Below are 57671 nucleotides of genomic sequence, written 5' to 3'. Positions count from 1 at the left end.
TCAACGAGGTCATCAGCCCCACGCCGTCCGACGTCGCCTGGGCCACCGACTTCATGAACGACTTCGAAGCCAACGGCCGCGTGATCCGTGACGGCTCCGACCTCCCGCGCCTGGGCCGCGCCGAGAAGATCATGAAGCTCGCCGTCGCCTTCGGAGTCCAGCCTTCGCTGTAGGCATGCCGGTCAGGTAAATATGCTCGTCCACGGAGTCGTTTGGGACTCGTCCTCTGCGGCGTTGAGGCTTTGGTCGCCGGAGTCGGAGTTCACTGATGTTGCGTTGGCCCGGGGCTCAGCCTTGGGCCTGCGCGTTTCCCCCGGTTTGTGGTGCCTGGGCCACAGCAAAGTCCACGGCCCGGGTGAGCGCACGCACGTTCCCTGCCCCAGTGGCTCTCCTGCTGAACGGGGCAAGCAATGCGGGACCTGCTTCGCCCGCGATGATTCCCGGCTGATGCACGACTTCCACCGGGGCGGCTCCGTTCCCACGGGCCTCCGCGCGTACCTGATGCAACCGCATTGGCTCTACGTGGCTACCTTCGCGAACGGGGCTACCAAAATCGGTACCGCGTCGGCGCCGCGCAAATGGAACAGGCTCGCGGAGCAGGGAGCGGTTCACGCTTCCTACGTAGCCCATGCTGAAGATGGCCGTGTTGTCCGGGTCCTGGAGGACCTTGTGACCCGCGAGCTCGGCCTCGTGCAGCAGGTCCGTTCCGCTGCCAAGGTGGCCGGACTCGTGGAGCCGCGCGACGCCGTCGAGCTTTCAGCCGTGAACCGGCAGCACGCCGGGCGCGTGCGCAGCTTGCTGGGCGGGCTGGCCATGACCGGTTTTGCCGTTGTGGAGGAAGAGTGGGACAGGCCCGCCCTGGCCGACACCCTCTGCACTGTCCGTCCCGGCGGCGTGCGTCACCGCTACCCGGCAACGTTCGACGACGGCGGGCACGGTCTGCGGATCCACTCACTGTCCGGGGCGATCGCCTTGGCGGGCCTGCCGGACGCTGCAGGCAACGAGGTCGAGGGCAGCTTCGTTGCCGACCTGGGCGCCTTGAAGGGCCGCAAGATCGAATTCGGTCCGCACACTACCGAGATCCCGGCCTTGCAGGACTCGCTCTTCTGACCTCCCGTTGCGGCGAGGGGCGACATCCCGACCCTAAAAAGGGCCTCTTTCCACTTCTTTCCCTTGAAAGCCAACCCCTCGCACCCACCCCGCTAGACTTGGACGGTGCTAGAACAATTCTGGGCCACCGCCTCCACCTCCTACAAAGCGCTGGTTTTCAGCGCCATGGGGCTGATCGCTGTGGGACTCATCCTGTCCATTGTTGGGAACACCACAGGGAACCAGGCGCTGGCCATGGCCTCTTTGCCCGTGATCGGTGTCGGCTTGATCCTGCACGTCACCGGAATGGTGGTCCGGGGCCAGAAGATCCGCAAGAGCTACAAGAAGTAGCGTGCCCGCGGTTTTCACGCTGCCCGGGAAGCCGCCGCCCGATAGGGTTGGACCATGAGTATCAATCCGGACCTGCAGGGCCGCAGCTACCCTGCCGCAGAGGTTTACGACGTCGGCCGTGAAAAAATCCGCGAGTTCGCCAAGGCCGTGAAGGCCACCAATCCGGCGCACTTCGATGTTGAGGCAGCAAAGGCCCTGGGCCACAGCGACCTCGTGGCACCGCCAACGTTCGCCATTATTGTCGCCCAACGTGCCGATGCCCAACTGGTTGAGGATCCCGAATCGGGCATCGACTTCTCCCGGGTGGTCCACGCCGACCAGCGGTTCACGCACCACCGCGCGATCGTTGCCGGCGACCGTCTGGTAGCCGAGCTGCATGTCGACGGCGTCCGGGCCATGGGTGGGGGAGCGATGATCACCACACGCTCCGAAATCTCCACGGAAGCCGGCGAGAAGGTCGCCACCACCACCTCGTCCATTTTGGTCCGCGGAGAGGGACAGTAACCATGAGCCACACATTCGAAGAACTCAGCGTTGGCCAGGAGATCGGCACGCGGAGCATTCCCGTCACCCGCCAGGACCTGGTGAAGTACGCAGGGGCGTCGGGGGACTTCAACCCCATCCACTGGAACGAAGCGTTCGCTACCTCCGTGGAACTCCCTGGCGTCATCGCCCACGGCATGTTCACCATGGGCGCCGCAGTCCAGTTGGTGAGCGACTGGGCAGGCGACCCTGCCGCCGTCGTCGATTACCAGACGCGCTTCACCAAGCCCGTCCTGGTCGCCGACACAACCGGCACGGATGAGGCCGGCGCTGTCATTGACGTCACCGGCGTGGTGGGAGCGCTCGACGCCGATGCCCGCACCGCCCGCATCGACCTCACCGTGGTAGCGGCCGGACAGAAAGTCCTCATGAAGTCGCAGGCGGTTGTGAAGGTCTCTTGAACCAACAGAACACCACCCCACACGGCAGCAAACCGAGCGCCACTGCGACTGCGATGTTGCGGTGGCGCGCCGCTGTTCTGGCGTCCTATGCTGCCAGCGGGGTGGCCTTCGCTACCTGGGTGTCCCGGCTGCCGGCCATCCGGGACGGCCTGGACCTGACTCCGGGCGGCATCGGGCTGCTGCTGATGTGCATGACGGTGGCGTCCTTCATCTCGATTTCAGCCTCGGGCCTCATCGTGCTTCGGCTCGGTCCCAAGCTCACCACGAGAATCGGCAGCTGCATGGTGGGGGCGGGGCTGGTTGTGGTCGGCATCGGGACCTCGCTTGCCGCCAATCCGTTGGTGGTTGCCGCAGGACTGGTGGTCCTCGGCCTGGGTACGGCAAGTTGGAATACTGCGTCCAATGTCGAGGGTGCGGCGCTTGAACGCGAACTTGAACGGCACATCATGCCGCACCTGCACGGCGCGTTCAGCCTGGGAACCGTGGCTGCGGCGGGCTTCGGGGCCTGGGCAGCTGCCGTGCACATGCCGGTGTTCTGGCACTTCCTGATTTCCGGCTTCGTGGTGACGGCCTCGGTGGTGACTGCCGGCTTCTGGTTCCGATCGGAAAAGACCGCCCAAGCCACCTCTAAATTCAGCCCCCACGAGACCGATACCTTCCGGGACCCCTCCACGGGCCCGCTGCCTGTTATTACTCCAACGCCGGCCGGCCAAGAGGGCGGCAAGGCAACCGCACCGCTGGACAACAAACGGCTTGTGGCCCTCGCATGGCGTGACCGCCGGACGCTGCTGATCGGAGTCCTTGTCCTTGGCCTGGCTTTGGCTGAGGGTGCGGCGGGTGACTGGGTGGCTCTGGCACTGGCAGACGGGCACGGCCAAAGCGACGCAGCGGGCGCCGTAGGTTACGGGGTGTTCGTGACGTTCATGACCATCGGCCGCTTCACGGGGACGGTCATTCTCGACTGGTTCGGGCGGGTGCTGGTGATGCGCTGGTGCTCGGCCACCGCCGTCGTGGGTCTTGCGCTTTTCGTGTTTTCGCCGGTTCCGTGGCTTGCGTTCGTTGCGCTGGCGGTGTGGGGACTGGGCGCTTCGTTGGGCTTCCCCGTCGGTATGTCTGCTGCCGCCGATGATCCCGTTCATGCCGCCGCCCGTGTCTCCGTAGTGTCAACCATCGGCTACGGGGCGTTCCTGTGCGGTCCTCCGCTCCTTGGATTGCTGGCAGAGCACTTCGGCATCCTCCATTCGCTGCTGGCCCCTCTGGCGCTGTTGGTGGTCAGTTTCTTCCTGGCACCCCTGGCGGGCAAGCAAAAGGCCTCGTCGGTGGAGCCGGCCGATGCCCGTTAGGCTTGATTGGTGACCCAGATGCTTCTTTCAGACTTGACCACAGCTGCCGTCGGCGGCCCCGCAGGGAACTATGTTGAAGCCCGCACCGAAGCCGAAATCATCGACGCCGTCCGCTCGGCAGACGCCGCGGGGGAGAAACTCCTGATTATTGGCGGCGGGTCCAATCTGCTGATCTCCGACGACGGTTTCGCCGGCACCGTGGTAAAAATCGCTTCCGAGGGCTTTACCGTGAACTCCGAGGACAGCTGCGGCGGTGTCTCCGTGGTGGTCCAGGCGGGCCACAACTGGGATGCGCTGGTGGAATATTCCGTGCTGCACGCGTGGTCAGGCTTGGAGGCGTTGTCCGGCATCCCGGGTGCCACGGGCGCCACCCCGGTGCAGAACGTTGGCGCGTACGGCGCGGACGTGTCACAAACCATTGCCGCGGTCCGGACGTGGGACCGGGAGCGCAACGCTGTCCAGACTTTCACCAATTCCGAGCTGAAGTTCGGCTACCGTGACTCAATCCTGAAGCAAACCACTGTTGAGGGATCCCCGCGCTACGTGGTCCTGACCGTGGAGTTCCAGCTGCCGTTGGGCCGGATGAGCGCCCCGGTCCGCTACGCGGAATTGGCCCGGGCGCTGGGCGTAGAGGCAGGCAAGCGTGCCTACTCGAACGACGTCCGCCGGGAAGTCCTGCGGCTCCGGGGATCCAAGGGCATGGTCCTGGACGCGTCCGATCGCGACACCTACTCCACGGGTTCCTTCTTCACCAACCCCATTGTCCCCGCCGACCAGGCGGCAGGGCTGCCGGAGAATGCCCCCAAGTATCCGGCCGGTTCAGACGGCCTGGTGAAGCTCTCCGCTGCGTGGCTGATCGACCAGGCCGGATTCGGCAAGGGCTTCGGGCTGGAGGAGACCAGCGTTTCCGGGGGGAGGGCTTCCCTGTCCACCAAGCACACCCTGGCCATCACCAACCGAGGCTCGGCCTCCACGGAGGATATGCTCGCCATCGCGCGCGAGGTGAGGGCTGGCGTCGTCGAACGCTTCGGCATTGAACTGCACCCGGAGCCGCTGCTGATCGGCGCCAGCCTCTAATCCCCTCGCGTGTTCCCGCGAGGGGCAAGCTTTCGGGTGTTTAGGGCGTGGCTTAGGGTTGAGGTCCCGCCCCTCGGCGCGTGTGGGCTAACGTGTGCGGCGTTCGGCGATTGGCAGCACCTTGTTGAGCAGCAGGAACGTGAGTCCGCAACTGACCGATCCCAACAGGAAGATCTGGCTGAACGCGATGCTTTGCGGCGACGGGCCGCTGGGCATGAACACGCCGGCCGTGGCGAATCCCACCAAGCCGAGCAGCAGCACGATAGCTCCGAGGAGGAAACTGCGGACCTGCGCTGCGGCGGCGGGGTAGTACCAGGGTTCCGGGGCGTCGTCGTGGCGATCCGCAAGGGGCTGGCTGGCCGCTGCCGTTCCGATCAGCAGCGCCGCCGCAGCGGTTGCCACCAAGCTGACGGTCTGGATGGCTTGCATGGAGGGGGAGAGGCTTACTCCCGTTCCCACCGCCACGATCAGCCCGGAGCCAAGTCCCACGAGCGTGCAGAACCAGCCGGCGGTTGCCAGCCACCGGCTCAATGGCCGCACAAACGGAGCGAGATCACCAAAAAGCATGAATTCATCCTAGGAGCCGCTGCTGGGTGACGGCTGGGAGGCTCGGCAAGGTTCCCTGTACTTGCCGGTCCTTTTAGGATGAAGCATGCCTGCACCCCTCACCCCGCGCGTCCTGGGCCGCTTGCGGCTCGCCGCCCAAGGCCTGTTGGGTAACGGCCTTCCGACCGTCCCCGCTGCCGTCCGTTGGATGACCGCCATGCAGGCACAGGACCTTGGCGCTGCGCTGTGGGCGGTGGGGCAGCGGGTTCCCGGTATTGCGGCATCCGACGTCCGTGCGGCCCTCGACGCCGGGACGGTGGTGCGTTCGTGGCCGATGCGCGGCACGTTGCATCTGCTGGCACCAGAGGACCTCCGTTGGATCCTGGGCATCACCAGTGGCCGGTTGATGAACATGGTGGCCGGGCGCCACCGGGAACTTGCCATCACGCCCGACGACATAGCCCACTGCCGGGACATCGCCTTCACAACTTTCGACACGCTCAAAACCGAAGGCGCGCCGGGCGCAAGCCGCGAGCAGCTTTTCCTCGCGTTCGAGGAGGCCGGCCAGCTCACCAAAGCCCAACGCGGCATCCACCTGCTCGGCAGCCTCTGCCAGCGTGCATGGCTGGTTCAGGGGCCCATGGCGGTGTCCAACGGCAAGGTGGGCGTGCAGCAGCTGTTTGTGCCTTTCGATGAATGGATCCACCAGTCACGGGAGCTGGACAGGGAGGAAGGCATCGCTGAGTTGCTCTTCCGCTATCTGAGGAGTCGCGGGCCGGCCACCATCAAGGATTTCTCGTGGTGGAGCCAGATCCCCTTGAAGGAGGCGCGGGCTGCCCTCGATACAGTCCGGGACGGCCTGGTTGAGCTGGAGTCCGGCGGCACCAGCTACTGGCTCTCGCCGGAGTCAGCTGCAATGCTCGACGACGGCGTCCCCGGCTCGCGCTCGTTGCTGGCTCTTCCCGGGTTCGACGAATACCTGCTCGGCTACCAGGACCGGAGCCTGGTCCTTGCCCCTGAATTCGCGGAGTTGGTGGTCCCGGGAAAGAATGGCGTGTTCAAGCGGATCATCGTCTCCGGGGGTGAAGTGATCGGGACTTGGGCGAGGACGGCGAGTGGCAAGACCATCGGAGTCGAGCCTGAGCCGTTCTCGGGGACGTTGGGGCCGGCGGCGGAACGGTCGTTCCAGGCACAGGGCCGGGCCTACCTGAAGTTCATGGCCGGCTGACCTGCTCGCTACGCCTCAAAGTCGTTGTCGGCCCGCTGTTTCGTTGCAGCCCAACGACGTTGTTGCGGGTCCGCGACGTTATTAGGGGCTGCGCGCCAAGGGCCGTCTCCGCGCGGGCATGATTTGATGCGGCACTTGTCCACATACGGCGGAAATGGGATGTCCTGACATCCTGGACCAACTCACGATGAATGCATGCAATCGCGAAAACTGGATGCACTAATAGCCGCCAATTGGCCTGACAGCACCATTGCTGTTACGTCGGACCTCGCAGGAAAAGGCTTGGGCGCCCGCGTGCTGACAGCGGGTGTGCGCTCCGGCAAGCTTATTCGGGTAAGACGGGGCGCATACGCCCGAAGCTCAGACTGGCGTCGCCGACCTCCCTGGGAGCAGGACCTGCTGAGAATCCAAGCACACCAGCTTAGTTCGCGCTCGGCCATTCTTTACAGCCATGCCAGTGCCGCGCGCCTGCATGGATGCGCACCGTGGGATGGTGGGCCCCTGGTGCACGTCACCACGCCGTTCTCGCCGGCCCAGACAAGTTCCGGGGAGGATGTACGGGCACATGGTGCAGCGCTGGAAGCTGCCGAGATTGTTGAGATCCTGACTCCTTGGGGGCGACCCGCCAGAGTGACGAGCCTGGAGCGCACTGTCGTCGATTGTGCCCGGACCCTGGAATTCGAACGGGCACTGGTGGTCGCAGACCAAGCCCTTCGCAGAGGGGCGGATCCGGTGTTGATTCAGGCTTATGTGGACGGGGGCCGGATCACGAGAGGCGCTCGACGCTTGCGGCGGGTGCTGGAYGCAATGGATGGCCGTTCCGAATCTGTGGGCGAGACCCGGACGCGTGCTCTTTTGGAGAGGCTGGGAATCCCGGAAGCCGTGCTTCAGCTCGAAGTCGATACTCCCATCGGTCGCTACCGCGGAGACTTCGGATGGCCGGACAGCAAAGTTATTCTCGAGTTCGACGGCCGTACCAAGTACTTCGACTATGCGCCCACTGACGAGGTGGTCTTTCAGGAACGGAGACGTGAGAAAGCACTCAATGCATTGGGCTGGGACGTTATCCGAATCGAGTGGCAGGATCTCGGCAGGCCGTGGGAAGTGGAACGGCAAGTGAAGACTGCCTTGTCGAGGCCAGAACGTCGAAAACCCGCTGTTCCGTTGCAGGGCAACAACGGAACAGCGGGCTAGGGACGTGGCAATGCCTGGGTTAGAGCTTGCCCGTCACAATGTTGAGCATGCGGCGCAGGGGCTCGGCTGCGCCCCACAGGAGCTGATCGCCCACGGTGAAGGCGCTGATGTATTCCGGACCCATTTCGAGCTTGCGGATACGGCCCACGGGGATGTCCAGCGTGCCTGATGCCGCAACCGGGGTCAGGTCTGCCATGGAGGCTTCCTTGGTGTTCGGAACAACCTTGGCCCACTCGTTGTCCTTGGCCAGGAGGTTTTCGATCTCCGTCACAGACAGGTCTTCGCGCAGTTTCAGCGTGAGGGCCTGGGAGTGGGAACGCATGGCTCCGATGCGGATGCACAGGCCGTCCATGGCGATGTGGTCCTTGCCCGCGGTTCCGGTTCCGGTTCCGAGGATCTTGTTGGTCTCGACGCCGGCCTTCCACTCTTCCTTGGACTGGCCGTTGCCGAGGTCGGCGTCGATCCAGGGAATCAGCGAGCCTGCGAGCGGCACGCCGAACTGCGTGGCGTCAACCCCGGTGCGCTGGGTGGCAAGCACCTTGCGGTCGATCTCCAGGATGGCCGATGCCGGGTCGTCCAGTTCGCTGCTGACCTCGTTGTTGAGCGTGCCGAACTGGTTGAGGAGTTCGCGCATATGGCGCGCGCCACCGCCGGAAGCGGCCTGGTACGTCATGGACGTGCCCCACTCCACGAGGTTGTTCTTGAACAGGCCGCCGAGGCCCATGAGCATGCAGGAGACCGTACAGTTTCCGCCGATGAAGTCCTTCACGCCACCGGAGAGTCCGGCGTCGATGACGTCGCGGTTGATGGGGTCCAGCACGATGATCGAGTCATCGTTCATGCGCAGGGTGGAGGCAGCATCGATCCAGAGGCCGTCCCAGCCGCGGCTACGGAGTTCACCATGGACCTGCTTGGTGTAGTCGCCGCCCTGCGCGGTGACAATAATCGGCAGCTTGGCAAGCGTCTCAATATCGAACGCGTCCTCGAGCTTGCCTGCCCCCTCTGCAAAGGACGGGGCGGCACCTCCTGCGTTCGAGGTGGAGAAAAATACCGGGTTGATGTTGGCGAAGTCGTTCTCTTCCTGCATGCGCTGCATCAGGACTGAGCCGACCATGCCACGCCAACCGACCAGTCCAACGGACGGATTAGCTGCTGTAGTCATTCACCAAGTCTAAACTTTCGAAGCAAAGTGCCGCTGTTGGTTACGTCACGCACGCGAAGCACGACGCCGGCACCCGCCACAGTGATGCTGCTGACTCAGTCGCGGGGAGCCGGCAGTGCGTCCGACTCCTGCAGCAGGGCGGCCTTGCGCTTGCGCAGGGCAAAGAAGGCACCGAAGGTGAACACCTGCGTCACGACCACCAGGACGATGATTCCAACGATCTTGTTGCCGCCCAGGATCATGGTCAGGCCAACAATGGCTGAGAGCAGGGCGAAGAGCGGCAGCAGCATGTAGCCCAGTACGAACAGGGTTTCGGGTTTTTTCAGCATGCTTAGTCTTCCTGGCTTTTCTGGCTTTCGTTCCGGCGCCATGTAGTGAACCGGTAGTTGGTGCCGTTCTTGGCGGTGAGCCACCCTTCGGCGGGCGCCATGGTGTCAAAGGTCCAGTCATCGCCGAGTTCGGGCGCGTAGGTGTCGCCCTCCACATCGGTGTCGATGATGGTGATGACCGCCAGGTTGGCGATACCCATGGACTGGCGGTAGATGTCGCCACCGCCGACAATCCACACCTTCTGGCCTCCGGGTGCAAACTGGGATTCCAGCAGTGCCTCGTCCAGGGAGGAAACCACGACGGCGCCCTGGGCCTCGGGCGTGGATGCCCACTTTTCGTTGCGGGTCACCACGATGTTGGTGCGGCCCGGGAGGGGACGGTACTTTTCCGGGAATGATTCCCAGGTCCGCCTGCCCATGATGACGGGGTGCCCGGTGGTGATCCGGCTGAAGTGCTTCATGTCTTCAGGCAGCTGCCACGGCATGGTCCCGTCCTTGCCGATGACGCCAGACTTGGTCTGCGCCCAAATCATGCCGATGCCGGTCATTCTGGCAGCGGTTTCCTGCGTGAAGATGACGCCGGGAAGCTGGGCCGGATCCTCGGAGGAAGGAGCGCTCATACCGCGATCGGTGCCTTGATGGTGGGGTGGTGGCGGTAGCCGACCACCTCGAAGTCGTCAACGGTGTAGTCGAAGATGGAGTCCGGCTTGCGGAGGATCCTCAGCTGCGGGTACTCGTACGGTTCACGGCTCAGCTGCTCCGCGACCTGCTCCACATGGTTGTCGTAGACGTGGACGTCGCCCCCGGTCCACACGAATTCGCCGGGTTCGAGGCCAAGCTGCTGGGCCACCATGAGCGTCAGGAGCGCGTAGGAGGCGATGTTGAAGGGGACACCCAGGAAAGTGTCGGCCGAGCGCTGGTACAACTGGCAGGAGAGCTTGCCGTCGGCAACGTAAAACTGGAAGAACGCGTGGCACGGCGGCAGCGCCATGTCCTTGAGTTCGGAAACATTCCATGCGGAGACGATGTGGCGCCGGGAGTCCGGGTTCGCGGCGAGGCTCTTCATCACTTCGGAGATCTGGTCGATGTGGCCGCCGTCGGGCGTGGGCCAGCTGCGCCACTGCACGCCGTAGACGGGGCCGAGTTCGCCGTCCGCGTCCGCCCACTCGTCCCAGATGGTCACTCCCTGGTCCTGCATCCACTTCACATTCGAATCCCCGCGCAGGAACCACAGCAGTTCCACGGCCACGGACTTGAAATGGACCCGCTTGGTGGTGATGAGCGGGAAGCTCCCGGCGAGATCGAACCTCAGTTGGCGGCCGAAAACGCTGCGCGTTCCGGTGCCGGTGCGGTCCGATTTGTGTGTGCCGTTGGCCATGACGTCGCGCAGGAGGTCTTCATACGGGGTGGGAATCACGGTTCAAGCTTACTTGTACCGTGCCCATTAACCGCCAGCCGTCCACGAAGAAGATCAATGAGCGTTGCGTCACCCACACCCGCGTCGCGGGCGGCCAGGATCAAGCCGTCGACGGCGGCGATCACCGCAGCGTCTCCGCCCGCCACGCGGTGCGGCGCCCGAGGCGGCCCGACGACGACAGTACCGTTCCGGCGTCGTGATTCGATGACGCCGGACAGCTCAAGTTCCTTGTAGGCACGCGCCACCGTCCCTGCGGCGATGCCGAGGTCCGCGGCCAGGCTGCGCACTGTTGGCAGGCGGTTTCCAGGTTCCAGGACCCCGACGGCGATCAGGGAGCTGAGCTGCCGGCGGATCTGTTCGTAGGGCGGAACCGGATCTGCGAGGTCGATGGAGATTCCGGCGGTCATGGCGTCGGCTGGTTCTGCTTGGGTTCGGTGCCCCTGGGAATCGCCCGGAAAAGGCTCCGGACAGGCGTAACCGCGACGACGACGGCAATGACGGCTACAACGACTCCTGTCATGTACACAGGACTCGGTCCCAGCTGATTGAAAGCCGGGAACAATGTTCCCCATGCTTCGGCGTTGCCAAGCATCATCACCGCTGACTGTGCCAGAAGGAATGCTGCCAGGGTTCGGACAATCCGGTACATCGAAATGGCGCGCAGTGCGGCATCAAGCCCGCTCTCGTCACCCACTTCAGGAAGACCTCGACGACGGCGCGTGGCCAGGATCGCGGCAGCGCCCATCAGTCCGACCCCCATCGTGAGAAAGAGGTTGGCGGGCCAGGCGGGTGGGCCGACCAGGAGTGATTGGCCTGTACCTGTAAGGACGAGCGTTACCGCAAAGACCGTGGCCGAAACGATGCTGAAGGTGAGCAACCCCTTGGACACCGGCTGCCGCGGCCAACCGAGGGGCACCTCCGGGTGGCCATAGTTGCGGGCGATCAGTAACTCGCCTGCGGCAATGGTGAGCAGGACCAGGACGGCAGACACGGTGACGACAATCGCCGGGGCAAGGGAGCGCTGGCCTTCTACCGGAATGAAACCGAACCAGAACACCAGTGTCACAAGCGGCAAGACGGCGGCGACTCCCAGGACCGCTCCGAGGGAAACGCTGAGTTTTGCTGCGCCGTGGGTGCGGGGATCGGCGCGGAGAGCAGTGCCGCTGATGGCTTTCGCGGATGCCTGAAGCGAAGGAAGGACCGGCACCTTCCACCACCACATGACCAGCAGCACAGCCATGTTGACAAGACCCAAAACGTTGAACCACGACGGTTGCCACGTTGCCCCAGGCGTCGGGAGGGCGGCAAAATTTCCCGCGATGCTGGCGAGGCCTGCGGCGATGGTGGCAACGGTCCGCAGCAGCCTGTTGGCTGCAATGGTTCGAAGCGTGCGGTTGTCGTCGCTGCTTAGCGTCTCCAGTTGGCGCCGCCGTGCGATGAGTACCAGGACGAGCCAGGTCCCTGCAACAAGGACCACTAAGGCGCCGCCAAGCCACCCGGCAAGTTCCGAACCCGCGATCCTTCCATCCTGGCCCTGGCCTGTGTAGACCGTCGTTTCCATTGATGATGGGGGAGCGGGGACGGGACGCACCGGAGCGTGAGCGGGCAGGGCTGCAATCGAGACTATGGCGGTACCGGCATAGGCAACGATCACGACTGTTGTCCAGGCGAGTTTCGCCGGGAGGAAATCGCGGATCCTGCGGACGGTGAGTTCAGCGTACCTGTGCGGGGATTTGGGGGCCGGGTAGCTCCACTGGCCCAAGGCATGGACCACCAAGGACGCGGCGATCGGCCAAGCCAGGGCCGATAGGAGGTCTTCCGAGGTGAAGGGCGCATTTGGAGAGGTCGGATTGGCCCGGATCACACCCGCGCTCATGGCTCCTTGCAGGGAGCTGGCCATCCAGCCAATGATGCCGACCCACAGGCCGTGTGATGCCACAGAGGTGGCGTCGGGCTTGGACCACACTTGTACCCGCAGGAACAGGTACACCAAGACGGCGCCCACGACGGGCCCCACCAAAAGCAACGGCGGCACATCAAAGGACACGGTAAAGACCCCCAAGTCTTAGAAACAATGTGTCAAGTATTTGATACAAAGACGTGGGAGTCAACCGTGCCGGTACCTAGTCGTCGAAAGGCTTGACCTGCTCCACGGAAACTATCTTCCGCTCGGATCCCCGCGCCACCTGGCACACGATGACCTCACCCGGCGAAAGAAAGGGATCCGCGGAGGGGAGGACTGCGCGCAGGTTTTGGGGCATGTGCTGCCCCAGTTGCTTCAGTGCGGTAGGCAGGGCGGGCCTGTGCGTGCAAACGGCTATGGGCAGTTGCTTGTCGAACAAGGCCTCGATGGCTGCAGCCGTCTTTTTCGGAGAACGCTGATGGTGGTGCTCGGTGAGCGCCTCCACCAACTTGACCTTCGCCCCCGACGCTTTCGCATAGGGCGCTATGGTTGCCACGCAGCGGGTCCATGGACTGGTCACCAGGCGCTGCGGTTTCCAGACGTCAAGAAGGTGCTGCACCGCAATGGCCTGCCGCTGGCCAGTGGCCGCCAAAGGACGGTCGCCCTCGGCCTTGGTCCAGGACGATCGCGGCTTGGCTTTTGCATGACGGATCAGGATCAAAGGCCACGTGTCGAGTTCACCCCGGACGTGTGCCTTCTCCAGATATTCCAAGGGCTTCACGTCCGTGGGATTGCTGAGGAATGACGCCGCCCGGTCAGGGCTGCACCACATCACGCTGTCCACTTCCTTGCCATCGGGACGGAGCGGTTCACCGTTGACTTTGGCGGCCCAATACTGGACCACCTTGAGGCCCGCCGACACGTGATAGTGGATGGCCGGGAGGGGAATGCCCAGCGGTGCCCGCAGGCCAATCTCTTCCCACACTTCACGGGCAGCGCATTCCGGAACCGTTTCGCCGGCGTCGAGCTTTCCCTTGGGCCATGACCAATCGTCATAGCGGGGCCGGTGGATCAACAGAACCTCCAAGGCACCCTTGTTGAGGCGCCACGGGATGGCGCCGGCAGCGACGACGGCTACCGGCTCGCCGGGGTGGTCTGTCTGATCCTCCACGGGGGTATCGCTGTTCAAATCTTCCTTACCTCCGTGCCGACGCACGCTGGCGCGAACGCGACTCCAACAGCCAGGACTGCATGTCCAGCAACGGCTTGCCATCGGCATCCAGGTGGTGCCTGGTCCAGTGCCCTTGGTTATCCAAGTGCCAGCTGGCCGTTCCGTCGTCAACATAGCGGCGCATCAGATCCATGACCGTGGTGATGTCCTCCTTGCTGGACAGCTGCACCAGGGCCTCCACGCGGCGGTCCAGGTTGCGGTGCATCATATCGGCGGAACCGATGTACACCACGGGATCGCCGCCGTTGCCGAAGGCGAACACCCGCGAGTGTTCAAGGAAGCGGCCAAGGATGGACCTGACCGTGATGTTCTCGCTGAGGCCGGGAACACCGGGGCGGAGGGAGCAAATGCCACGAACCACGACGTCCACCTTCACGCCCGCCTGGGACGCGCGGTACAGGGCGTCGATGATGGCTTCGTCAACCATGGAATTGACCTTGATCTGCACCAGGCCGGGAATGCCGGCACGGGCGTTGCGGATTTCAGTTTCAATCCGCTCCACAAGGCCGGCCCGGACGGAGCGCGGTGCCACCAGCAGCCTCTTGAAGGTGGACTTCGGCGCATAGCCGGACAGCTGGTTGAAGAGCTTGGAAAGGTCTTCGCCCACCTGCTCGTTGGCGGTCAGCAAACCGAGGTCTTCGTAGTAGCGGGCCGTGCGCGGGTGGTAGTTGCCCGTGCCAATGTGGCAGTAGCGGCGGAGGCCATCCACTTCCTGGCGAACCACCAGGGACAGCTTGCAGTGGGTTTTCAGGCCGACGATGCCGTACACAACATGGACACCGGCCTGTTCCAGCTTGCGCGCCCAGGAAATGTTGGCTTGCTCATCGAAACGGGCCTTGATCTCCACCAGGGCCAGAACCTGCTTGCCGGCCTCTGCAGCATCGATCAGCGCGTCCACGATCGGGGAGTCACCGGACGTCCGGTAAAGAGTCTGCTTGATGGCCTGGACCTTGGGATCCGCTGCGGCCTGTTCGAGGAACGCCTGGACCGAGGTGGAGAAGGAGTCGTAGGGGTGGTGCAACAGGATGTCCCTGCGGCGCATTGCCGCGAAGACATTCGCCGCCTTGGAGGTCTCGGACTCGTTGAGGTAGCGGGATGTGTGCGGGACGTGTTTCGGGTAGTGGAGATCGGCACGGTCTATGCCGCTGATCGCGGAGAGCCCCCGCAGGTCCAGCGGCGCGGGTACGGAGTACACCTCGGACTCCTCAACACCCAGTTCCCTGATGAGCAGGGCCTTGATGTTCGGGTTGATGTCCGTGGTGACTTCCAAACGCACGGGAGGGCCAAAACGGCGTCGCAGCAGTTCCTTCTCCAAAGCCTGCAGGAGGTTCTCGGCGTCGTCCTCTTCAACTTCCAGGTCCTCGTTGCGGGTCACCCGGAAGGTGTGGTGTTCCAGGACCTCCATGCCCGGGAAGAGCTTGTCCAAGTGGACAGCGATGACTTCTTCCAAAGCGATGAACCGGGCAACGCGGCCGGGAATGGCACCTGCGCGAGGCCCGTCCACGGAGATCAGGCGGGGCAACTGGTCCGGAACCTTGACGCGGGCGAAGAGCTCCTTGTCACTGATCGGGTTGCTGACGATCACGGCCAGGTTCAGGGAGAGGCCCGAAATGTACGGGAAGGGGTGGGCAGGATCCACGGCCAGGGGAGTCAGGATGGGGAAGACCTTCTCCTGGAACATGACGCTGATCCGCTGCCGGGCATCCTCATCCAGCTCATGCCAATGCATGAGGTGGATGTGTTCGTAGGCCAGGGCCGGCCGGATCTGCTCGGCAAAAACGCGGGCGTGGCGTTCCTGCAGCTTGTGGGCCTCTTCACCGATCTGCTCCAGCACCTCGATGGGGCTGAGCCCCGCGGGGGAGGGGACAGCCAGTCCGGTGGCGATACGGCGCTTGAGGCCGGCCACCCGGACCATGAAGAACTCATCCAGGTTGGAAGCGAAGATCGAGAGGAAGTTGACGCGCTCCAGCAGGAACAGATCGGGATCCTCGGCAAGCTCCAGCACGCGGGAGTTGAAGGCAAGCCAGCTGAGCTCGCGGTCCAGGAAGCGGTCCGGAGAGATGTCGCCTTCGGGTTCCAGGCTCGGCGCGAATTCGGGAATATCGATGCGGTCCTGGGTGGCCCGCGAGGCCGGCACTTCAGACGATCCGAAGCGCGGAGGCAGTGTCGCCCCCTTAGAGGTGGATCCGGCGATGCCGACGGGGTCCGGCTGCATGGGGCTCTCCTAAGCTCAGGACTGGGTTTCCTCCCACATTACAAGCAATCGCGGTGTCCGAATCCAATGAGCCGCCGCCTTTCCCTGCCGTTATCGCGCCAGGTTAATTTTTCGTTAACGGACCGTACATCACATCGGTGTCCCAGCGGATGAATCCCAGTTTCTGGTATAGGGCCACAGCAGCCTGGTTGTCGGCGTCCACATACAGCATCACGGCGTGGAGGCCCTGATCCTGGAGGTGTTTGATTCCGGCAACAGTCAAGGCTTTGCCGAGCCCCGAACCCTGTGCGGCCGGAGTAACGCCCACCACGTACACCTCGCCGATTGCCGGGTGCGGCCCTTGCCGGGGGTGGACCTTGGTCCAGTGGAATCCCAGGAGTTCGTCTGCGTCGTTGACGGCCAGGAAGAAACCTTCGGGATCGAACCAGTCTTCTGCTTTCCGGGCCTCGAGGTCCTCGAGCGTCATGGAACCCTGTTCGGGGTGGTGGGAAAAAGCGGCGCGGTTGGCGGCCAGCCACGCCTGCTCGTCCTGGCCCGGCACGAAGGCGCGCAGCGAAACGCCGTCCGGGAGGGCGGCGTCGGGCAGTGCGGATGTCGACGACATCAGCCGCATCTTCCACAGTTCGCGTACCGGCCCGTAACCGAAACGGGTGGCCAACTGCGCAGCGGCCTCGTGGCCGCCGTGCGACCAGGCGCTGAGGCCTTCAAGGCTCCGTTCCTTCTGCAGGGCGTCCAACAGCCGTCCGGCCACCCCCTGGTTCCGGTAACTGGGGTGGACGGCCAGTTCCAGGACTCCGCTGGCGTCCGGCGCGTCAACGACGACGGCGATTCCCGCCAGGTCTTCTGCCGTTGCCGGGTCTGAGCCCTCGATCGGCGCATACAGTGCGAAAGACACGACGGAATGATCGCCGCCGTCGGCACCACGCAGCATCACCAGGGTCTGCTCGGACAGGGGCGGGTTCCCGTCGGACTCCTCCGCCGCGGCGGTGAGTGCCCTGAAATCCCTGAGGAGTTCGGCATCCAAAGCGCCCTTGATGATCAGTACAGGCCAGTTCTCCGGGTGTGCTTGACTCATGGTGCAAGGCTATACGCCCCGGGCAAGCCCCGTAATTTGATGTCTCGGAGCAACGGCGGTAGTCTCGTTATCTCATTCGGCTTTGGCCGGGTACAGGGGGGATCCACCAGTGGGGTGGCCTCGATACGTTCGACCCGTATGTCCTCCACCAAGGAACGCAGGAAAGGCCGGGATCCGTGTGGATCCCGGCCTTTCCTGTGTCTAAACCTTTCCTGTGTCTAAACCGTTCCTGTGCCTAAACCGTCAGGCTTCGGAGAGCTCGTCGTCGGGCAACCGCACCAGGGTGAGCCTGTAGCCGACGTTGCGGACCGTGCTGATGAGGTTCTCATGGTCCACGCCGAGCTTGGCGCGAAGACGCCGGATGTGGACGTCCACCGTGCGGGTGCCTCCGTAGTAGTCATAGCCCCAGACCTCCGTCAGCAGTTGCTGCCGGGTGAAGACGCGGCCGGGGTGCTGTGCCAGGTACTTCAGGAGCTCGAACTCCTTGAACGTCAGGTTCAGGGGTTGGCCGCTGACGCGCGCGGTATAGCTTGCTTCGTCAATAACGACGCCGGCGGCCCGGATCTCAGTCTGGGTTTCTTCCTCGCCGGGCACGGCACGCGCCATGGCCAGCCGGATGCGGGCTTCCACCTCGGCAGGTCCGGCGGAGTCGAGCACGATGTCGTCCACGGCCCAGGCCGAAGAAACAGCAGCCATGCCGCCTTCGGTAAGGATCAGCATCAAAGGCGCGCTGAGTCCGGTTGCCTTGAGCAATTGCGTCAACGAGCGGGCTCCTACCAGATCCTTGCGGGCATCAAGGAAGACAATGTCCGTGGGATCGGTTTCGAGCAAAGCGGTTGGTTCTGCCGGGAGGATGTGCACGCGGTGGTTCAACAACTCCAAGGCAGGCAAAATGTCCACCGAAGAGCCGGTGCTGTTCGTCAGGAGCAGGATGTGCGACATAGTTCCTCCAATGGGCTGTACGCGCATCATCGGGCGTCGAAACCGGAGTTTCACCGGCCGGTCCCAGCGCCCCGCGGCCCTTGCCCGTTGTGACGGGATCGAGGCCAGGACAGTGCGCTGTTGAAGTCTGAGTATACCCATCAGTGCCCTGCGACACATGGATTCGTGACGGGTTGGCAGGGGAATTACGACATATTGGGCCGGTATAAGGCAGGATTGTCGGGAGGCCGTAGAAGGCGCATCGGATTGAGGTCGGGCACACAGTGAAGTCTTGGAGCATCGGGGTATTCGGACTCGTGGCGCTCGCAGCCATCGTGGCCAGCACCTTCGTTTCCCGGGAAGCCATGGTTGGCGTGGGCATCGCGGCGTCTGCAGCAGTAGGCATCGGCTGGCCGCATTTCCTGGGAGTTCCGGCCAAGAAAACGCTGGCAGCTGTCATTGGACTGGCCGGCGCGGGATCGGCAGTAGCTGCCGCGTACCTGCCTGCCCCTGGCTTCCTTGACGGAACTCCGGCTTTTGTTGCCCTTGGCGTGATGGCCGTCTTCATTGTCCAACTCGTCCGGGGCACGGGCCAGGCCCAACGCCTGGAGTCAACGCTTGGCTGCAGTGCCGGCGTGCTGCTCAACTGCCTGGGCGCAGGCTGGATAGCCGGTGCCAGGTTCAACGGCGTCAGGGAAATGGTCCTCGTTGCCGGCCTGAGCGCAGCCGTTGCGCTTTTGGTAGGCATCATCCGTTGGCCGGACCGCATCGTGGCGCCGCTCGGAGTGGTCATGGCGGGCCTCATGGGTCCCCTCGCCGGCCTCGTTTTCTCGGACATCGCTGTGCTGCCCGCTGCCTTGGTGGGTGTCGTGGTGGGTTCGGTACTGGTGTGTTTCCGCCGCATGACCACCCTCAGGCGGGGGAGGCTTAACATTCCGGCAGCTGTTGGAATGGGCGTGGCCCCGGTCTGGGCGGTGGGCGCCTTGGCTTACTTCATAGACAAACTACTCATCTACTAGCGGTTAGGATTGCATCATGTCTGTACTCGCATTTGAAATCTTCTTCCTCGTTCTCCTTGGCCTGGCCAGCATCGCCATGGCGTGGTTTGCAGGATTTGTTGTCTACCGCCTTTTCAAGGGCCAGAAGTAAGCTTTCTGGTTCTGCAGCCCAACCGAGGTAACTGTTGTGCCTATTGAGATCCCCACAGATCTGACGCCCGAACTCGTTCCCCTTTCCTGGCTCATTGGTGAGTGGGAGGGCCGCGGCCGGCTCGGCAGCGGCGACGAGGATTCGGAACATTTCGTCCAGCACGTTTCGTTCACCCACAACGGCCTGCCGTACCTGCAATACCGGGCCGAGACCTGGATCAGCGACGACGCCGGCGCAAAGTTGCGTCCGTTGACAGTGGAGACCGGGTTCTGGGCGTTGGAGCGGAAACTTGAGGAAGGCGACGGCGGCCCCGGACTGATCCCGGCGGACATCGTCCCCGTTCTCAAAACGGCAGATGAAGTCGAAGAGCGCCGCAACAAGGACGGCGGATTCGATATCTCCGTCTCGATCGCCCACCCCGGCGGCATCACCGAGCTTTACTACGGCCAGATCAAGGGACCCCAGATCCAGCTGAGCACCGACATGGTGATGCGCGGGAGCCACTCCAAGGAATACACTGCAGCCACCCGGATCTTCGGCTTGGTGGACGGCAACCTCCTGTGGCGCTGGGATGTCGCAGCCAACGGCAAGACCCTCGAAGCCCACGCATCGGCGTTCCTGCACAAGGTTTCCTGACCCAAAGGGTTCACCGTACGTTCCGCGCAGCACGCCAGGCAGAAGGAGCAGAAAGTGACCGATCACCCCAAACCAGGCGGCTACGAGGGCCTTAAGGCCGTCTTCTTCAACGGCACCCTGAAGCCCTCACCGCAGCTCAGCAACACCGATGGCCTGATCCGGATCAGCCGGGACATCATGGAAAAGCAAGGCGTCACGACACGCCTTATCCGCACCGTGGACCACGACATCGCCAGCGGCGTCTATCCGGACATGCGTGAACACGGCTGGAAGACAGACGAATGGCCGGAACTCTATCCCGCTGTCCGTGACGCTGACATCGTGGTGGTTGCGGGTCCCATTTGGTTGGGCGACAACTCCTCCCAGACCAAGAAACTCATTGAGCGGCTGTATGCCCACTCCGGTGAGCTGACCAGCAAGGGGCAGTGGGCTTTCTATCCCAAGGTGGGCGGTTGCCTGATCACCGGCAACGAGGACGGCATCAAGCACTGTGCCATGAACGTGCTCTACAGTCTCCAGCACATCGGTTTCACCATTCCGCCCCAGGCCGATGCCGGCTGGATCGGTGCTGTGGGACCGGGGCCCAGCTATTTGGACGAAGGATCCGGTGGCCCGGAGAGTGATTTTACTAACAGGAACACCACCTTCATGACCTGGAACCTGCTCCATATGGCCAAGCTCCTGCGTGATGCCGGGGGCATTCCCGCCTACGGCAACCTGCCGGAAGAGTGGAAGGCCGGCACCCGGTTCGATTTTGATAACCCGGAATACCGCTGAAGCGAAATATTGCCCAACCCGGAATACCCCTGAGCCGCAAGGACTTCTACTACATATGACTTACAAGAGCCCTCTGTTGTCGCGCCCTGGCGCCGTTGAAGATACCGGTCTGGACGAAGGCGTCGCGGCACACTACGGCGAACCGTTGCGTGAGCAGCGCGCTTTGGCAGCGGGCACCGCCGTCGTGGATCTGTCCCACCGCGGCGTGGTGACCGTGGCCGGACCGGACCGCCTGAGCTGGCTGAACACGCTGTCCTCCCAGCAGCTCACCAACCTGCAGCCGGGCGTCTCCAGCGAACTTTTGTTGTTGAGCGTCCAAGGGCGCATCGAGTTCGACGCCCGCGTCATTGACGACGGCGGGACCACCTGGCTGATCGTCGAAGCAGCCGAAGCGGCGCCCCTGGCTGACTGGCTTAACAAGATGAAGTTCATGCTCCGGGTGGAGATCGACGACGTCTCGGAGCAGTGGGCCGTGGTGGGGGCCACCAAACCGCTGGATCAGTTCTCCTCCCGCCTTGTGTGGGAGGATCCATGGCCGCACGTCAGTCCTGGAGGCTACGCCTACAGCATCGTGCCGGAGGAATCCCACCCCGGGCTGGAGCGGCCCTGGTACGAATTCCTTGTTCCCGCAGCTGAGCTCGAGACCGCGGTGGAGGGCCTCCCGCTGGCCGGCGCCATGGCAGCGGACGCGTTGAGGGTGGCTGCCTGGCGGCCCCGTCTGGGCGCGGAGACCGACGAGAAGACGATTCCGCATGAACTGGATCTGCTGCGCACCTCGGTGCACCTGAACAAGGGTTGCTACAAGGGCCAGGAAACCATCGCCCGGGTCCACAATCTCGGGCACCCGCCGAGGCGGCTGGTGTTCCTTCAGCTCGATGGTTCCCAGCACACCTTGCCGGCTGTGGGCAGTGTTGTATTTGCCGGGGAACGCAAGGTGGGTACTCTGACATCGGTGGCGCAGCACTTCGAGATGGGCCCTGTGGCGTTGGCCGTGATCAAGCGGTCCGTTTCCGCGGAGGAAACCCTCACGGTGATGGACGGCGAGGAGCCTTACATCGCAGCCCAGGAAGTGATCGTCGCCCCCGACGCCGGACAGGTTGTCGGGCGCCAGACCGGATTCCTGAAGGGACCCCACCGATGACCCCAAGCGATGGCCCTGCTGCCACAAACGACCAGACAGGCCCCGACGAGGAGACGCTGGCTCTGGCCCATGCCCTGTTCGACGCCGCCCGTGAGGGAAACACGGAGTTGCTGCGGGGCTATCTGAACGCCGGAGCCCCCGCCACCCTCACCAACGCGGCAGGGGATTCGCTGTTGATGCTCGCGGCCTACCACGGACATGAGGACGCCGTGCAGTTGATCATCCACCATGGTGCCGATGTCAACGCTGCGAACGACCGCGGACAGACGCCTCTCGCAGGCGCCGTTTTCAAGGGATACACGGGGGTCGCCAGGGCCCTGTTGGATGCGGGAGCGGATCCCGACGCCGGTACGCCCAGCGCGCGCGACGCCGCCTCGATGTTCGCCCGCACGGAAATCCTGGCCCTCCTGGGCTGACCGGGCTTTCCAGGTAAACCCCGGCCGCAGCAGCAGCCGGGGTTTACTTGCACCTGATTACTCCACGTGGAATAGTTGTTGTGGAATATTCTTGGTGGGAGGAGCAGGCTGTGGCCAAAAGTGCTGAGTTGACGCCGTTGGGCGTTGCGTCATTGGCGCTTCTCGCCGAGCAACCCATGCATCCCTACGAGATGTACCAAGTACTGATGGCCCGTCACGAGGACCGGTTGGTCAAGGTCCGTCCGGGCACGCTCTATCACGCGGTCGGACGGCTTGAGGAACACGGACTCGTGGAGGCGACAGGGACGGAGCGCGAAGGCAACCGCCCCGAGCGGACCACCTATCGGATTACGGAGGCTGGACATGCGGCATTGGACGCGCGGCTCCAGGCCATGCTCGCTGCTCCCGTCAACGAATACCCTGTCTTTCCCCATGCCATTGCCGAAGCGCACCACCTCCCCGCGGAGGTGGTGACAGGCCTCCTGGAGGACCGGCTGGTCGCCTTGAACGCCGACCTCGACTTCCTGGTCCATGCCCAGGAGGCCGTGACGGCCAAGGGGCTGGACCGCAAATACTGGATCGACATCACTTATCAGCAAGCCATGCTTCGAACCGAGATCGCGTGGATCCGCGGTCTCCTTGAGGAGTTGGGCACCGGGCAGCTGCCTTGGGATGAACCCCGCCCTGCCCTCACCGGACTTTCAAACAAGCCAAAGGAATCCCTTGGAAAACATAGCTAAGCCATGGCCCGCACTGTGGTCACTCGTGGTTGGCTTCTTCATGATCCTCATCGACACCACCATTGTGTCGGTCGCGAATCCGCGGATCATGGAAGGCCTCAATACTGACATCAACGCCGTTATCTGGGTCACCAGCGCCTACCTGCTGGCCTATGCAGTACCCCTTCTCATCACCGGCAGGCTTGGTGACCGCTTCGGACCCAAGAACCTGTACCTCATCGGCTTGGTGGTCTTTACCCTGGCCTCGCTGTGGTGCGGCCTTTCCGGCGACGTGACCATGCTGATCGCTGCCAGGGCGGTGCAAGGACTCGGTGCCGCCATGATGACTCCCCAGACCATGGCCGTCATCACGCGTATCTTCCCGCCGGACCGGCGCGGTGCCGCCATGGGCCTGTGGGGAGCCACTGCAGGCATGGCCGTACTGGTGGGCCCCATCCTGGGCGGCGTGCTGGTCGACAGCCTCGGCTGGGAGTGGATCTTCTTCGTCAACGTCCCGATCGGTCTTGTGGCTTTCATCCTGGTCATGCGGTTCGTACCCAAACTGACCACGCACAGCCACTCCTTCGACGTTCTGGGCGTGCTGCTTTCCGCCGTCGGCATGTTCCTGCTGGTATTCGGAATCCAGGAAGGCCAGACCTACAAGTGGGGCACTGTGACTGGGTTCATTTCGGTGTGGGGCCTGATCATCACCGGTCTCGCGGTTCTCGTGGTCTTTGTCCTCTGGCAGTGGATCCTCGAACRCCGCGGAGGTGAACCGCTGCTTCCCCTGGGACTGTTCAAGGAACGCAACTTCTCCTTGGGCAACACCACCATCATGGCAGTCGGCTTCACGGTGACAGCGTTCCCTTTGCCCACCATCTTCTACTACCAGACAGTCCGGGGCCTGACGCCGACCCAGTCGGCCCTGCTCATGATCCCCATGGCAGTGATCTCAGGTGCCCTGGCGCCCTTCGTGGGCAAGCTGATCGACCGGGCCAACCCCCGATGGTTCGCGTCCTTCGGCCTGCTTTGCCTCTCCGGAGCCCTGTTCTGGACCGCTTCCTTGCTGGGCCCGGACACTCCCATCTGGATGTTCCTGCTGCCCAGCGCCTTGCAGGGTGTTGCCAATGCCTTCATCTGGGGGCCAGTGTCCAACGCCACCACCCGCAACCTGGAACCGCGCCAGGCCGGTGCCGGCTCGGGCGTCTTCAACACCACGCGCCAGATCGGTGCCGTGCTGGGTTCGGCTGCGATCGCTGCCCTGATCCAGTCACGCCTGGCGGCTGAGCTCCCGGCCGCACCAGCAGGCGCGCCGGTCGGCGAGGTCTCCATGGGCGGCACTTTGCCGGAGTTCCTGCACGCGGGATTCTCGACGGCGATGAGCCAGTCCATCATGCTGCCGGCCTTCGCGATCCTGCTGGGCGCCGTCGTCGCTCTGTTTTTCGGCAAACCGAAGTCCGTTTCCGGTTGGGGCGCGAAGGCTCCTGCCCAGGCTGAAACGGCCGACGCCGAACTCCAGCGCTAAGCGTGGAGTCTTTGTCCGGCTGATGCCCTGGGGGGAGACTCCCCGAAGGGCATTGGCTGGACAAAACTCCGGGCGGAATCAGCCGAGGAGCACGCTCGCGTGAAGCCCGCCCGTGGCGAAGCCAAGGCTGCGGGCCATCGCGAGTGCTCCGGTGTTGCTCACATCTGCCTTCCATTGCAGGGTCAGTCCGGCAGCAAGTGCTTCGTGGGCGGCGATCGAAGCAGCCAACCTTCCGATTCCGCGCCTGCGCCACGGGGGAGCCACCAGCACTCCCATGTTGGCCAGGATTCCCTCCCACTCGGAGTAGGCGCCGCAGGCCACAGGGGTGGGTTGCTCCTCTTCCGGATGCATGATGGTGAAGCGGTGCTCCAGGTTTTGGAGTCCCACTTCATTCACATCGTCGGGAGGGCATAGACCTTCCAGGCTGATGGCCTCGGGATTGCCGTGGGAAACCGTGAGGTCTTCGGACGGCTGCTGCAGGGGAAGATCATCTGCGAAGAACAGGGCCGACGAGCCAAGTCCGTGCCCACCGTGCGACCGCGTCAGCGTCAACAATGTCACGTGCTGGGCCAACTCGGTATCGGGGATTCCCTCCGCCGCGTCCATTGCCCACTGCGGACCCACCAGGGCCGACACGCCGAACAGCCGCAGGAACACCAGCGCCCGGGCTGATTCGTCAACGCGGATGATCCTGGCGTCGGGGTCGCCCGGAGCAGTCCCTTCAGGGGCGAGTGCGGCAGCGACGCCGGCGAAAGCGTCGTCGTCGAGCCCCAAATGGCGAGCCCACGCCAGCTGGATGATTGCAGCGGACGTGGGCTCCAGAGTCATGGATTCAGCCTAGCCGAACAGGACCGATGCTTCGTCGTAGCGGTGCTGCGGCACGGTCTTGAGCTTGCCGAGGGCTTCCTCGAAGCCCACATGCGAGATATCCGTGCCCTTGAGGGCAACCATGGTGCCCCAGCGGCCTTCGACCACGGAGTCGATGGCAGCCATGCCGAGCCTGGTAGCCAGGACGCGGTCGTAGGCCGTAGGCACGCCACCGCGTTGGATGTGGCCGAGGATGGTGGCACGGGTTTCAATGCCTGTACGGGCCTCGATCTCGGGGGCCAGCTGGTCGGCGATGCCACCCAGACGGGGGCGGCCGAAAGTATCCAGGCCGCGCTCGGAGTGCGGGGATTCCATGTGGTCCGGGACGAAGCCCTCCGCCACAACCACCAAAGGGGCGCGGCCACGGTCGTGGGCTTCCTGTACCCACTCCGTGATCTGTTCGATGCTGGCTTTCTGCTCCGGAATCAGGATCGCGTGGGCGCCCGCTGCCATGCCCGCGTGGAGGGCAATCCAGCCAACGTGCCGTCCCATGACCTCCGCGATCATGCAGCGGTGGTGCGACTCGCCAGTGGTGCGGAGCCGGTCGATGGCTTCGGTCGCGATCTGGACAGCGGTGTCGAAGCCGAAGGTGTAGTCAGTGGCATCGAGGTCGTTGTCCACGGTCTTGGGCACGCCAACGATTTTCAGGCCGGCGTCGGTGAGGCGCTTTGCCGCAGCCAGGGTTCCCTCACCTCCAATGGCGATGATGGCGTCAATGCCCAGACGTTCCATGTGGGCTTTGATGACATCCGGACCGCCGCCGTTTTCGAACGGGTTCGTCCGGGAAGTACCCAGGATGGTTCCACCTTGCTTGGCGATACCGCGGACCATGGTGCGGGGGATGTCTATGACATCGCCTTCAACCACACCGCGCCAGCCGTCGCGGAAGCCGACGAATTCCTGGCCGTGGATGGCAATGCCTTTGAGGACTGCTCCCCGGATCACTGCGTTGAGTCCGGGGCAGTCGCCACCGCTGGTAAGAATGCCAATTTTCATGTTTGCTCACTCATGGCTTGGAGGAATACGTGCAAGAGCGCCACGCTGAGCTCCCCATGATTGTAGACGGGCATGTGGGGTAGGACACAAACGGTTACCTTCGGGCACGGATGTGCGGTGCTGGAAACATGGCCGAAATCAGCGAAAAGCGCCCCGCCGGGCCGGCGGGGCGCTTTATGTTCTGTCCGGGTTCGGCAGGTTTGCCCGAATGGTTACCGGGAGCGTTGGCTGATGAAGGATTCGAGGGCGATCTTGTTGTTCTGGTCCGGAAGGATGAGCCAGCCGAGGATGTACACCACCACTGCCGGCCCGGGGAGCAGGCAGAAGAGCAGGAAGGCCACCCGGACGTAAGCCACATCCACCCTGAGCTTCGCGGCGATGCCTCCGCACACGCCACCCAGCCAGCGTTGTGGTCCCCGCTTCAGGCCGAAGCCCCTGACGATGCTGAAGAACTTGTCCATGGCTACACACTTCCCTGTTGTGGTTGCTTTGTCACGTGGATCGGGTGGATCGGGTGGATCACGGGGCAGGGCTCTTGGATTTCGCGGAGCCCTTACGGGCCGAGAGGAGTCCGCCGACCACCAGTGCGGCCCCGGCTCCGATCATCAGGCCTATCAGCACATAGGTACCGTTCAATGACACCCAGCCAAGAGTGGAGATGATGATCAGTGCCGCCAGGGCCACTACGATCAGCCCCCACACTACGGTTCCGATGCGGGCCTGCCTGGGTTCGTCCTCCTCTTGGTGTTCCACCCGGAAGCTGGGCTCCAAAGGCGGTGTGAGGGGGATCGGCTGGAGACCGGGCTTCGGCAGGGCTTCCGTAGGGCGGGTTTCCTTGGGCAGTGGCTCGGTGGGCTGAGATCCGGGGGTCGTGAAGGGCTCGTTCGTGCTCATGTCAGTTTCCTTCCTTGATGGTCACGTTGCTGAAGGTTCCGTCGATTTCCACTACGAGGTTGGCCCCGGGTTTCCCGGTGTTGTAGAGGGTGCTGTCGTCCTGGAGCCGGCCACCACGGTCTGCGCCGCGTTCGTTGAGGTTGCCGAAAGTCATGTCTGCCTTGACCTCCACGGGAACATCGTCCGGGATGATGACCGTGACATTGCTGGCGGTTGCGTCTACCGGGACCAGGACCTCGGAGATCAGCGGCGGCGTGGTGGTGACATTGCTCAGGTCAACAGTTCCCTTGGCTCCGGTGACGCTGATGCCCTGGCGTGCCTGTTCCAGGCTTGTCGGTGCCCAGTTGACATCGTGGAAGGTCCAGCGATCGCCATTCCGGGGAACTACATTGAAGATTCCGCCAACGATCAGGGCTACGACGGCCAGGAAGCCAAGCAGGCCGGATGTCCGTCCCCGAAGTCCCGCGATCAGGATGCCCAGGCCCAGCACGGCAGCACCGGTTGCCCACACCACGGCGTTGGCGGTGTTGCCCAGATCAATGACGTTGCCGGCGTCGAGCGCCTTCAACGTGCCGCCAGCCAGGAGCGCTGCACCGGCAGACACTGCGACGATGGCCGCGCCGGGTCCCTTGCGTTTGGGTGTGGCCGGTTTTTGTTCCCACCCTTGCGGCGGAGTAGTGCCGTGCGGGGGAGTGGGGCCGAACGGAGGACGCGGACCTGAAGGAGGGGTCGGCCCGGAACCGTAATTGCCCGGACCGTAACTGCCCGGACCGTAAGCTCCGCTGCGTGATCCCGCAGGCGTGCCCGCACCGTAGACAGGTACGCCGGCATTGGTTCCCGTGGCCGGGTAGGAGGCCGGAGCACCGTACGCTGCGGTTCCGCCAGGTGCGGCCGCGTAGTTCTGCGGGCTCATGGGCGTGGCTCCTTTCGACGCTTTGTTCCGCTGGACCAGGAAGTAGATGAGGTAGAAGACACCGCCCATCCAGAAAAGCGTCCAGAACAGGCCGGGAAGCCCGTTCCAGCCCCATCCCCAGAAACCGCGGCCCAGGCTTGGAAGTCCGATGATGACCGTGATCAGAGCACCTGTCATTCCACCCGACCACCGTCCGGCGCCTGCCTCCTGGACGTGGATCCGGCCATCCGGTTCGGGCAGGAGTGCCCACGCGATGCCGTAGAGGAGGACCCCGACACCGGCGAAGAGCGCAAGGACAATGAAGATTCCGCGCACGATCAACGGATCAATGCCGAACCGGTGGGCTACACCACTGGCAACCCCGCCGATCCAACGGTCAGGTCCACGGCGGATGCCCTGGTCCCGGATCCAATCGAAGAAGTTCTGTTGGGGCGCCTGGGGAGCGTCCTCCGCCGGCGCGTAGGTCCCGGCAGCAGGGCCGGTGCCCGCAGACGCTCCGGCAGTGGGCTGGTCCGACGCCCCGGAAGGTGATCCGGAAGCTTCGGTGGAAGCGCTGGAGCCGGACTGCCCGGCGGTGCCGCTGGAGCCGGACGGGCCGGCGGTGCCGGACGTTCCGGGTTCCTCTGGGTTCATGCTGTTCGCGTTCATACTTCGATCCTGCCGCCCGGGCCCACATGCCCTCTACTGGGGGATACCCTGAATGATCCCTGAGAGAGCCCCTGACCCTGCCGGAATCCGGTTCGGGGAACCCTGATCCGTGCTTGGATTGGTACATGAGAACCGCCGTTGAACGCCCCCCGCTGGTCCGCAGCAGCGACCGCATGATCGCGGGCGTCTGCAGCGGCCTGGCGGATCACCTGGGGTGGCCGGTCAAGTTTGTGCGGCTTGGCATGGTGCTGGCCAGTTTTGCCGGCGGGGCAGGTGTGGCGTTCTATGCGTGGCTGTGGACCATGGTTCCCACCGCGGATGAGAACGCCAAGCGCAATGCCCGCCGACCGGCGTCGCCCATTGCTCCTGCCGTGAGCCTGCCGCCTGTGGCCCCTGGAAGCATTGACACCGCCCGGGCGCCAAGGGCGTACGACGCCGGCGCCGCACCGGCGGCTTTCAGCGGACCGGCGGTGGCTGGTGCTCCGGGCGGCGGGTCGGCAGCCACCGGAGCCACAGGTCCCGCCGGAACAGCTCCGGACGCAGGCGCAAACCCGCCCGGAGGTTGGTGGGACGGCAGCGCCCTGGCATCGTGGTTCTCGTTCCGGAAGATTCAGTACGGCAAGGAGATCCTCCTCGGTGCCGCGCTGCTGCTGGTTGCTGCCATTCTGATCGCCCGCCAATTCGGGGTCGACGTCCCCTTGGGCACTCTGATTCCGGCAGCAGCCATCCTCGGTGGTGCGGCGATTGCCTGGATGCAGCTGGATGAAACCCGCAGGGCCGGCCTGGTGGACAAGACGAAGGCCGACCAAGCCGGTGGCTGGGTCCGTCTCGCAGCGGGCCTGGCGCTGGTTGTGGCAGGTGTCCTGGTGATGGTGTCGGGGTCGGGCTCCTGGGAACAGACCTGGCTTGCCCTGCTGGCCTCCGTGGCGGTCCTGGGCGGCGTTGCCTTGGTGTTGCTGCCCTGGGGGCTGAAATTCTGGAAGGACCTCGAAACAGAGCGGGCCGGCCGTGTCCGGGAGACCGAGCGCGCTGAAATCGCCGCCCATCTTCACGACTCAGTGCTCCAGACCCTCGCACTGATCCAGCGGAGGGCGGGATCCGAACAGGACGTGGTCCGCTTGGCACGCGCGCAGGAACGCGAACTCCGGACCTGGCTCTTCAGCGACCCCGCCAAGGAAACGGGCCTCCTGGCTGAACGGATCAAGGCGATCGCAGCCGAAGTGGAGGACTCCCACGGCAATGCGGTGGAAGTGGTCACCGTGGGCGATACCGAAATGACGGAACGGCACGAGGCCCTGGTACAGGCGGCCAGGGAAGCGACGCTCAACGCGGCACGGCACGGTGGCGGGACGGTATCGGTCTACCTTGAGAGCACCGACGGCAACACTGAGATCTTCATCAAGGACCGCGGCCCCGGTTTCAACCTTGACGCTGTGCCCGACGATCGCCTGGGCGTCAAGGAATCAATCATCGGCCGGATGAAACGGCACGGTGGAACCGCGGTCATCAACAGCAGCAGCGACGGCACGGAAGTCCGCTTGGCCCTTCCGTCAGCACCTTCGGAGGCGAATGAGCAGCGGAAAGGTGAAGCTTTTATGAGTGAGGCTCGAAACAGCGAAGTCCGGAACGGAGAAATGAAGCAATGACGATCAATCCTGATGGTGGTCCGGGACGCACTGTGCGGGTGGTGATCGTGGATGACCACACCATTTTCCGCTCCGGGTTGAAGGCCGATCTTGACGCACGCATGGACGTAGTGGGCGAAGCCGGAACGGTGGAGCAGGCCATCGCAGTAATCGCGGAAACGCGCCCCGAGGTAGTGCTCCTGGATGTTCATCTTCCCGGCGGCCTGGGCGGCGGCGGCCGTGAGGYCATCGCCGGTTCGTCCGCCTTGCTGGGTACCACCAGTTTCCTGGCCCTGAGCGTGTCCGACGCCGCGGAGGACGTGGTTTCGGTGATCCGGGCCGGCGCCCGCGGTTACGTCACCAAGACCATTTCCGGCAAGGAAATTTCCGACGCCGTGATCCGGGTTGCCGATGGAGATGCCGTGTTTTCTCCCCGGCTCGCAGGATTCGTGCTGGACGCCTTCGGAACGGCTCCGGCGGACATCGCGGATGATGAACTGGACAAGCTCTCCGCCCGGGAACTCGAAGTCATGCGGCTCATCGCCAGGGGATACAGCTACAAGGAAGTTGCCAAGGAGCTGTTTATCTCCATCAAGACAGTGGAAACGCACGTCTCAGCCGTCCTGCGGAAACTCCAGCTCTCCAGCCGCCATGAACTCACCAAGTGGGCAGCGGAGCGACGCCTCCTCTGACGCTTGCTCACATCCCGCGGGGGATTTCCCAACGCTTGCTCACATCCCAAGCCTTAAACGCAAACGCTCTTCCACCTGTCACGGTGGAAGAGCGTTTGCGTTGGCTGCTTGCTACTTGGCCTTGCCCAGGAATTCCTGGATGCGGCGGACACCTTCAGCGAGGTCGTCGTCGCCCAATGCGTAGGAAAGGCGGACGTAGCCGGAGGGGCCGAACGCCTCGCCCGGAACCACGGCTACTTCGACTTCGTCGAGGATGAGCGCGGCGAGTTCAGCCGAGGTGCTCGGCCGGACCGGGCCGTTCGAGGTTTCGAATTCCTTGCCCAGCAGACCGCGGACGTCCGCGTACACGTAGAAGGCGCCGGTCGGCGTCGGGCATTCAACGCCGTCAATCGCGTTGAGTCCGGCGACGATCGCCTTGCGGCGCCGGTCGAAGGCCACCTTCATTTCGTCGACGGCGGTCAGCGGACCCGTGAGGGCAGCGGCGGCTGCGATCTGCATGATGTTGGAGACGTTGGACGTGGCGTGCGACTGCAGGTTGGTAGCGGCCTTGATGACGTCGGCAGGGCCGATCATCCAGCCGACGCGCCAGCCGGTCATGGCATAGGTCTTGGCAACGCCGTTGAGGATGACCACCTTGTCGCCAAGCTCCGGAGCGGCCGTGGCGATGGAGGTGAACTGGACGCCGTCGTAGGTCAGGTGCTCGTAGATTTCGTCCGTGACGACCCACAGGCCCTTGGATGCCGCCCACTTGCCGATCTCCGCAACCTGCTCCGGGCTGTAGACGGCGCCGGTCGGGTTGGAGGGGGAAACGAACAGGAGGATCTTGGTCTTGTCCGTGACAGCTGCTTCAAGCTGCTCGATGGTCACCAGGTAGCCCTGCTCCGGCCCGGCGAAAACCTCGACGGGCACGCCGCCGGCCAGGCGGATTGCCTCCGGGTAGGTGGTCCAGAACGGGGTGGGGATGATGACTTCGTCGCCCGGATCCACCAGGGTGGCAAAGGTGTTGTACACGGCCTGCTTGCCGCCGTTGGTCACCAGGACCTGGGCGGGATCGACCTTGTAGCCCGAGTCGCGGAGGGTCTTCTCCGCGATGGCCTTCTTCAGCTCCGGAAGCCCGCCCGCTGGGGAATAGCGGTGGTACTTCGGCTGCCCGGCTGCCTCGATGGCTGCCTGGACGATGTAGTCGGGGGTGGGGAAATCCGGTTCGCCGGCACCGAAACCAATCACGGGACGACCCGCGGCCTTCAGTGCCTTGGCCTTGGCGTCAACGGCAAGGGTGGCGGACTCGGCAATGGCTGAGATTCGCTGTGAAATGCGGGCGGCAGTTGTTCCGGCAGACATCTATGTACCGTTCTTCGCAGGCAGCTCGTGGGCTGGATGATGGGATTCGACGTAAACTACCTTATGCTGTTCTGCGGAGCTCCCGCGTGCCCACCTGGCTTTGTGACTGATAATGCTGGTCACAGGCCGAAAAGGGGACAGGGAGGTCCGGAACAAGGCCGGTTCGACTATCGCGAAATTCTTGCGTAGACTGGTTCACCGGTGTTGAAAAGCATCACAGGCTGAAGTGCGGCCTGAAACATGGATTCGATCCATAGGGTAGTGGCGCAATTGGTAGCGCAGCGGTCTCCAAAACCGCAGGTTGCAGGTTCGAGTCCTGTCTGCCCTGCGCAAGCTGTTCCGGCGGAAACGCCGGGGCACGCGCAGCAACCATGGCTCTGATCAGAGTCGGGTCAACGACTTTGCAAGGTGAGTGAGGACCAGGTGACCGAAACAGCTGCCAGCAGCTCGAAGGGCCGTCCCGCCAAGAAAGCCGATCGCGGCTTCTTCGCCCGTATTGCACTCTTCGTACGCCAGATCATCGGCGAGCTGAAGAAGGTCGTTGCACCCACCCGCAAGGAACTGATCAATTACACGCTCGTGGTGCTGGTGTTCGTGGTCATCATGATGGTCATCGTCACCCTTCTGGATCTCGCCTTCGGCACGGGAGTCAGCTGGGTCTTCGGTGGGTCAGGCGCTACGGACCGCTAAGCGGATCTGTCCGCAAACTGTGTGAAATCCCTTGGTTCGCCGGGAATTTTGCGGGGTTTGCGGAATTGAGCCATTTAAATAGGCATGTTAGGCAATGAGGAAGCAGGAGACCAAGTGTCTGAGCAGGAGCTCGAGGTAAACGAGACTGAGCTGGGCGAATCCGCCGAGGACTCAGCCGACGCCACGGCAATTGTCGCGGAAGAGTCCGAGGTCGATTCCGCTGCGCCCGAATCTGCCGACGTCGACTCTGAGGATTCCGAAGAGGACTTCGAGTCCGACGTGGATGAAGAGTCCGATGACGCGTCCGGCGAGGCTGCCGACGTCGAGACCGCGGAAGAGTCCGACGGCGACCAGCTGGCTGCCGCTGCTGCAGCAGCGCCTGCTGATCCCGCGGAGGAGTTCAAGGCCAAGCTGCGCCGCCAGGAGGGTGACTGGTACGTCATCCACTCCTACGCCGGTTACGAAAACCGCGTCAAGGCCAACCTTGAGACCCGCATCCAGACCCTGGACATGGAAGATTACATCTTCGAGATCCAGGTGCCCATGGAAGAGGTCGTCGAGATCAAGAATGCGCAGCGCAAGGTTATCAACCGCGTCCGCATCCCCGGTTACGTCCTGGTCCGCATGGACCTGACCGACGCCTCGTGGGGCGCCGTCCGTCACACCCCCGGTGTTACCGGCTTCGTGGGCAACGCCCACAACCCGGTCCCGCTCCGCCTTGACGAGGTCTTCTCCATGCTCGCCCCGGTCTTCGAAGAAGAGCAGGCAGAGCAGGGCAAGCCGGTCAACAAGCAGAACCAGGCCCCCGTGGCCGTCGACTTCGAGGTCGGCGAGTCGGTCATCGTCAAGGAAGGTCCGTTCGAGACCCTTCCGGCAACGATCTCCGAAATCAAGCCCGAGTCCCAGACCCTGGTGGTTCTGGTCTCGATCTTCGAGCGCGAAACCCCGGTGACGCTCGCATTCAACCAGGTCACCAAGATCTAGCTGATTCCAAAATTTCGCTCCTGTCCTGCCTGCTTAGCAGTTCGGGAGCGGCCGGCCGCCTCGCCATGGCGGCCACCAACCTGGGACGCGCTCCTGTGTCCCAGGAAGCTATTGAGAGAAGGACCCTACATTGGCTCCCAAGAAGAAGGTCACCGGCCTCATCAAGCTGCAGATCCAGGCAGGTGCCGCTAACCCGGCTCCGCCGATCGGTCCTGCACTTGGCCAGCACGGTGTCAACATCATGGAATTCTGCAAGGCGTACAACGCTGCAACGGAATCCCAGCGCGGAAACGTTATCCCGGTTGAAATCACGGTCTACGAGGACCGTTCCTTCACCTTCATCACCAAGACCCCGCCGGCTGCAGAGCTCATCAAGAAGGCTGCAGGCGTCGCCAAGGGTTCGGCTACCCCGCACACCGTCAAGGTTGCCAAGCTGACCCAGGCACAGGTTGAGGAAATTGCTTCCACCAAGATGGAAGACCTGAACGCCAACGACATCAAGGCTGCTGCCCTGATCATCGCCGGCACCGCCCGCTCCATGGGCATCACGGTCGAAGGCTAGAACCCTCGAAGGCCTATCGTGGCCTTCACCCGCCGGGCAACCGGTATCTGAAACATTGAAATGTCGCAGGATCCTTGCCGGATCCCCGACTGTGGCAGGGCCCAGCGCGGTCCGCAGACCACAACTGCACAAGGAGAAACAGCAGCATGGCAAAGCGCAGCAAAGCATATGAGGCAGCCGTAGCCAAGATCGAGGCAGACAAGGTCTACGCCCCGTTCGAGGCCATCACCCTCGCGAAGGACACCAACCCTTCCAAGTTCGACGCAACCGTTGAGGTCGCTTTCCGCCTGGGCGTTGACCCGCGTAAGGCTGACCAGATGGTTCGTGGCACCGTCAACCTGCCCCACGGCACCGGTAAGACCGCCCGCGTCCTCGTTTTCGCAACCGGCGACAAGGCTGAAGCAGCAATCGCTGCCGGCGCCGACTTCGTTGGTTCCGATGACCTGATCGAAAAGATCGCCGGCGGCTGGACCGACTTCGACGCCGCAGTGGCAACCCCTGACCTTATGGGCAAGGTTGGCCGCCTCGGTAAGGTTCTCGGCCCGCGTAACCTCATGCCGAACCCGAAGACCGGCACGGTTACCCCGGACGTCACCAAGGCTGTCAACGACATCAAGGGCGGCAAGATCGACTTCCGCGTCGACAAGCACTCCAACCTTCACTTCATCATCGGCAAGGTGTCCTTCGACGCCACCAAGCTGGCTGAGAACTACGCAGCAGCACTGGAAGAGGTGCTTCGTTTGAAGCCGTCCGCTTCCAAGGGCCGCTACATCCAGAAGGCTACCGTTGCCACCACGTTCGGCCCGGGCATCACCGTTGACCCGAACGTCACCAAGGTTCTCACCGACGCGTAAGCTTCGCGAGCACTGGCTCTGAAAAGGACCGTCCGGCTTTTGCCGGGCGGTCCTTTTTCTGTCGCTGCCTGCATTCGCTTCCAGCCTGTTTTCTTGTCGCCGTCTGTTCCGCGCGGGAGGCGGGCCGTAGGCTGTGGTGCGTGACGTCGTCGAACATTTCAGGGCCTTCCGGATTGACCGTGGAACGGATCCGTGTTCCCACGAGTCCGGACGCCGCAGATGCCCCTGACTTCCAGGCCTTTCACCAACTGAACGTCGTCCATGCCATGGAACTGTGGGGCAACCTGGACCGCTGCGTTACCCTGGCCGAGGCCGTCCTTTTCTGGCAGGGAAATGAATACGAAGAGCGCCAGGTCCATCTGGCCCGCCTCGATGGTGAGGTGGTGGGTTGCGGCACTTTGACGCTGCCCCTGAGTGAAAACACGACGACGGCGGGTGTGGACGTGCTTGTCGACGCGCCCTTCCGGCGCCGTGGCTTTGGATCCCGGATCCTGGCCCTGTTGGAGGAACTGGCCAGTGGCCGCGGGCGGGTTTCGTTCGATGCCTACTGCGGAGAACCCATCGCGCCCGTCGAGGCCGGCGTGGAGTTGTTGGAGGCCAAGTCCGGCTCAGGCGGTGTGCCTTTGGACGCGGCATCCACACGCTTTGCCCTCCGCCACGGTTACTCGTTGGAGCAGGTCGAAACGAACAGCACACTTGCCTTTCCCGTTTCCGGGGAATCGCTTGGGGTCCTGGAAGCGGAGGCCTTGAGACGCTCGGCGGGCTACAGCGTCCTGGGCTGGAAGTCGCGTTGCCCGGACCACCTTGTGGGCGCTTTCGCCCGCCTCAAGGGCCTCATGAGCACAGAGGTTCCCATCGCGGGCCTCGGGTGGGAAGGCGAGGTGTGGGACGCTGCCCGGGTCCGCCGGGAGGAAGCCACCTGGCAAGCCAGCGGTGTGGAGTCCGCCGTGTGCGCAGCCCGCCACGACGCTACGGGGGAGCTGGCCGCCTATACGGTCCTGACGCACCGTGAAGAGGCGCCGGCGGTGATCTACCAAGAGGACACCTTGGTGGCTCCCGGGCACCGGGGACACGGTTTAGGGATGCTGGTGAAAACCGGCAACCTTCGCCGCGCACAGGAACTCTGGCCGGACGCCACGTCGGTCATGACATGGAACGCCGTTGAAAACCAGCATATGCTGGCCATAAATATCGCCCTTGGATTCAAGCCGTCCGGCTTTGAAGGCGAATGGCAGAAACGGCTGGGATGACTGTAGACGAGACGGGTACCGTTCAGGTCGGGCAGCTGTGGGTGCCTGACACCCTGGACAGCCCTGAGGCCGCCGATTTCCTGGACGCCGTGGAAGTCGGACGCCGGGTGCGCATGGAAACGTGGGGGAGCGACGACCTCGCCTACACTCCCTTGGAAAAGCTGCTGGAATTTTCCGATCCCTATGAACGCCAGATCATCCTGGTTGCCAAGGTCGAAGGCGCCATCGTCGGTGTCGTGGACATCGCCTTGCCCCTGGCTGACAACATGGACCTGGCCGAATTCACCCTGGACATCCTTCCCGAGTACCAAGGGCAAGGAGTCGGGCGGCAACTGCTGGAGGCCGCCGAACAGCTGGCCCGCGCCGAAGGCCGGACCATGATCCTGGTGGACACCAACCACCCTGCAACGTCCCTGACGGAGGTACCCGAGGACCAGCTGATTCCGGGCAGCGGGGCCGGATTTGTCCCTGTCAGCAGCAGGGAGGTGGACTTCGCCAAGAGAGCCGGCTACACACTCCAGCACATCGAACAGTTCAGCTCCTGCATCCTTCCCCTGGACTCCCAGCTCGTAGCTGACCTCCAGCTGGAAGCGGAGGAAGCCAACGGGGGCCGCTATGCCCTCCACCACTGGACGGACCGCTGCCCGGACGCCTGGCTGGATGCTGTTGCCGCGTTGGAAAACGCAGCAGGCGAGGTTGTGCGTGACGATGCCGAGGACGATGCTCCCGAGGTTGAAGCGAGCGGAATGGTTTTCGACACCGCCGTCCTTCGGGAAACTGAAGACGCCGCATTGGCGCAGGGACGGCGCACGGTGGTTACCGCCGTCGAGCATCTTGAGAGCGGCAAGCTGGTGGGCCTGACCACCATCAGTGTCCTGGCCCACCGCCAGGACGTGGTCTTCCAGGACGACACCTTGGTCCTCCAGGAGCACCGCGGAAACAAACTGGGTTTGCTCATCAAAGTGGCCAACATGGAACGGCTCAGCGAGCAGTTTCCGGACGCAAGAGTGATCTACACCTGGAACGCGCCGGAAAACCGTTACCTCCTGACTGTCAACAAGCAGTTGGGGTTCACGACGGCCGGCATCACCGGACTGTGGCAGAAGGAACTGCCTGGCCGGGATAAGGGGCCGACAGTCTCCGAATAGGGGCAACCGCGAGCTGTACTGCCGCGCCCCGATTTGGTTTGCCGCACACTGTCCCGTAACCTTGAAGTACCAAAGACCGTCGGTTGATGGGAATCCACTCTTTCGAGCACAGCTCAATTCTGCAGCCACGCCCCTGAGAACAAAGTGAATTCCTTGACGAAGGACCCTGAACATAGGGCGGCCGGCGCAGGTGAACGAAGCTAGTCTCCACGGATCGAACCGTGTTGAGCCAAGCCCCGTGCATCTGCGCGGGGCGTTTTTAGTTTTAGCTCTCGTGAGCGGGGACCCGGAAGACCGGCTTTATTCCCCGGAAGGAGGGTTATGACAACGCCTAGCAAGGTTTCCGCAGTTGCGGAGATCACCAACGATTTCAAGGAATCGAACGCGGCTGTCCTGACCGAATACCGCGGGCTCACTGTTGCACAGCTCAAGGAACTGCGTGTTGCGCTCGGCCAGGACACCAAGTTCTCGGTCGTCAAGAACACCCTGAGCGCCATTGCAGCCAAGGAAGCTGGAGTTGAAGCATTCAACGATCAGCTTGCCGGCCCCACTGCAATCGCCTTCATCAAGGGTGACGCTGTTGCTGCTGCCAAGAGCCTGACGGACTTTGCCAAGGCCAACAAGCAGCTGGTTATCAAGACCGGCGTCTTCGAAGGCAAGGCATTGGACGCAGCAGGAGTTGCCGCACTGGCAGCCCTGGAGTCCCGCGAACTGCAGCTTGCACGCGTTGCTGGTGTCCTCAAGGCTCCCGCATCTGCTGCTGCACGCATCATCGACGCTCTGCGCCTCAAGCTTGAAGAAGAGGGCGGCGCACCTGCACCGGCCGCTGATGAAGCCCCGGCCGAAGAGGCTGCTGCTGAAGAGGTTGCGGCTCCGGCCGAAGCCGCTGAAGCTGCAACCGAAGAGAACTAAGTTCTCCCCCCAAACAAACTCTGGTGTATGGATCGGCATCGTCCGGACCTGCACCAACTAATGGAAGGACGCCACCATGGCGAAGCTCAGCAACGAAGAGCTCATTGAAGCTTTCAAGGAACTGACCATCATCGAGCTCTCCGAGTTCGTCAAGCTCTTCGAAGAGACCTTCGAAGTTACGGCTGCTGCTGTTGCAGTTGCTGGCCCCGCTGCCGGCGGTGCTGCTGAAGCTGCTGAAGAGAAGACTGACTTCGACGTCATCCTCGAAGCTGCTGGCGACAAGAAGATCGCAGTGATCAAGGAAGTTCGCGCCATCACCTCCCTCGGCCTCAAGGAAGCCAAGGACCTGGTTGACAGCGCACCGAAGGCTGTTCTCGAAGGCGCCAACAAGGAAGCCGCAGAGAAGGCAAAGGCTCAGCTCGAAGAAGCTGGCGCAACGGTTACCCTCAAGTAACTCGTTTTGCTTTGGAAGCCCCGTCCGGTTCGCCGGGCGGGGCTTCCTGCGTTAAACAGCAACGCGGGGTCACTTATGGCCCATCCCAAGGGGATTTACCGGCCAAAAGTGACCCCGCGTTGCTTTAAGAAGGTTCGCTGATGTCCGCTACGACGGCGCCCAGGGCTGAGGTCAGCGCGTCGGCGTCAACAAAAGCGCTGCGGCCGTGTGCCCCGGCTCCCATGGAGATGCGCCGCCCCGTAATCGTGGCATCGGCGTACACGGGCCATGCCGTGGTGCTGCCCAGGGGAGTGATGGTTCCGCGTTCATAGCCGGTGGCGTCCAACGCCACCTCCGCGGGTGGGAGTGACAACTTGTTGACGCCCACCAGCGCGCGCAGCTTGGGCCAGGAGATCTGGCGGTCCCCGGGAATCAAAGCGAAGAGGAAGCTGCCGTCCCGGTGCTTGACCACCAGGGACTTCACAATGTCCGCCGGCCTGATCCCCAGGATGGTGGCGGCCTCTTCCAGGCTGCGCGCTGCGGGACGTTCGACGACGTCGACGTCCAGTCCGCGGGCGGCGGCGTCGGCAAGGAACCGCTCCGCACCCTCAGTCTCAATGCCGCCCATCAGTCGCGGTACAGCAGTAGTGCTTCGCCCTGGCCGCCTCCGCCGCACAGGGAAACCGCGGCTTTGCCGGTTCCCCGGCGCTTGAGTTCATGGGCAGCATGCAGGGCAAGCCGAGCGCCGGACGCTCCGATCGGATGGCCCAAAGCGATGGCTCCTCCGTGGATGTTGCACTTCTCCAGGGGATAGCGCAGGTCCTTGAGGGACTGCACCGCCACCGACCCGAATGCCTCGTTGATTTCAATGAAGTCGAGGTCTTCGGCCGTCCACCCGGCACGCTTCAACGCCTGGGCGATCGCATTCGACGGCTGGGAGTGCAGCGAGTTGTCAGGCCCGGCAACCTGCCCAGGCTTGCCGACAACGGCGAGGTATTCCAGCCCGTTGTCCCGGGCGAAGCGGCGACTGGTCAGCACGAGTGCGGAGGCGCCGTCGGACAGGGGAGAGGAGTTACCCGCCGTGATGGTGCCGTCCGTCGCAAAGGCAGCCCGCAGTGGGGCGAGGGTTTCCACCGTGGTGTTGGGGCGGACACCCTCGTCCGTGGTGAGGACCAGTGGATCGCCTTTTCGCTGTTTGACCTTCACGGGAGCAATTTCGACGTCGAAGATTCCGTCCGCGATCGCAGCCGCGGCACGCTGGTGCGAAGCCGCCGCGACCTCATCCTGGGCCTTGCGGTCTATGCCCAGGGTGACGTTCTTGGTTTCCGTGGACAGACCCATGGATTGCCCGTCGAAAGCGTCGGTGAGGCCGTCGTGGGCGGCAACATCCAATGCCTGGATGGAGCCATACGTCCAGCCCTGGCGGGAACCGGGGAGGAGGTGCGGGGCCCTTGTCATGGACTCCTGGCCGCCCGCGACCACCACGGTGGCATCGCCGCTGCGGATCATGCGCGCGGCATCAATGACTGCTGTCAGACCCGAGAGGCACACCTTGTTGATGGTCACGGCCGGGATGTTCCAGCCCACGCCGGCCGCGATTGCGCTTTGGCGGGCCGGATTCTGTCCGGCACCGGCCTGGAGGACCTGGCCCATGATGACGGCGTCAACCTGTTCGGGCTTTACGCCGCTCGCCGCCAGTGCGGCGCCGATGGCGTGCGCGCCGAGTTCGACGGCGGTGAAGCCCGCCAATTGTCCGTTGAGGCGACCCTGCGGGGTGCGGGAAGCGGCGAGGATGACAACGTCATTGTCGTCAGCGGAGTTGCTCATGGTCTCTCTTCCGGTCCGGGAATGGTGTAGCAAGGCTATCGCGGTGTTTGTGACTAACCGTTAAACGATCCTGCCCGCCCGCGCATTCCGGGTGGCCGGGACTTCCTTCATTCGGTGCCTGCGGCAACGGTGCTTGCAATCACGGACGATCTGGGGTAGACAGGAAGGCTGCTTTGCCGTATTGTAGATATTTGCGTCTTCCCTGTTAACCTTCAGCCTTCATATAGCGGTGGGCTTTACCTCTCAGCTGCGTCATTGACGTGCCGTTCCGAAACGTGCACAACCATGCGCAGACTGGGTCCGGGTCATATAGCGGAACCGGATTAAGTATCCTGCGGAGCACTCTGCAGAATGCAAACGGGGGAGATCTGAAAACGCCTGAAGGTCTGTGGAAGGATCCCTCTTGGTCGCCTCGAGCACCTCTAATAACGAAACCGCTAACACGGCAAGCACCGATGGTGCCACCCGTCGCCTCTCATTCGCAAAGATTCACGAACCCCTTGATGTTCCGAATCTTCTCGCCCTGCAGACGGACAGCTTTGACTGGCTCGTCGGAAACGAACGCTGGCAGGCGCGGGTAGCGAAGGCTGTCGAGGAGGGCGACCTCAGCGTCGCCACCACCTCCGGACTTGCCGACATCTTCGAAGAGATCTCCCCTATCGAGGACTTCCAGGGCACCATGTCCCTGAGCTTCTCCGAGCCGGAGTTCGCTGACCCGAAGTACACCATGGCCGAATGCAAAGACCGTGACGCCACCTACTCGGCCCCGCTGTATGTCAAGGCCGAGTTCATGAACAACAACACGGGCGAAATCAAGCAGCAGACCGTGTTCATGGGCGACTTCCCCCTCATGACTGAGAAGGGAACGTTCGTCGTCAACGGCACCGAGCGTGTCGTTGTCTCCCAGTTGGTCCGTTCGCCGGGCGCCTACTTCGAGCGCACTGCAGACAAGACCAGTGACAAGGACATCTTCACTGCGAAGATCATCCCGTCCCGCGGTGCCTGGTTCGAACTCGAAATCGACAAGCGCGACCAGGTGGGCGTACGCCTTGACCGCAAGCGCAAGCAGTCGGTCACGGTTCTCCTGAAGGCCCTCGGCTGGACCGAAGGCCAGATCCTGGAAGAGTTCGGCCAGTACGACTCCATGCGCGCAACGCTGGAGAAGGACGCCACCGAGACCCGCGAAGACGCGCTTCTGGACATCTACCGCAAGCTGCGTCCGGGCGAGCCGCCCACAGTCGAGGCTGCCCAGTCCCTGCTGGACAACCTGTACTTCAACGCCAAGCGCTACGATCTTGCCAAGGTTGGCCGTTACAAGATCAACCGCAAGCTCGGCATCGACCGCTCCCTTGGTGACAAGGAAGCTTCGGTCCTGCACGTTGAAGACATCGTTGCCATGATCAAGTTCCTTGTTGCGCTCCACGCCGGCGAGAAGACCATCATGGGCAAGCGCGACGGCGAAGACCACGAGCTCCGCGTCGACATCGATGACATTGACCACTTCGGCAACCGTCGCATCCGCGCCGTCGGCGAACTGATCGAGAACCAGGTCCGCACCGGTCTTTCCCGTATGGAACGCGTCGTCCGCGAACGCATGACCACGCAGGACGTCGAGGCCATCACGCCGCAGACGCTGATCAACATCCGTCCCGTTGTGGCAGCCATCAAGGAGTTCTTCGGAACCTCCCAGCTGTCGCAGTTCATGGACCAGAACAACCCGCTCTCGGGTCTGACCCACAAGCGTCGTCTGTCGGCACTTGGCCCGGGTGGTCTGTCCCGTGACCGCGCAGGCATGGAAGTCCGTGACGTTCACCCGTCCCACTACGGACGTATGTGCCCCATCGAAACTCCTGAAGGCCCGAACATTGGTCTGATCGGTTCGTTGGCTTCCTACGGCCGCATCAACCCGTTCGGCTTCATCGAGACCCCTTACCGCTTGGTTTCCAACGGTGTTGTCTCGGACGAGGTCCAGTACCTCACGGCCGATGACGAAGCCGAGGTCCTGATCGCACAGGCCAACGCTCCGCTGGATGCCGACAAGAAGTTCTCCGAAGAGACCGTTCTTGTCCGTGCCCGTGGTGGTGGAGGCGAGCCCGTCCTGGTTCCCGCTGCAGACGTTCAGTTCATGGACGTTTCCCCGCGCCAGATGGTGTCCGTGGCAACGGCATTGATCCCGTTCCTCGAGCATGACGATGCCAACCGTGCACTCATGGGTGCCAACATGCAGCGCCAGGCTGTGCCGCTGGTCCGTTCCGAGGCTCCTTTTGTGGGCACCGGCATGGAACGTGCAGCAGCCGTCGACGCCGGTGACGTTGTCATTGCGAAGAAGGCCGGTGTGGTCACCGAGGTTTCCGCTGAACTCGTTGTCATGATCAACGACGACGGCACCGAGACCAACTACCGCATCAACAAGTTCGCCCGTTCCAACCAGGGCAACTGCTACAACCACCGTGTCCTGGTCAACGAAGGCCAGCGCCTGGAGGTTGGCGGCATCATCGCTGACGGTCCCGCAACGGACCAGGGTGAGCTTGCCCTCGGTAAGAACCTGCTCGTGGCATTCATGTCATGGGAAGGCCACAACTTCGAGGACGCCATCATCCTGTCCCAGCGCATTGTTGCTGAGGACGTCCTTTCCTCCATCCACATCGAGGAGCACGAAATCGATGCCCGCGACACCAAGCTTGGTGCCGAGGAAATCACCCGTGACATCCCGAACGTGTCCGAGGAAGTCCTGGCAGGCCTGGACGAGCGCGGCATCATCCACATCGGTGCCGAGGTTGAAGCAGGCGACATCCTGGTAGGCAAGGTCACCCCCAAGGGTGAAACCGAGCTGACCCCGGAAGAGCGGCTCCTCCGCGCCATCTTCGGTGAGAAGTCCCGCGAAGTCCGCGATACCTCGCTGAAGGTTCCCCACGGCGAGTCCGGTACGGTCATCGGCGTTCGCGTCTTCGACCGCGACAACGACGACGAGCTGCCCCCGGGCGTGAACCAGCTGGTCCGCGTCTACGTTGCAGCCAAGCGCAAGATCACCGACGGCGACAAGCTCGCCGGCCGTCACGGCAACAAGGGTGTTATCTCCAAGATCCTCCCGATCGAGGACATGCCCTTCCTTGCAGACGGTACCCCGGTGGACATCGTCCTGAACCCGCTTGGTGTTCCGGGACGAATGAACGTTGGCCAGGTCCTGGAAACCCACCTCGGTTGGGTTGCCAAGACCGGTTGGAAGATCGAAGGCGAGCCGGAGTGGGTCAAGAACCTCCCGAACCTGCCCCGTGAAACCGGCCAGACCACCGTTGCCACCCCGGTGTTCGATGGCGCCCGCGAAGAAGAAATCACGGGCCTGCTTGACTCCACCAACGTGACCCGCGATGGCGACCGTCTGATCGACTCCTCCGGCAAGACCCGTCTGTTCGACGGCCGCTCCGGCGAGCCGTTCCCGGACCCGATCTCCGTCGGTTACATGTACATCCTGAAGCTCCACCACCTGGTGGACGACAAGATCCACGCGCGCTCCACCGGCCCGTACTCCATGATCACGCAGCAGCCGCTGGGTGGTAAGGCTCAGTTCGGTGGCCAGCGCTTCGGTGAAATGGAAGTGTGGGCGCTCGAAGCTTACGGTGCCGCCTACACGCTTCAGGAACTCCTCACGATCAAGTCGGATGACATCCATGGTCGTGTGAAGGTCTACGAAGCCATCGTCAAGGGCGAGAACATCCCTGAGCCTGGCGTTCCCGAGTCCTTCAAGGTCTTGATCAAGGAAATGCAGTCGTTGTGCCTGAACGTGGAAGTTCTTTCCACCGACGGAACCACGATCGAAATGCGTGACTCTGATGACGCAGTCTTCACGGCTGCGGAAGAACTGGGCATCGATCTGTCTCGCGCAGAGCCCAGTTCCGTAGAAGAGGTCTAGCAGCCGTTCCGGCGGGCACCACTTTGTGGCTGCCCGCCGGGACAGCTCCCTCTTCCCGTAACCAAGACTTCAGAATTTAGAGAACAAGAGAGAACAGGGACCATATGTCCAGCGAATCCTCCTTCGGCCTCATGCAGATCGGCCTCGCCACCGCGGAAGACATCCGTGGCTGGTCTTACGGTGAGGTCAAGAAGCCGGAAACCATCAACTACCGCACGCTCAAGCCTGAGAAGGACGGCCTCTTCTGCGAGAAGATCTTCGGCCCGTCCCGCGACTGGGAATGCTACTGCGGCAAGTACAAGCGCGTGCGCTTCAAGGGCATCATTTGCGAGCGTTGTGGCGTCGAAGTCACCCGCGCCAAGGTGCGTCGTGAGCGCATGGGCCACATCGAACTGGCCGCGCCTGTAACCCACATCTGGTACTTCAAGGGCGTTCCCTCGCGCTTGGGCTACCTCTTGGACCTGGCACCGAAGGACCTTGAGAAGGTCATCTACTTCGCTGCCTACATGATCACCAGCGTTGACACCGAAAGCCGTCACGCCGAACTGCCGAACCTCCAGGTTGAGCACGACCTCGAGAAGAAGCAGATGATCGACAACCGCGACAGCGACATCGCCACGATCGCCCGCGACCTTGAAGACGAGCTTGCCCGTCTCGAAGGCGAGGGCGCCAAGGCTGCCGACAAGAAGAAGGCCCGCGACTCCGCCGACCGCCAGATGGCGAACGTCCGTAAGCGTGCCGACGCCGATATCGAGCGCCTTGAGCAGGTCTGGGACCGCTTCAAGAACCTCAAGGTCGCCGACCTTGAAGGCGACGAGGGCCTGTACCGCGAACTGCGCGACCGCTACGGTCTGTACTTCGAGGGCTCCATGGGCGCCGAGGCAATCAAGAAGCGCCTCGAAACCTTTGACATGCAGGCTGAGGCCGAGTCCCTGCGCGACACCATCCAGAACGGCAAGGGCCAGCGCAAGACGCGTGCCCTGAAGCGCCTGAAGGTTGTCAACGCATTCCTGACCACCAACAACAGCCCCCTGGGCATGGTTCTGGACGCCGTCCCGGTGATCCCGCCGGAACTGCGCCCGATGGTCCAGCTGGATGGTGGCCGCTTCGCGACCTCCGACCTCAACGACCTCTACCGTCGTGTGATCAACCGCAACAACCGCCTCAAGCGACTGCTTGACCTGGGTGCTCCGGAGATCATCGTCAACAACGAGAAGCGCATGCTTCAGGAAGCTGTTGACAGCCTCTTCGATAACGGCCGTCGTGGCCGCCCCGTCACGGGTCCGGGCAACCGTCCCCTGAAGTCCCTGAGCGACATGCTCAAGGGCAAGCAGGGCCGCTTCCGCCAGAACCTGCTCGGCAAGCGCGTCGACTACTCCGGCCGTTCGGTCATCGTTGTCGGTCCGCAGCTGAAGCTGCACCAGTGTGGTCTGCCCAAGCAGATGGCCCTGGAGCTCTTCAAGCCGTTCGTGATGAAGCGCCTGGTTGACCTCAACCACGCCCAGAACATCAAGTCGGCGAAGCGCATGGTTGAGCGTTACCGTCCGCAGGTCTGGGACGTGCTGGAAGAGATCATCACCGAACACCCGGTGCTGCTCAACCGTGCACCTACCCTGCACCGCCTCGGCATCCAGGCCTTCGAACCGCAGCTTGTGGAAGGCAAGGCAATCCAGCTTCACCCGCTGGTTTGTGGCGCCTTCAACGCTGACTTCGACGGCGACCAGATGGCAGTCCACCTGCCGCTGAGCCCGGAAGCCCAGGCCGAAGCACGCATCCTGATGCTGTCCTCGAACAACATCCTGAAGCCGTCCGATGGCCGCCCGGTGACCCTGCCTTCGCAGGATATGATCATCGGTCTCTACCACCTGACCACCAAGCGTGTCGGTTCTGCCGGCGAAGGCCGTATCTTCTCCTCGGTTTCGGAAGCAATCATGGCGTACGACGCCCGTGAGCTGCACCTGAACTCCCAGGTCAAGATCCGCCTGGACGACTTCGTGCCGTACGCAGGTTGGGAAGCTCCGGAAGGTTGGGAGCCCGGTCAGCCGGCTCTCGTTGAAACCTCCCTCGGCCAGGTCATCTTCAACCAGACGCTGCCTGAGGATTACCCGTGGGTTGAGGCTGTTGCCGACAAGGGCGAACTGTCCCGGATCGTCAACGACCTTGCAGAGCGCTACCCGAAGGTTGTTACGGCGGCAACGCTGGATAACCTGAAGGATGCCGGTTTCTACTGGGCCACCCGTTCGGGTGTCACTGTGGCAATCTCCGACATCGAGGTGCCGACTTCCAAGCCCGCCATCCTGGCTGGTTACGAGAACATGGCTGCCAAGATCCAGGGCCAGTACGACAAGGGCCTGATCGACGACGACGAGCGTCGCCAGGAACTGATCGAGATCTGGAACAAGGCAACCAACGAGATCGCCCAGGCGATGCGCGACAGCCTGTCCCCGATGAACACCATCAACCGCATGGTGTCCTCCGGTGCACGTGGTAACTGGATGCAGGTCCGCCAGATCGCGGGTATCCGTGGTCTTGTGGCCAACCCGAAGGGTGAGATCATTCCTCGCCCGATCAAGTCCTCCTACCGTGAGGGCCTGTCGGTTCTGGAATACTTCATCGCCACGCACGGTGCCCGTAAGGGTCTGGCCGATACCGCTCTGCGTACCGCCAACTCGGGTTACCTGACCCGTCGTCTGGTGGACGTTTCGCAGGACGTCATCGTCCGTGAAGAGGACTGTGGTACTGAGCGCGGTCTGGTCACCCCGATCGCCGTGCCGGATTCCAACGGTGAGCTCGTCCTGGACGAGAACGTCGAGAACAGCGCCTACGCACGTACGCTGGCTGTCGACGTCGTCGATGCCCAGGGCAACGTCCTGGCTGCCGGCGGCACCGACTGCGGCGACGTCGTCATCGACCAGCTGCTGGCTGCAGGCATCACCGAGGTCAAGGTCCGCTCCGTACTCACCTGTGAGTCCAAGGTCGGCACCTGCGCGCTCTGCTACGGCCGTTCATTGGCCACCGGCAAGACCGTTGACATCGGCGAGGCTGTTGGCATCATCGCCGCGCAGTCCATCGGTGAACCCGGTACCCAGCTGACCATGCGTACGTTCCACACCGGTGGTGCTGTTTCCGCCGGTGGTGGCGACGACATCACCCAGGGTCTGCCCCGTATCCAGGAGCTTTTCGAAGCCCGTACTCCGAAGGGTGTCGCACCGATTGCTGAAGCAGCCGGCCGCATCACCATCGAAGAGTCCGAGCGCCAGATGCGCCTGGTCATCACTCCGGACGATGGTTCCGAAGAGATCGCCTACCCGGTGCTGCGCCGTTCCCGCCTCCTCATCGAGGATGGCGAGCACGTCAGCGTCGGCCAGAAGCTGATCAACGGTCCGGTGGACCCGAAGCAGGTTCTGCGCATCATGGGCCCGCGTGCCGCACAGAAGTTCCTCGTGGACGAAGTGCAGGGCGTTTACCGCAGCCAGGGTATTGGTATCCACGACAAGCACGTCGAGGTTATCGTCCGCCAGATGCTGCGCCGCGTGACCGTCATCGAGTCCGGCGACTCCGACTTGCTCCCCGGTGAGCTTGCAGAGCGCGCCCGCTTCGAAGACGAGAACCGCCGCGTCGTGTCCGAGGGCAAGTCCCCGGCTTCGGGTCGTCCGGAACTCATGGGTATCACCAAGGCTTCCTTGGCTACCGAGTCCTGGCTGTCGGCAGCTTCCTTCCAGGAGACCACCCGCGTCCTGACGCAGGCGGCCATGGAAGGCAAGAGCGATCCTCTGCTCGGCCTGAAGGAAAACGTCATCATCGGTAAGCTCATCCCGGCTGGTACGGGTCTGCCCCGCTACACAGAGGTCACTGTGGAGCCGACGGAAGAAGCAAAGGCAAGCCTGTTCACGGGCCCCAGCGCTTTCACCGACTTCTCCTATGACGCCCTGGGTGGCGACGGCGCTCCCGAGTTCCACGCCATCCCGCTGGATGACTACGATCTCGGCAACGACTTCCGCTAGAAGCGGCAGTCGGCGTTATGACGGTCAGGCCCCGCACTTTCGAGTGCGGGGCCTGGCCCGTTAACGTCGCTTTTCCCCGGGTACCCGGGGGAGCGGGGCGACGACGGCGGCAGTCACCTGCCGCCGTCGTCCTCCATACACCCGATTAAGGCTCCAGATCAAGCCGTGCTAGACTTTCTGTAATTGTTCTGTGTGGCAGTGGATGAAGGCCGCCGCAGCATCATTTTGGTTTTGTTCTCATGGTGCTGGGTGGAGCCTGTTTCCGGGTTGCGGGCAACATGCGCAACGAATGCCGCACTTTTGCACGCCTACCGGAGTTTCGGCCGGCTGCACGAGCAACGCCAAAGTTCCCACGTTTACACCGGCTGGCGCCTGTGTGTGGGGGCAGAGATCAAACAACGGAGAACACGAAAGTGCCTACGATTAACCAGCTGGTCCGCAAGGGCCGCACGCCGAAGGTCTCCAAGACCAAGGCTCCCGCGCTGAAGGGCAGCCCGATGCGTCGCGGTGTTTGCACCCGCGTTTACACCACCACCCCCAAGAAGCCGAACTCGGCTCTCCGTAAGGTGGCACGTGTGCGCCTCAACGGTGGCGTGGAAGTTACCGCTTACATCCCCGGTGTTGGCCACAACCTCCAGGAGCACTCCATCGTGCTCGTCCGTGGTGGTCGTGTGAAGGACCTTCCGGGTGTCCGCTACAAGATCGTCCGCGGCGCACTCGACACCCAGGGTGTCAAGAACCGCAAGCAGGCCCGCAGCCGTTACGGCGCAAAGATGGAGAAGAAGTAATATGCCTCGCAAGGGTCCGGCCCCGAAGCGGCCGCTAGTTTCCGATCCCGTTTACGGCTCCCCGTTGGTCACTCAGCTGATCAACAAGGTTCTGGTTGACGGCAAGAAGTCCACCGCAGAGCGCATCGTTTACGGCGCACTCGAAGGTGCACGTGCCAAGTCCGGCGGCGACCCCGTTGCCGCTCTCAAGAAGGCCATGGACAACGTCAAGCCTTCCCTCGAGGTGCGTTCACGCCGCGTTGGTGGCGCCACCTACCAGGTTCCGGTTGAGGTCAAGCCGGGCCGCTCCACCGCCCTCGCTCTGCGTTGGCTCGTGGGCTACTCCAAGGCCCGCCGGGAGAAGACCATGACCGAGCGCCTCCAGAACGAAATCCTGGATGCCTCCAACGGTCTCGGTGCCGCTGTCAAGCGTCGCGAAGACACCCACAAGATGGCCGAGTCGAACAAGGCCTTCGCACACTACCGCTGGTAAAACTTCCCGAACGCCGCCGGCTCCACCGAGCCGGCGGCGGACGTGTAGTCCATCCGAAAGGGAGACCCCGTGGCACAGGACGTGCTTACCGACCTTAACAAGGTCCGCAATATCGGCATCATGGCCCACATCGATGCCGGCAAGACCACCACTACCGAGCGCATCCTGTTCTACACGGGTGTGAACCACAAGATCGGCGAGACGCACGACGGCGCCTCGACGACTGACTGGATGGAACAGGAAAAGGAACGCGGCATCACCATCACGTCTGCCGCCGTGACTTGCTTCTGGAACCAGAACCAGATCAACATCATCGATACCCCGGGCCACGTGGACTTCACGGTCGAGGTTGAGCGCTCCCTGCGTGTCCTCGACGGCGCAGTCGCAGTGTTCGACGGCAAGGAAGGCGTGGAGCCGCAGTCCGAGACTGTTTGGCGCCAGGCTGACAAGTACAACGTTCCGCGTATCTGCTTCGTCAACAAGATGGACAAGCTGGGTGCCGACTTCTACTTCACCGTAGACACCATCATTTCCCGCCTTGGTGCCAAGCCGCTGGTCATGCAGCTGCCGATCGGTGCCGAGAACGACTTCATCGGTGTGGTTGACCTCCTCGAAATGCGCGCCCTGGTTTGGCCTGGCGACGCAAAGGGTGACGTCACCATGGGCGCTTCCTACGAAGTGCAGGAAATCCCGGCGGACCTCCAGGCCAAGGCCGAAGAGTACCGCGCACAGCTCGTTGAGACTGTGGCCGAGGCTTCCGAAGAACTCATGGAGAAGTACCTCGAAGGTGAAGAACTCACCCTTGAGGAACTCAAGGCCGGCATCCGCAAGATGACCATCAACTCCGAGCTCTACCCCGTGTTCTGTGGCTCTGCCTTCAAGAACCGCGGTGTACAGCCGATGCTTGACGCTGTTGTCGACTACCTGCCGAACCCGCTCGACGTCCCGCCGATGATCGGTCACGATCCCCGCGACGAAGAGAAGGAACTGACCCGCAAGCCGTCTGCAGACGAGCCGTTCTCGGCCCTCGCCTTCAAGATTGCTGCGCACCCGTTCTTCGGCCAGCTGACCTTCGTCCGCGTGTACTCCGGTCACGTTGAGGCCGGCGCCCAGGTGGTTAACTCCACCAAGGGCAAGAAGGAACGTATCGGCAAGCTGTTCCAGATGCACGCCAACAAGGAAATGCCTGTTGAAGGCGCTACCGCGGGCCACATCTACGCAGCCATCGGTCTGAAGGACACCACCACGGGTGACACCCTGTGTGATGCCAACAACCAGATCGTCCTCGAGTCCATGAGCTTCCCGGAGCCCGTGATCTCGGTTGCCATCGAGCCCAACACCAAGGGTGACCAGGAGAAGCTCTCCACGGCCATCCAGAAGCTCTCCGCCGAGGACCCGACCTTCCAGGTCTCCCTCAACGAAGACACGGGCCAGACCATCATCGCCGGCATGGGCGAGCTCCACCTGGACATCCTGGTGGACCRCATGCGCCGCGAATTCAAGGTCGAGGCAAACGTCGGCAAGCCGCAGGTTGCTTACCGCGAAACCATCAAGCGCGCAGTCGAGCGTCATGACTACACGCACAAGAAGCAGACCGGTGGTTCGGGTCAGTTCGCAAAGATCCAGATTGCGATCGAACCGATGGACACCTCTTCGGGCGAACTGTACGAGTTCGAGAACAAGGTCACTGGTGGCCGCGTTCCGCGCGAATACATCCCGTCTGTCGACGCCGGTATCCAGGATGCACTGAACGACGGCGTCCTGGCCGGTTACCCGGTTGTCGGCATCAAGGCCACGCTGATCGACGGCGCGTCCCACGATGTTGACTCCTCGGAAATGGCGTTCAAGATCGCCGGACGTATGGCTTTCAAGGAAGCCGCACGCAAGGCGAACCCTGTTCTGCTTGAACCGCTGATGGATGTTGAGGTCCGCACACCTGAGGAATACATGGGTGATGTTATTGGTGACCTGAACGCCCGCCGTGGCCAGATGCAGTCCATGGAGGACGCAGCAGGTGTGAAGGTTATCCGTGCACACGTTCCGCTGTCCGGCATGTTCGGCTACATCGGTGACCTGCGGTCCAAGACCCAGGGTCGCGCCGTGTACTCCATGACGTTCAACAGCTACGCGGAGGTCCCGAAGGCAGTAGCCGACGAGATCATCCAGAAAACCCGCGGCGAGTAATCTCCCGGTAACGGATGCAATTCCGGTATCGGGAAGGCATCTAAGCGCTTGAGGCGGGGCTGTGGCGAGAGCCGCAGCCCGGCCCCTGCGCAAACAGGCTCTAGGAACTATCATTGGTTCCTGAATCTGCAATTTCACCAAAACCAAGCCCCCAAGTAGACTTGCTAAAGTTTCTGCCGCGAAAAGCGCGGCCGAGGAGCACTTCACTTGAAATCGTTCTAGGAGGAACCTGTGGCAAAGGCAAAGTTCGAGCGGACTAAGCCGCACGTCAACATCGGCACCATTGGTCACGTTGACCACGGTAAGACGACGCTGACTGCCGCCATTTCCAAGGTGCTGTACGACCAGTACCCGGATCTCAACGAGCAGCGCGACTTCGCGTCGATCGACTCCGCTCCGGAAGAGCGCCAGCGCGGTATTACCATCAACATCTCCCACGTGGAGTACCAGACCGAGAAGCGCCACTACGCACACGTAGACGCCCCCGGTCACGCTGACTACATCAAGAACATGATCACCGGTGCTGCCCAGATGGACGGCGCAATCCTCGTGGTTGCTGCAACCGATGGTCCGATGGCTCAGACCCGTGAGCACGTTCTGCTCGCCCGCCAGGTTGGTGTTCCCTACCTGCTGGTCGCACTGAACAAGTCCGACATGGTTGATGACGAAGAACTCCTCGACCTCGTCGAAATGGAAGTTCGTGAGCTCCTGAGCTCGCAGGGCTTCGATGGCGATGAGGCTCCGGTTGTTCGCGTTTCCGGTCTCAAGGCTCTGGAAGGCGACCCGGTTTGGGTCAAGTCCGTCCAGGACCTGATGGCAGCTGTCGACGAGTCCGTTCCGGACCCCGTACGTGACCGCGACAAGCCGTTCCTGATGCCGATCGAAGACGTCTTCACGATCACCGGTCGTGGAACCGTTGTTACGGGCCGCGCCGAGCGTGGAACCCTCGCCATCAACTCCGAGGTCGAGATCGTTGGCATCCGCCCGATCCAGAAGACCACGGTTACCGGTATCGAGATGTTCCACAAGCAGCTCGACGAAGCATGGGCCGGCGAGAACTGTGGCCTCCTGCTCCGCGGTCTCAAGCGCGACGATGTCGAGCGTGGCCAGGTTGTCGTCAAGCCGGGTTCCATCACCCCGCACACCGACTTCGAGGCAAACGTCTACATCCTTTCCAAGGACGAAGGCGGACGTCACAACCCGTTCTACTCCAACTACCGCCCGCAGTTCTACTTCCGTACCACGGACGTAACCGGCGTTATCACCCTGCCGGAAGGCACGGAAATGGTTATGCCTGGCGACAACACTGAGATGACTGTTGCGCTCATCCAGCCGATCGCTATGGAAGAGGGCCTCGGCTTCGCTATCCGCGAAGGCGGCCGCACCGTTGGTTCGGGACGTGTCACCAAGATCATCAAGTAGTCACTGCTTGTAGATCGGTGATCTCCCGGCCCAGCCGGTAGTTTGCTCGGAAGAACCCCACCGCTTCTGTGGTGGGGTTCTTCTTTGCTATTATTTATCTATCGAATGGATAAAACGCTGGTTGACGCCCTATGCCAGTGATACCGAGGAGTCGCAATGAACGCCCTGCTGATCGTGATGCTTCTTGCCATAGCCGGGGTGGTCGGCAATGCATTGGGCCGGAGCCAAGGGCGCCGGGCGGCGCTTCGCGATGGCACCCGCCCCGGGATGCCGAGCGCCCAGTACCAGGCGGGCTACCTGGCCGGACATATGGCAGGTTGGCGTGACGCCGAGGCCAAGCGCCAAGGGAGCAGTGCACAGCCACCGGCACAGCCTGCGCCTGCCGCTGTCCTGCCCACGAGCCAGGGGACTGTTGCACCCCAGCGCGTCCCTGTGCCGTTCCCACCCGGGCGCCCTTCATATGCAGGGCCAGCGCCCGTACATCAGCGGCCGGCCCAGACGGCAGGAGCCCCGGTGCAGGGTCCGCCACCGGTGCAGGGGCCGCCACCGGTGCAGGGACCACCGCCGGTGCGGGAGTCGCCCGCAGAGGTAGCGGCGAGGAAAGCCCGCCGCGACCAACAGAACATCAACATCACCCTCTATGTCGCCAGCCTCCTGTTGGTGGCCGCGGGGGCCCTGTTTGTAGGAACCAGCCTTCCGGAACTGTTCCGTTTCGCGGGGATCTGGTTCATCACGGCGTTGTTCTACGTCTCGGGATTGGTTATCCATGCGAAGATCCCGCGACTTCGGCCGGCGGCCACGGCCTTCGTGGGGACCGGACTCGCCCTCATTCCCGTTACCGGCCTTGCCATGTACAACTTCGTTCTGCACAACGGCCCCGCTGCCTGGCTGGCCACCTCATTGCTGGGGACCGCGGTCTATGCGTATACGGCGGTCAAGCTGGACAACAAGATCCTGGCCTACTTGTCGATCAGTTTCGTTGTCTCCACCGCATGGTCGGGAGTCTCCATCCTTGGCGGTGCGCTGGTGTGGTATTTTACTGCGCTCATCGGTGTTGCCATCGTCCTGACATTGGGTGCGTTGCTTCGTCCACGTTGGATTCCTCCGCTTTACGTGCGCCCCCTGATGGTGCTGCACCCCTATGTTGTTCCGCTGGTGGCCCTGGCAGTGACCTGCACGCCGCACCTTTTGTCCCACGGTGAGTATGCCCTGGTGATGCTGATGTGTGGTTGCTACTTCACAGTGATGGTCCTGGTGCCCCGCGCCCGGTACAGGCTTCAACACTTCTATGCGGCCAGGGCGGCGCTGACCCTGTCCCTCCTGGGTCTGGTGTGGGATGCCACAGCCGACGTCAGCGCAGTGCTGCTGGCGGCGGTGCTCTGCCTCGGCGTCCAGTCACTGGGGGTTGCGTTCGGTGGCGCCATGCTGGCTCCCCGCCTGCGATGGAATGACGCGGTGTCGTGCTGGGGCCTGCAACTGGCGGCCGCTGCCGTACTGACGGCGGCTCTGGGCTTCGGCAACTTCGATCTCCCCGTCCAGATGCCCCTGTACGTGAGCATGCTGACCTCCATGGTGTTGGGTTGGAGGCTTGCCAGGGGTCCGGTGCCCGCCGCCGCTGTCCTTTTTGCGCCAGCTGCCGTCGCGGGGACCGGCCTCGTCTTCGCAGTCCTGTTGGGGGCACTGCCGGTTGCCGTGCTCTTGGCAGCGGCTGGTTCCTACTGGCTTCTGACCGCTTTGCTTCGACCAGCAGCCAACCGTCAGCACTTGGTCCTGGCTGGCCGGATAGCACTGACCGCGGCCGTCCCCAGTACTGTGGCAGCCATCTTTGAGCACAGCCAGGAAAGGGCTGCCTACACCCTGCTGGCGCTTATTGCTGCGGCGGCCGTTCAGGAACTTGGCAGTGCAATAATGAGGCGGCGCGGTGTCCGGCTTGTGGCACCGCAGGCAACTGCAGCTGTGTTCGGGGGCGTCGCGATGGCCACGCTCCTGCTGCTGCCCTTCGTTGACCACGCCGCGGGGCGTCCGAGTGTTTCGGTGGCGGTTCTTTTGGTCCTGGCCGCGGGGCTGGCCTCCGGAATGCTGCTTTTGCCCTCGGGAGAGGGCGTCGGAACCGGCCGGGAGACGTGGACGCCAACCGTCGGGGAGGTGCTGGCCCCCGCCACCGCCATCGTTGCCGGTGCCGTAGCCGCCGCTGCTGTATCGCTCACATTGGCGAACTTGGTGCTCCTGGTAACAACCGCATACTTCGGCGCTACCGCGCTGCGGGTCCGGTCGGCGAATCCTCGCCAAGGGTACTGGTGGCTTGCACGCGCGGCCGGAACCTTGCTGATGGCCTCTGCCTATGTGGACGCGCTGCGTGGTGGGTGGAACCTGCAGATCGCGGGGGAGACCCCTGGCGTTCCGCTTGTCGTAGCAGTTGCTGCAGCATTGCAGTTGGCATTCCCCCTGACAGGCCGGTTCCAGCAAAGGTTCCCGCGGGCTTCCGTGGTGGACGCAGCGGTGACGGTCGCGGTCATGGCGGGAGCCACCACAGCATTGTCGTTTGCTGTGGCAGCGGGAGGGTGGTTGCCCAGGGACAGTTGGCAAGCAGGGGTGGCAGCCGTCGCCACCGCTTTCGCTGCGGCGGCGTGCACCGTGGCCCTGCGTGGTCGCGCTGGCGCCTGGATTTTTGCTCCGGCAGCGTTGGCACTGCTTTTGCCGCTTCGGCTCGGGCACGTCCGCGACGTCGAGATCCTCCTGGGCGTCTTTGCCGGCTGCAGCGCCGTCATGATGGGCCTGGCCCGGGAATCCCGCATACGTGGCGCCTATCTGCTGGGGCTTCGGATTCTCGGGGTGTCCCTCATCACCGTAGTGGTGGCGGACGCTACGGACTCGTCGGCTGCTGTGACCATCGTGCTGGCCCTGCTTCTGCTGCTCCAGCACCTTGTGACCTTGTATCTGCGTCACCGCCACGTTGATGTTGCCTTCCAACAACCGACGACGTGGGCCGCCTTGGGTTCGCAACTGTTGCTTCCTTTGGCCTACTTGGCGTCCGGGAATTACGACGGCGGTGGCCGGTGGGTGGTTATGGCCTGCTTGGTCATCGTCCCGGCAGCGGTGGCTATCGCCTGGCGGTTCCTTGGGCTCCGTGGAGCCCAATACCTGGGTGCCGCCGCTGTCGGGGTCCTGGTACTGGTTTCGGGGCCGGCGCTTCGATTCCCTTCTTATACGTGGCTGGCCCAGCCGCTCTTGAATGGGTCGCAGGTGCCCGTGGCCTTGTTCGGACTCGCTGCTTGCCTGGTTGTCTTCCGGATTGCCTTCCCGCCGCGGATCCAAAAGCCTGGTTCGACGACCCTGATCGCGGCGGAGCGCTGGTTCTGGTTGGCGTCGTCGCTGGCCTTCGTTCTCGTCGGCGGCGTGCTGACCTTGCGCATTGACTACGCCCTGACCGGGTTGTCGGTGCTGACACTGGCCGGCGTCCTGTTCGCTGCTTCCCACGTGGAACGCCTGCCTCGTCTCTACGCTGCGGCCGCACCAGCGGCCCTGTTCGGTGCGGTACCCGCCGTCGAGGGCTTGCTCCGCAACCTGCCGTCGGACGTGTGGTCCCACTACGCCGTCTGGCTCCTGGGCGCCGGAGGTACGGCAGCCGGCTTGTACGCGGCGAAGGTCTTTGGCCCGCCTTCGATTCGCCGTCAGCTATGGCGCCAGAGATCCCTGGCCGGCACCGCGGTCGCCGGCCTGGCGACCGCGGCGGTGGCGGGTATGATCCACGACGAGACTGCCCTGATGGCCTTCGTAGTGGTGTTGGCTGCGGGCGCAGTGGTGGTGGCTGAAGTTCCCCGAGGGAAATGGCTGGCCGGAGAAGTTGCCGGGGTGATAGCCGTGGCT

Annotated in this window: 52 protein-coding genes and 1 tRNA gene (2 of these 53 only partly in view); 34 read left to right on the top strand and 19 right to left on the bottom strand. The window is 63.2% G+C overall.

The annotated features are described in order from the left end of the window. The 7 genes from AB4Y81_RS02560 to AB4Y81_RS02530 form a co-directional block, all read left to right on the top strand. On the top strand, nucleotides 1-173 hold the 3' end of the coding sequence (locus AB4Y81_RS02560) for an HpcH/HpaI aldolase/citrate lyase family protein (protein WP_018776736.1). 691 nt of this gene lie to the left of the window's left edge; only the last 173 of its 864 coding nucleotides appear in the window; its start codon lies beyond the left edge, outside the window; the stop codon is at nucleotides 171-173. 19 nt (nucleotides 174-192) lie between these two features. Next, a complete protein-coding gene (locus tag AB4Y81_RS02555; RefSeq protein WP_055971621.1) occupies nucleotides 193-1110 on the top strand; it encodes a DUF2797 domain-containing protein in 918 nt (305 codons plus the stop codon). Between the two features lie 105 nt (nucleotides 1111-1215). Continuing rightward, on the top strand, nucleotides 1216-1440 hold the full coding sequence (locus AB4Y81_RS02550) for a DUF3188 domain-containing protein (RefSeq protein ID WP_018776734.1): 225 nt from the start codon (nucleotides 1216-1218) through the stop codon (nucleotides 1438-1440). A gap of 54 nt (nucleotides 1441-1494) precedes the next feature. After that, complete coding sequence (locus tag AB4Y81_RS02545; protein WP_018776733.1) at nucleotides 1495-1944, top strand: MaoC family dehydratase N-terminal domain-containing protein; 450 nt, start codon at nucleotides 1495-1497, stop codon at nucleotides 1942-1944. Nucleotides 1945-1946: 2 nt separating this feature from the next. After that, a complete protein-coding gene (locus tag AB4Y81_RS02540) occupies nucleotides 1947-2384 on the top strand; it encodes a MaoC family dehydratase (RefSeq protein WP_018776732.1) in 438 nt (145 codons plus the stop codon). Nucleotides 2385-2437: 53 nt separating this feature from the next. Further along, a complete protein-coding gene (locus tag AB4Y81_RS02535; protein WP_441995416.1) occupies nucleotides 2438-3727 on the top strand; it encodes an MFS transporter in 1290 nt (429 codons plus the stop codon). 9 nt (nucleotides 3728-3736) lie between these two features. Next, nucleotides 3737-4804: a UDP-N-acetylmuramate dehydrogenase gene (locus AB4Y81_RS02530; protein ID WP_416428411.1), complete on the top strand. Its 1068-nt coding sequence runs from the start codon at nucleotides 3737-3739 to the stop codon at nucleotides 4802-4804. 87 nt (nucleotides 4805-4891) lie between these two features. On the opposite strand, the gene AB4Y81_RS02525 is transcribed toward AB4Y81_RS02530, so the two are convergent. Beyond that, on the bottom strand, nucleotides 4892-5371 hold the full coding sequence (locus tag AB4Y81_RS02525; protein WP_018776729.1) for a hypothetical protein: 480 nt from the start codon (nucleotides 5369-5371) through the stop codon (nucleotides 4892-4894). Nucleotides 5372-5456: 85 nt separating this feature from the next. Between AB4Y81_RS02525 and AB4Y81_RS02520 the strand changes: the two genes are divergently transcribed. Both AB4Y81_RS02520 and AB4Y81_RS02515 read left to right on the top strand, forming a co-directional pair. After that, nucleotides 5457-6578, top strand: a complete 1122-nt coding sequence (locus AB4Y81_RS02520; protein WP_441995064.1) for a winged helix DNA-binding domain-containing protein — start codon at nucleotides 5457-5459, stop codon at nucleotides 6576-6578. Nucleotides 6579-7082: 504 nt separating this feature from the next. Continuing rightward, nucleotides 7083-7772: a DUF559 domain-containing protein gene (locus AB4Y81_RS02515; protein ID WP_235503006.1), complete on the top strand. Its 690-nt coding sequence runs from the start codon at nucleotides 7083-7085 to the stop codon at nucleotides 7770-7772. Nucleotides 7773-7791: 19 nt separating this feature from the next. Here the strand turns inward: AB4Y81_RS02515 and asd are convergent, their stop codons facing one another. The 10 genes from asd to AB4Y81_RS02465 form a co-directional block, all read right to left on the bottom strand. Continuing rightward, nucleotides 7792-8934, bottom strand: a complete 1143-nt coding sequence (asd, locus tag AB4Y81_RS02510) for an aspartate-semialdehyde dehydrogenase (protein WP_055971632.1) — start codon at nucleotides 8932-8934, stop codon at nucleotides 7792-7794. A 95-nt stretch (nucleotides 8935-9029) separates the two neighbouring features. Continuing rightward, nucleotides 9030-9263 carry an NF038396 family protein gene (locus tag AB4Y81_RS02505; RefSeq protein WP_018776726.1) on the bottom strand — a complete coding sequence of 78 codons (234 nt, stop codon included), beginning with the start codon at nucleotides 9261-9263 and terminating at the stop codon, nucleotides 9030-9032. 2 nt (nucleotides 9264-9265) lie between these two features. Beyond that, a complete protein-coding gene (locus tag AB4Y81_RS02500) occupies nucleotides 9266-9883 on the bottom strand; it encodes a dihydrofolate reductase (protein WP_064721581.1) in 618 nt (205 codons plus the stop codon). Beyond that, the gene (locus AB4Y81_RS02495) at nucleotides 9880-10641 is read right to left on the bottom strand and encodes a thymidylate synthase (RefSeq protein WP_051088475.1); all 762 of its coding nucleotides are present in this window, start codon (nucleotides 10639-10641) and stop codon (nucleotides 9880-9882) included. Before AB4Y81_RS02495 ends, AB4Y81_RS02500 begins: the two co-directional genes overlap by 4 nt. Before the next feature lie 35 nt (nucleotides 10642-10676). Further along, nucleotides 10677-11087 (bottom strand): GntR family transcriptional regulator, encoded by a 411-nt coding sequence (locus AB4Y81_RS02490; RefSeq protein WP_064721582.1) that lies wholly within the window; start codon nucleotides 11085-11087, stop codon nucleotides 10677-10679. Beyond that, nucleotides 11084-12727 (bottom strand): hypothetical protein, encoded by a 1644-nt coding sequence (locus AB4Y81_RS02485; protein WP_441995060.1) that lies wholly within the window; start codon nucleotides 12725-12727, stop codon nucleotides 11084-11086. Before AB4Y81_RS02485 ends, AB4Y81_RS02490 begins: the two co-directional genes overlap by 4 nt. 76 nt (nucleotides 12728-12803) lie before the next feature. Beyond that, nucleotides 12804-13772: an NUDIX hydrolase gene (locus AB4Y81_RS02480; RefSeq protein ID WP_064721583.1), complete on the bottom strand. Its 969-nt coding sequence runs from the start codon at nucleotides 13770-13772 to the stop codon at nucleotides 12804-12806. 7 nt (nucleotides 13773-13779) lie between these two features. Next, complete coding sequence (locus AB4Y81_RS02475) at nucleotides 13780-16029, bottom strand: RNA degradosome polyphosphate kinase (protein WP_018776720.1); 2250 nt, start codon at nucleotides 16027-16029, stop codon at nucleotides 13780-13782. Between the two features lie 103 nt (nucleotides 16030-16132). Beyond that, a complete protein-coding gene (mshD, locus tag AB4Y81_RS02470) occupies nucleotides 16133-17104 on the bottom strand; it encodes a mycothiol synthase (RefSeq protein ID WP_189075263.1) in 972 nt (323 codons plus the stop codon). A gap of 243 nt (nucleotides 17105-17347) precedes the next feature. Next, entirely contained in the window at nucleotides 17348-18046 is a 699-nt protein-coding gene (locus AB4Y81_RS02465; protein ID WP_018776718.1) for a winged helix-turn-helix transcriptional regulator, read from the bottom strand. A gap of 263 nt (nucleotides 18047-18309) precedes the next feature. Here AB4Y81_RS02465 and AB4Y81_RS02460 point away from each other — a divergent pair, with 263 nt between their 5' ends. From AB4Y81_RS02460 to AB4Y81_RS02430, 7 genes are all read left to right on the top strand, one after another. Beyond that, complete coding sequence (locus AB4Y81_RS02460; RefSeq protein ID WP_018776717.1) at nucleotides 18310-19044, top strand: hypothetical protein; 735 nt, start codon at nucleotides 18310-18312, stop codon at nucleotides 19042-19044. Between the two features lie 166 nt (nucleotides 19045-19210). Then, nucleotides 19211-19810, top strand: coding sequence for an FABP family protein (locus tag AB4Y81_RS02455; RefSeq protein ID WP_018776715.1), 600 nt, complete (start codon nucleotides 19211-19213; stop codon nucleotides 19808-19810). A gap of 54 nt (nucleotides 19811-19864) precedes the next feature. Beyond that, nucleotides 19865-20587 (top strand): flavodoxin family protein, encoded by a 723-nt coding sequence (locus AB4Y81_RS02450; protein ID WP_039242420.1) that lies wholly within the window; start codon nucleotides 19865-19867, stop codon nucleotides 20585-20587. 55 nt (nucleotides 20588-20642) lie between these two features. Further along, entirely contained in the window at nucleotides 20643-21728 is a 1086-nt protein-coding gene (ygfZ, locus tag AB4Y81_RS02445) for a CAF17-like 4Fe-4S cluster assembly/insertion protein YgfZ (protein ID WP_441995056.1), read from the top strand. Next, the gene (locus tag AB4Y81_RS02440) at nucleotides 21725-22144 is read left to right on the top strand and encodes an ankyrin repeat domain-containing protein (protein WP_018776712.1); all 420 of its coding nucleotides are present in this window, start codon (nucleotides 21725-21727) and stop codon (nucleotides 22142-22144) included. The genes ygfZ and AB4Y81_RS02440 overlap by 4 nt, the downstream gene beginning before the upstream one ends. A gap of 110 nt (nucleotides 22145-22254) precedes the next feature. Continuing rightward, nucleotides 22255-22884 carry a PadR family transcriptional regulator gene (locus AB4Y81_RS02435; RefSeq protein WP_079580759.1) on the top strand — a complete coding sequence of 210 codons (630 nt, stop codon included), beginning with the start codon at nucleotides 22255-22257 and terminating at the stop codon, nucleotides 22882-22884. After that, nucleotides 22868-24388, top strand: a complete 1521-nt coding sequence (locus AB4Y81_RS02430; RefSeq protein WP_441995053.1) for a DHA2 family efflux MFS transporter permease subunit — start codon at nucleotides 22868-22870, stop codon at nucleotides 24386-24388. The genes AB4Y81_RS02435 and AB4Y81_RS02430 overlap by 17 nt, the downstream gene beginning before the upstream one ends. Nucleotides 24389-24466: 78 nt before the next feature. On the opposite strand, the gene AB4Y81_RS02425 is transcribed toward AB4Y81_RS02430, so the two are convergent. From AB4Y81_RS02425 to AB4Y81_RS02405, 5 genes are all read right to left on the bottom strand, one after another. Further along, nucleotides 24467-25216, bottom strand: a complete 750-nt coding sequence (locus tag AB4Y81_RS02425) for a GNAT family N-acetyltransferase (protein ID WP_441995051.1) — start codon at nucleotides 25214-25216, stop codon at nucleotides 24467-24469. A gap of 9 nt (nucleotides 25217-25225) precedes the next feature. After that, on the bottom strand, nucleotides 25226-26251 hold the full coding sequence (locus AB4Y81_RS02420; RefSeq protein ID WP_018776708.1) for a 6-phosphofructokinase: 1026 nt from the start codon (nucleotides 26249-26251) through the stop codon (nucleotides 25226-25228). A gap of 212 nt (nucleotides 26252-26463) precedes the next feature. Continuing rightward, nucleotides 26464-26712: a PspC domain-containing protein gene (locus AB4Y81_RS02415; RefSeq protein ID WP_018776707.1), complete on the bottom strand. Its 249-nt coding sequence runs from the start codon at nucleotides 26710-26712 to the stop codon at nucleotides 26464-26466. Between the two features lie 58 nt (nucleotides 26713-26770). Continuing rightward, nucleotides 26771-27145 (bottom strand): hypothetical protein, encoded by a 375-nt coding sequence (locus AB4Y81_RS02410; RefSeq protein ID WP_055971654.1) that lies wholly within the window; start codon nucleotides 27143-27145, stop codon nucleotides 26771-26773. Between the two features lies 1 nt (nucleotide 27146). Next, a complete protein-coding gene (locus AB4Y81_RS02405) occupies nucleotides 27147-28706 on the bottom strand; it encodes a PspC domain-containing protein (RefSeq protein WP_441995048.1) in 1560 nt (519 codons plus the stop codon). Between the two features lie 125 nt (nucleotides 28707-28831). Here AB4Y81_RS02405 and AB4Y81_RS02400 point away from each other — a divergent pair, with 125 nt between their 5' ends. Both AB4Y81_RS02400 and AB4Y81_RS02395 read left to right on the top strand, forming a co-directional pair. Further along, nucleotides 28832-30352 (top strand): ATP-binding protein, encoded by a 1521-nt coding sequence (locus tag AB4Y81_RS02400; RefSeq protein WP_441995046.1) that lies wholly within the window; start codon nucleotides 28832-28834, stop codon nucleotides 30350-30352. Then, entirely contained in the window at nucleotides 30349-31023 is a 675-nt protein-coding gene (locus AB4Y81_RS02395) for a LuxR C-terminal-related transcriptional regulator (protein ID WP_441995045.1), read from the top strand. Before AB4Y81_RS02400 ends, AB4Y81_RS02395 begins: the two co-directional genes overlap by 4 nt. A 111-nt stretch (nucleotides 31024-31134) precedes the next feature. On the opposite strand, the gene AB4Y81_RS02390 is transcribed toward AB4Y81_RS02395, so the two are convergent. Then, the gene (locus tag AB4Y81_RS02390; protein WP_039242412.1) at nucleotides 31135-32364 is read right to left on the bottom strand and encodes a pyridoxal phosphate-dependent aminotransferase; all 1230 of its coding nucleotides are present in this window, start codon (nucleotides 32362-32364) and stop codon (nucleotides 31135-31137) included. Between the two features lie 255 nt (nucleotides 32365-32619). Between AB4Y81_RS02390 and AB4Y81_RS02385 the strand changes: the two genes are divergently transcribed. The 9 genes from AB4Y81_RS02385 to rplL all read left to right on the top strand — a co-directional run bounded on the left by AB4Y81_RS02385 (nucleotide 32620) and on the right by rplL (nucleotide 39218). Next, a tRNA-Trp gene (locus AB4Y81_RS02385) sits at nucleotides 32620-32692 on the top strand. Nucleotides 32693-32772: 80 nt separating this feature from the next. After that, nucleotides 32773-33054 (top strand): preprotein translocase subunit SecE, encoded by a 282-nt coding sequence (gene secE, locus AB4Y81_RS02380; protein ID WP_026267011.1) that lies wholly within the window; start codon nucleotides 32773-32775, stop codon nucleotides 33052-33054. Nucleotides 33055-33168: 114 nt separating this feature from the next. After that, on the top strand, nucleotides 33169-34038 hold the full coding sequence (gene nusG, locus AB4Y81_RS02375) for a transcription termination/antitermination protein NusG (protein WP_018776700.1): 870 nt from the start codon (nucleotides 33169-33171) through the stop codon (nucleotides 34036-34038). 130 nt (nucleotides 34039-34168) lie between these two features. After that, nucleotides 34169-34600 (top strand): 50S ribosomal protein L11, encoded by a 432-nt coding sequence (gene rplK / locus AB4Y81_RS02370; protein ID WP_011775609.1) that lies wholly within the window; start codon nucleotides 34169-34171, stop codon nucleotides 34598-34600. 146 nt (nucleotides 34601-34746) lie between these two features. Then, the gene (gene rplA / locus AB4Y81_RS02365) at nucleotides 34747-35454 is read left to right on the top strand and encodes a 50S ribosomal protein L1 (protein WP_018776699.1); all 708 of its coding nucleotides are present in this window, start codon (nucleotides 34747-34749) and stop codon (nucleotides 35452-35454) included. A gap of 140 nt (nucleotides 35455-35594) precedes the next feature. Then, nucleotides 35595-36704, top strand: coding sequence for a GNAT family N-acetyltransferase (locus AB4Y81_RS02360; protein WP_441995041.1), 1110 nt, complete (start codon nucleotides 35595-35597; stop codon nucleotides 36702-36704). Continuing rightward, complete coding sequence (locus AB4Y81_RS02355; RefSeq protein WP_079580749.1) at nucleotides 36683-37852, top strand: GNAT family N-acetyltransferase; 1170 nt, start codon at nucleotides 36683-36685, stop codon at nucleotides 37850-37852. The genes AB4Y81_RS02360 and AB4Y81_RS02355 overlap by 22 nt, the downstream gene beginning before the upstream one ends. 321 nt (nucleotides 37853-38173) lie before the next feature. Next, nucleotides 38174-38764, top strand: a complete 591-nt coding sequence (gene rplJ / locus AB4Y81_RS02350) for a 50S ribosomal protein L10 (RefSeq protein WP_018776696.1) — start codon at nucleotides 38174-38176, stop codon at nucleotides 38762-38764. A gap of 76 nt (nucleotides 38765-38840) precedes the next feature. Continuing rightward, nucleotides 38841-39218 (top strand): 50S ribosomal protein L7/L12, encoded by a 378-nt coding sequence (rplL, locus tag AB4Y81_RS02345; protein WP_018776695.1) that lies wholly within the window; start codon nucleotides 38841-38843, stop codon nucleotides 39216-39218. 124 nt (nucleotides 39219-39342) lie between these two features. Here rplL and AB4Y81_RS02340 read toward each other — a convergent pair whose 3' ends face one another. After that, on the bottom strand, nucleotides 39343-39825 hold the full coding sequence (locus AB4Y81_RS02340; protein WP_018776694.1) for an aminoacyl-tRNA deacylase: 483 nt from the start codon (nucleotides 39823-39825) through the stop codon (nucleotides 39343-39345). Then, nucleotides 39825-41024 (bottom strand): acetyl-CoA C-acetyltransferase, encoded by a 1200-nt coding sequence (locus AB4Y81_RS02335; protein WP_018776693.1) that lies wholly within the window; start codon nucleotides 41022-41024, stop codon nucleotides 39825-39827. Before AB4Y81_RS02335 ends, AB4Y81_RS02340 begins: the two co-directional genes overlap by 1 nt. Nucleotides 41025-41427: 403 nt before the next feature. Between AB4Y81_RS02335 and rpoB the strand changes: the two genes are divergently transcribed. From rpoB to AB4Y81_RS02300, 7 genes are all read left to right on the top strand, one after another. Beyond that, nucleotides 41428-44934 carry a DNA-directed RNA polymerase subunit beta gene (gene rpoB, locus AB4Y81_RS02330; RefSeq protein ID WP_026267008.1) on the top strand — a complete coding sequence of 1169 codons (3507 nt, stop codon included), beginning with the start codon at nucleotides 41428-41430 and terminating at the stop codon, nucleotides 44932-44934. Between the two features lie 104 nt (nucleotides 44935-45038). Then, complete coding sequence (locus AB4Y81_RS02325) at nucleotides 45039-48938, top strand: DNA-directed RNA polymerase subunit beta' (RefSeq protein ID WP_018776691.1); 3900 nt, start codon at nucleotides 45039-45041, stop codon at nucleotides 48936-48938. A 413-nt stretch (nucleotides 48939-49351) separates the two neighbouring features. After that, on the top strand, nucleotides 49352-49726 hold the full coding sequence (rpsL, locus tag AB4Y81_RS02320) for a 30S ribosomal protein S12 (RefSeq protein ID WP_009358312.1): 375 nt from the start codon (nucleotides 49352-49354) through the stop codon (nucleotides 49724-49726). A gap of 1 nt (nucleotide 49727) precedes the next feature. Further along, a complete protein-coding gene (gene rpsG / locus AB4Y81_RS02315; RefSeq protein WP_003803829.1) occupies nucleotides 49728-50198 on the top strand; it encodes a 30S ribosomal protein S7 in 471 nt (156 codons plus the stop codon). A 69-nt stretch (nucleotides 50199-50267) separates the two neighbouring features. After that, on the top strand, nucleotides 50268-52382 hold the full coding sequence (fusA, locus tag AB4Y81_RS02310) for an elongation factor G (protein WP_441995036.1): 2115 nt from the start codon (nucleotides 50268-50270) through the stop codon (nucleotides 52380-52382). A gap of 231 nt (nucleotides 52383-52613) precedes the next feature. Next, the gene (gene tuf, locus AB4Y81_RS02305) at nucleotides 52614-53804 is read left to right on the top strand and encodes an elongation factor Tu (protein ID WP_018776689.1); all 1191 of its coding nucleotides are present in this window, start codon (nucleotides 52614-52616) and stop codon (nucleotides 53802-53804) included. 156 nt (nucleotides 53805-53960) lie between these two features. Then, a protein-coding gene (locus AB4Y81_RS02300) for a hypothetical protein (protein WP_441995033.1) crosses the window boundary here: on the top strand, nucleotides 53961-57671 show its 5' portion. It continues 486 nt past the right edge of the window; only the first 3711 of its 4197 coding nucleotides appear in the window; it begins with the start codon at nucleotides 53961-53963; its stop codon lies off the right edge, out of view.

This window comes from Paenarthrobacter sp. TAF1 (genome assembly GCF_052113825.1).
In the GTDB taxonomy this organism is placed as follows: domain Bacteria; phylum Actinomycetota; class Actinomycetes; order Actinomycetales; family Micrococcaceae; genus Arthrobacter; species Arthrobacter nicotinovorans.
This window is presented reverse-complemented; position numbering and strand designations above follow the sequence as displayed.

Bases quoted from the DNA above. Each gene is read 5' to 3' on its own strand.
- AB4Y81_RS02555 (WP_055971621.1), top strand. From the start codon at position 193: ATGCTCGTCCACGGAGTCGTTTGGGACTCGTCCTCTGCGGCGTTGAGG.
- AB4Y81_RS02545 (WP_018776733.1), top strand. From the start codon at position 1,495: ATGAGTATCAATCCGGACCTGCAGGGCCGCAGCTACCCTGCCGCAGAG.
- AB4Y81_RS02540 (WP_018776732.1), top strand. From the start codon at position 1,947: ATGAGCCACACATTCGAAGAACTCAGCGTTGGCCAGGAGATCGGCACG.
- AB4Y81_RS02535 (WP_441995416.1), top strand. From the start codon at position 2,438: ATGTTGCGGTGGCGCGCCGCTGTTCTGGCGTCCTATGCTGCCAGCGGG.
- AB4Y81_RS02525 (WP_018776729.1), bottom strand. From the start codon at position 5,371: ATGCTTTTTGGTGATCTCGCTCCGTTTGTGCGGCCATTGAGCCGGTGG.
- AB4Y81_RS02520 (WP_441995064.1), top strand. From the start codon at position 5,457: ATGCCTGCACCCCTCACCCCGCGCGTCCTGGGCCGCTTGCGGCTCGCC.
- asd (WP_055971632.1), bottom strand. From the start codon at position 8,934: ATGACTACAGCAGCTAATCCGTCCGTTGGACTGGTCGGTTGGCGTGGC.
- AB4Y81_RS02505 (WP_018776726.1), bottom strand. From the start codon at position 9,263: ATGCTGAAAAAACCCGAAACCCTGTTCGTACTGGGCTACATGCTGCTG.
- AB4Y81_RS02500 (WP_064721581.1), bottom strand. From the start codon at position 9,883: ATGAGCGCTCCTTCCTCCGAGGATCCGGCCCAGCTTCCCGGCGTCATC.
- AB4Y81_RS02495 (WP_051088475.1), bottom strand. From the start codon at position 10,641: ATGGCCAACGGCACACACAAATCGGACCGCACCGGCACCGGAACGCGC.
- AB4Y81_RS02490 (WP_064721582.1), bottom strand. From the start codon at position 11,087: ATGACCGCCGGAATCTCCATCGACCTCGCAGATCCGGTTCCGCCCTAC.
- AB4Y81_RS02475 (WP_018776720.1), bottom strand. From the start codon at position 16,029: ATGCAGCCGGACCCCGTCGGCATCGCCGGATCCACCTCTAAGGGGGCG.
- mshD (WP_189075263.1), bottom strand. From the start codon at position 17,104: ATGAGTCAAGCACACCCGGAGAACTGGCCTGTACTGATCATCAAGGGC.
- AB4Y81_RS02465 (WP_018776718.1), bottom strand. From the start codon at position 18,046: ATGTCGCACATCCTGCTCCTGACGAACAGCACCGGCTCTTCGGTGGAC.
- ygfZ (WP_441995056.1), top strand. From the start codon at position 20,643: ATGACTTACAAGAGCCCTCTGTTGTCGCGCCCTGGCGCCGTTGAAGAT.
- AB4Y81_RS02440 (WP_018776712.1), top strand. From the start codon at position 21,725: ATGACCCCAAGCGATGGCCCTGCTGCCACAAACGACCAGACAGGCCCC.
- AB4Y81_RS02425 (WP_441995051.1), bottom strand. From the start codon at position 25,216: ATGACTCTGGAGCCCACGTCCGCTGCAATCATCCAGCTGGCGTGGGCT.
- AB4Y81_RS02420 (WP_018776708.1), bottom strand. From the start codon at position 26,251: ATGAAAATTGGCATTCTTACCAGCGGTGGCGACTGCCCCGGACTCAAC.
- AB4Y81_RS02415 (WP_018776707.1), bottom strand. From the start codon at position 26,712: ATGGACAAGTTCTTCAGCATCGTCAGGGGCTTCGGCCTGAAGCGGGGA.
- AB4Y81_RS02410 (WP_055971654.1), bottom strand. From the start codon at position 27,145: ATGAGCACGAACGAGCCCTTCACGACCCCCGGATCTCAGCCCACCGAG.
- AB4Y81_RS02405 (WP_441995048.1), bottom strand. From the start codon at position 28,706: ATGAACGCGAACAGCATGAACCCAGAGGAACCCGGAACGTCCGGCACC.
- AB4Y81_RS02400 (WP_441995046.1), top strand. From the start codon at position 28,832: ATGAGAACCGCCGTTGAACGCCCCCCGCTGGTCCGCAGCAGCGACCGC.
- AB4Y81_RS02390 (WP_039242412.1), bottom strand. From the start codon at position 32,364: ATGTCTGCCGGAACAACTGCCGCCCGCATTTCACAGCGAATCTCAGCC.
- rplA (WP_018776699.1), top strand. From the start codon at position 34,747: ATGGCAAAGCGCAGCAAAGCATATGAGGCAGCCGTAGCCAAGATCGAG.
- AB4Y81_RS02355 (WP_079580749.1), top strand. From the start codon at position 36,683: ATGGCAGAAACGGCTGGGATGACTGTAGACGAGACGGGTACCGTTCAG.
- rplJ (WP_018776696.1), top strand. From the start codon at position 38,174: ATGACAACGCCTAGCAAGGTTTCCGCAGTTGCGGAGATCACCAACGAT.
- rplL (WP_018776695.1), top strand. From the start codon at position 38,841: ATGGCGAAGCTCAGCAACGAAGAGCTCATTGAAGCTTTCAAGGAACTG.
- AB4Y81_RS02340 (WP_018776694.1), bottom strand. From the start codon at position 39,825: ATGGGCGGCATTGAGACTGAGGGTGCGGAGCGGTTCCTTGCCGACGCC.
- AB4Y81_RS02335 (WP_018776693.1), bottom strand. From the start codon at position 41,024: ATGAGCAACTCCGCTGACGACAATGACGTTGTCATCCTCGCCGCTTCC.
- AB4Y81_RS02325 (WP_018776691.1), top strand. From the start codon at position 45,039: ATGTCCAGCGAATCCTCCTTCGGCCTCATGCAGATCGGCCTCGCCACC.
- rpsG (WP_003803829.1), top strand. From the start codon at position 49,728: ATGCCTCGCAAGGGTCCGGCCCCGAAGCGGCCGCTAGTTTCCGATCCC.